Source organism: Rhodoplanes roseus (assembly GCF_003258865.1).
GTDB lineage: Bacteria > Pseudomonadota > Alphaproteobacteria > Rhizobiales > Xanthobacteraceae > Rhodoplanes > Rhodoplanes roseus.
In genome coordinates, this window is record NZ_NPEX01000012.1 from 1 (window position 1) to 50,420 (window position 50,420).

Consider the following 50,420-nt stretch of genomic DNA (forward strand, 5'->3'; position numbering starts at 1 on the left):
ACCCGCTCTGCGTCTCGCGACGCAGAGCGACCTCCCCCCTCCAGGGGGAGGTGAAGAAGCGCCGCGCCTACCCCGCCATGAACTCGGCGAGGGCGGCGACGACGAGGCGGTTGGCCTCCTCGGTGCCGATGCTCATGCGCAGGGCCCCGGGCAGGCCGTAGCTCGCCACCGAGCGCAGCACCAGGCCGCGGCTGGTGAGGAACGCGTCCGCCGCCTGCGCCGTCTTGCCGTTCTGGCCGGGGAAGTGGATCAGCAGGAAGTTGGCGACGCTCGGCGTGACGGTGAGGCCGAGCTTGGCGATCTCCTCGGTGAGCCAGGGCATCCAGCGGTCGTTGTGGGCGCGCGAGCGCTCGACGTGCCCGGCATCCTGCACGGCGGCGATGCCGGCCTCGATCGCCGGCGCGCCGACATTGAACGGCCCGCGCACGCGGTTGACGGCGTCGACGACGTGGGCCGGCCCGACCATCCAGCCGAGACGCAGCGCCGCGAGCGCGTGGATCTTCGAGAAGGTCCGGCACATCACGACGTTCTCGCTCTCGGCGACGAGCTCGAGGCCGGTCGAGTAGTCGTTGCGGCTCACATATTCCGCATAGGCCGCGTCGAGCACCAGCAGGATGTCGGGGCGCAGGCCGGCATGCAGCCGCTTCACCTCGTCGTAGGGGATGTAGGTGCCGGTCGGGTTGTTGGGGTTGGCGAGGAAGATCACCTTGGTGCGCGGCGTCACGGCCGCCAGGATGGCATCGACGTCGGTGGTGAGGTCCTTTTCCGGCGCGACGACCGGCTTGGCGCCCGTGCCCATGGTCACGATCGGATAGACCAGGAAGCCGTATTGCGAGTGGATCGCCTCGTCGCCGTCGGAGAGATACGCCCGCCCGATCAGGTTGAGCAGATCGTCGGAGCCGGCGCCGCAGATGATGCGGGCGGGATCGAGCCCGTAGACGCCGGCGATCGCCTCGCGCAGCCGGGTCGAGGCGCCGTCCGGATAATCCTCGAGATGCTCGGCCACGCTCCGGTACGCCTCGACGGCGCGCGGGCTCGGGCCCAGCGGCGACTCGTTGGAGGACAGCTTGAACACCTTGGCGGCGCCGGGGGCGCCGCTCTTGCCGGGCACATAGGCGGAAATCGAGAGCACGCCGGGACGCGGCTGCGGACGAACGTTGGACATCACAAGACCTTCGACAGAATGGACTGCTCTTTCTTCCGTCATGGCCGGCTCGTCCCGGCCATCCACGTCTTCGGTCCTGCGAGGGCGGAACGCGCGTGGACGCCCGCACGGGCGGGCACGGCGACACGGAGTGCGGCGGACGTCAGTGGCCGGTCGGGACCAGGGCGCCGTTCGCCGAGACGGTATAGCGGGTCGCGTGGCCGCCGACCATGGCCTGGGCGCGGACCGAGGCCCCCGCCCCGATCAGGGCTCCGACCACCTCCTCGATGGTGCGGCCGGCCGGCACCGAGACCAGCAGGGCCGCCCCGTCGAAGGCGCCGTCCGGCACCGCGACAACCTCGGCGAGCATCTGCACGGCCTGGGCGGCCTTCAGGCTCCAGCCCGAGACCCGGATGCTGTGCAGCCGGACCTCGGTGACCAGCGCGTCCGGGTGGGGGCGCGCGATGGCGAACACCGGCAGCCCGGCCGGATGGTCGGCGCGCTCGACGAAGGGCAGCCGGGCGATGATCTTCGGCGCGTCGGGGCGTTCGAGGCCCGTCCACCAGGCGCCGCCCGCCGTGCTGGCGGCCGGTACCAGGCCGAGATCGCCATGCGCCCCGTCGAGCGCCGCGATCACCCCGGCGACGCCGAGATGGCCCAGGAACGGCACCGTGAAGCCGAAATGGAAGCGGGCGCTGTCGCGCATCGCCGCCTCGCCGGTCGACAGGTCGGCATGCACCCGGTACGGCGCCTGGACATAGGTGAACGTCGCGATGATCACCCGAAGAATGCTCTCGGCCGTGTCGAGCGGCAGGATGCCGCGATGGCGCTCGACCATCCGGCGCATCATGTCCGCCTCGCGGGCCGGGCGGAACGCCGAGCCGGTCTCGGCGGTGCGTTTCACCTCGATCAGGCGGGCGATGATCTCGCCGCGCTCCATCAGCAGGCGATGCATCGCCTCGTCGATGCGGTCGATCTCGGCCCGCAGGACGGCGAGCGAGGGCACGGGGGCGTCTGTCGACATGGCGGCTCTCCGGGGCGCGGGCGTCCCGCCCATCTCACGGATGTGGTTGATAATTTGCTGCCCGTGCGAACGCAAAGAAAACATTGACAGGGCGCCGCTCCGCCCTATGTAAGCCCAGCCCGTGTCACCGGGCCGGCGCATCCGGGGCGGCGATCACGGGTTGCCCGGCCGGCGGTTTCGACCGACGATGGGCGATCAGGCGACCACCGACACGACCCGCGACGCCTTTGGGAGGCCCGGCCCAGCCACGATGAGCACGACCCCCGCCACGGCCGAGACGAAGCTGCCCGTCCTGGTGCGCGAGGCCGACCGGCCGCGCTCGAGGCTCGCCGAGTTCGGCCCGGACACGCCGCTGCAGCTCGATTGCGGCGTCGCCTTCTCGCCCTTCCAGGTGGCCTACCAGACCTACGGCACGCTGAACGAGACCAAGAGCAACGCCGTGCTGATCTGCCACGCGCTCACCGGCGACCAGCATGTCGGCAACGTCCATCCGGTGACTGGCAAGGGCGGCTGGTGGGACATCATGATCGGTCCCGGCCGGCCGATCGACACCGACCGCTATTTCGTCGTCTGCTCCAACGTGGTCGGCGGCTGCATGGGCACGTCGGGCCCCTCCTCCACCAATCCGCTGACGGGCGATCCCTACGGTCTCGACTTTCCGGTCATCACCATCAAGGACATGGTGCGGGCCCAGACCATGCTGCTCGACCATCTCGGCATCGACACGCTGTTCGCGGTCGCCGGCGGCTCGATGGGCGGCATGCAGGTCCTGGAATGGTGCGCCAGCTATCCGCAGCGGGTGTTCTCGGCCCTGCCGATCGCCACTGCGACGCGCCATTCGGCCCAGAACATCGCCTTCCACGAGGTCGGCCGCCAGGCCGTGATGGCCGATCCGGAGTGGCGCAACGGGCGCTACTTCGTCGAGGGCACGATGCCGCGGCGGGGCCTGTCGGTCGCCCGCATGGGCGCCCACATCACCTATCTGTCCGACACGGCGCTGCACCGGAAGTTCGGGCGGCGGTTCCAGGATCGCGACAACCCGACCTTCTCGTTCGACGCCGATTTCGAGGTGGAGAGCTATCTGCGCCACCAGGGCTCGACCTTCGTCGAGCGCTTCGACGCCAACAGCTATCTGTATCTGACGCGGGCGATGGATTACTTCGATCTCGCCGCCGACCACGGCGGGGTGCTCGCCAACGCCTTCAAGGGGACGCGCACGCGCTTCTGCGTGATCTCCTTCACCAGCGACTGGCTGTTCCCGACGCCGGAGTCCCGCGCCGTCGTGCACGCGCTCAACGCCGGCGGGGCGCGCGTCTCCTTCGCCGAGATCGAGACCGACAAGGGCCACGACGCCTTCCTGCTCGACGAGCCGGAGCTGCTCGGCATCGTGCGCGGCTTCCTCGACTCCGCCGGCCGCGCCAGAGGGCTCGTGTCATGATGCTGTCCCGTGCGCCGCGCGATCTCACCATGGCCGAGACGGTGCGCGGCCCGGGCGGCGCCCGCGTCGACCTGCTGCTGGTCTCCGAGATGATCGAGCCGGGCTCGCGCGTGCTCGACGTCGGCTGCGGCGACGGCGAGCTGCTGCGCCTGCTGGAGGCGCGCGGCGTCGACGGCCGCGGCATCGAGCTGTCGCGCGAGGGCGTCAACGAATGCGTCGCCAAGGGCCTCGCCGTGATCCAGGGCGACGCCGACACCGACCTCGCCAACTATCCGGACGACGCCTTCGACTACGTGATCCTGTCGCAGACCCTGCAGGCGACGCGGCGGCCGCGCGACGTGATCGAGCACATGCTGCGGATCGGCCGGCGCGCCGTGGTGTCGTTCCCGAATTTCGGCCACTGGCGCATCCGTCTCCAGCTCCTGTTCGACGGCCGCATGCCGCGCACCGCCAACCTGCCCGAGACCTGGTACGACACCCCCAACATCCATTTCTGCACGATCAAGGACTTCAACGACATGTGCGCGCTGGTCGGCGCCCACATGGAGAAGGCCGTGGCGCTCGACCCGTGGGGCACGGCGCTGAAGATCAACGCCCCCTGGTGGTTCTGGAACCTGTTCGGGGAGCAGGCCGTGTTCGTGCTCACCCGCAAGCCGGGGTGAGGCAGGCGCTGCGCTTTCGCACCAGGCTGCGGACGCGTGCCCCGGACGAGGCGCGGCAGGCCGCAGGCCTGATGCGCCGCGGATCCGGGGTCCATCTTCGCGGCCGGACGAGCTGACCGGCGCTCCCCGTGTCCCGGACGTGGCGAGAGCACGGACAGGCTGGTTCCTCCGGCGCGTCGATGAACTGCGCACATTGATTTTGCCTATACAAATGCCTACATATTGCGGGATGCGAGGCCATGGAGTTTTCCGGCTTCGATTGGGATCCGGGTAACCGGACGAAATGCCAGAAGCACGGCGTGTCGCTCGCCGAGATCGAAAGCCTGTTCCGCGGTCGCATGAGGGTGGCGCCGGATCCGGCGCACTCGGTTGCGGAAGAGCGATTCAAGGCGATCGGACGCACCCGCGAAGGTCGTCACGTCTTCGTCGTCTTCACCCTGCGAGAGCGCGACGGCGACGTCCTGATACGGCCCGTGAGTGCCCGATACATGCACCGCCAGGAGGTGTGGCACTATGAAGAAGAAACTTCCGGCTCTGACGACTGACGACGAAGCGGAGACGTTCGTCGCGGAGGCAGACCTGACGGAGTACGACCTGTCGGGCTTGGTGCCGCTTCGCTTCGAGATGAAGCCCAAGGACAAGTCGGTGAACCTCCGTTTGCCGGAGGATCTGCTGAACGCGGTGCGCGAGCACGCCAAGCGCGCCGGCATTCCGTATCAGCGCTTCATCCGGCTGGCACTCGAGCGGGCCGTGCAGCAGCGTCCGCGATGATCGCGTGAGCCGGTCGCCCCCGCAGGTCAGCGCGACGGCGGGGCGGGCGGGGCGGCGCCGGGTGCGGGCGCGGTGCCGGGCGGCGGGGCGCCGGCTTCCACCGAGCCGCAGTTCTTGTCGACGGCGGTCTGGCGGACCATCTTCTGCTCGGCCCGCGCCTGCGCGAGGTCGGCCGAATAGGCGGCGGTGCTGACCGCCACGCCGGACGGCTCCTGGTTGGCGCGGGCGATGAGGTCGTTGAGCTGCTTCTCGCGGGCGACCGCCAGCGCGAGGCGGCCCGGCAGGTCCTGGCAGCGCAGGTAATCGTACTTGCCCGGCGCCGCGTAGAGGATGCCGAGATCGAGGTTCTGGGCGCAACCGCCGAGGATCGGTCCGGCCCCGGCCAGGAGCCCGGCCGTCAGCAGCCGCACCGCCCAATGGCGGCCCCCAGGCCGGGCTGTTCTCGCAAGCCTCACGTCCGTTTCGCCGCTCCGGTTCGACGGGTCTCGTCTAGCACAAGTTTCGGGCCGGAAAAATTTTTCCCGAGATTGCGGTTACCTCGGGGCGGACCGGCGCGCGGTCGCACGCGGGCCCCGTGCAACCCCGAAAAAGGACGCAAGCCCGGCACGTTGCTCTTTCGTGCCGGGTGTGTAAGGTCGCCGCGCGTTTGCCCACCGGGACGTTCCATGGCTCGTGACGTGATCGATATGACGCCGCTCCAGTCGCGCGACGACCTCGTCGCCTGGTTCGCAGAGGGCGAGAAGCCGAAGGACCGGTTCCGCATCGGGACCGAGCACGAGAAGTTCCCGTTCACGATCGCCCGGCACGAGCCCCTGCCCTATGACGGCCCGCGCGGCATCCGCGCGCTGCTCGAGGGCATGCAGATGATCCTCGGCTGGGAGCCGATCATGGAGGCGGGCCACATCATCGGCCTGGTCGACGTGACCAAGGGCGGCGCCATCTCGCTGGAGCCGGGCGGGCAGTTCGAGCTCTCCGGCGCGCCGGAGGAGACGATCCACCAGACCTGCTCCGAGCTGCAGGCGCATCTGGCGCAGCTGCGCGAGGTCGCCGCGCCGCTCGGCATCGGCTTCCTCGGCCTCGGCATGGCGCCGACCTGGACCCGCACCGAGATCGCGGTGATGCCCAAGGGGCGCTACCGCATCATGACCAACTACATGCCGAAGGTCGGCACCCTCGGCCTCGACATGATGTACCGGACCTGCACGGTGCAGACCAATCTCGACTTCTCGTCGGAAGCCGACATGGTCAAGAAGCTGCGCGTCTCGGTGGCGCTGCAGCCGATCGCCACCGCGCTGTTCGCCAACTCGCCGTTCACGGAAGGCAAGCCGAACGGCTTCCTGTCGTTCCGCTCGGAGATCTGGCGCGACACCGACGCCGACCGCTCCGGCATGATCCCGTGGGCGTTCGAGCCCGGCATGGGATACGAACGCTGGGTCGACTACGCGCTCGACGTGCCGATGTATTTCGTCAAGCGCGGCGACCGGTACATCGACGTCGCCGGGCGGTCGTTCCGCGATCTGATGAACGGCACCCTGGCGGAGCTGCCGGGCGAGCGCGCCACCCTGTCGGACTGGGCGAACCACATCTCCACCATCTTCCCCGAGGTACGGCTCAAGCGCTACCTCGAGATGCGCGGATCGGACGCGGTGCCGTGGCGCAGCCTACCGTCGCTGCCGGCCTTCTGGGTCGGCCTCCTCTACGACGACGCCTGCCTGGACGCCGCCTGGGACATCGCCAAGCACTGGACCGCCGAGGAGCGCCAGGCGCTGCGCGACCAGGTGCCGCGGCTCGGCTTCAAGGCGACCATCGCGGGCCGCACGATTCTGGACATCGCGCGCGAATGCCTGGCGCTCGCCCGCGCCGGCCTGACGCGGCGCAACCGCCAGGACTGGATGGGCCGCGACGAGACCCGCTATCTGGCGCCGCTCGAGGACATCGCCGAGCGTGGCGAGACCCCGGCCGAGACGCTGCTCGCCAAGTATCACGGCGCCTGGGCCGGCTCGGTCGACCCGGTGTTCAACGAATACGCCTACTGAGACGCATCAGCCGTCGGGGACCCGCATGGCGAAGGGAACGCCGGCCACCCAGGCGCTGCAGAAGGCCGGCGTCGCCTTCACGCTGCACGAGTACGACTACGACCCGAACGCCGCCCGCATCGGCCTGCAGGCCGCCGAGGCGCTCGGCCTCGATCCCTCCCGCGTGCTGAAGACGCTGATGGCGCGCGCCGACCGCGAGCCGGTCTGCGTCGTCGTGCCGTCCGACCGCGAGGTGAGCCTGAAGCGCCTCGCCGCGGCAGCGGGCGCCAAGCACGCCGAGATGCTGCCGCCCGCCGAGGCGGAGCGGATCACCGGCTATCACGTCGGCGGAATCTCGCCGTTCGGGCAGAGGAAACGGGTGCGGGTGTTCGTAGAGCAGGAGGCGACGGCGCACGCGACCGTGGTCCTCAACGGCGGCCGCCGCGGCCTGCAGGTCGAAATCAGTGCCGCCGACCTGGTCGCCCTGCTCGGCGCCGCTGTGGTCTCGCTCGCCTGAACGGGCGGGGCCGGGCCGGCGGGGCGTCGGCTGTTCGGCCGACCGCTTTTACGTTACACCTCGGCGACGGAGTGCGATCGGCGAGGCGACCCCACGACGAGGCGAGGCGCACGATGACGCGAGGCCAACGATGACGCGACGCCCAGTGTCGTTCGGCCGATGCCTCTCCGTTCCGGTCCTCCTCTGCCTCCTCGTCGTGTCGCTCGGCCTCCTTCTCGGCGCGGTGCGGGTCGCGTCCGCGCAGGTCGGCTACGACCGGCCGGGCAGCGACTATTCCAGCTTCGCCGTGCGCAGCGCCGACCCGGCGGTCTGCGCCGCCCGCTGCGAGCGCGACACGCGCTGCCGCGCCTGGAGCTTCGCCTATCCGACCGCCGAGCGCGGCGCCGTGTGCCGGCTGAAGGCGCAGGTCCAGGCCCGCAGCCCGGACGGCTGCTGCGTCTCGGGCGTGAAGGGGGCCGGCGTCATCGAGCCGACCGACGGCGGCGGCGAAGTCGGCATCGATCGGGCCGGCGGCGACTTCCAGAGCCTCGACCTCGCCGCGGACGCCTCGTGGCAGACCTGCAAGGCCGCCTGCGAGGGCGAAGGCCGCTGCCGCGCCTGGACCTTCATCCGGGCCGGCTATATCGGCCCGGCGCCGCGCTGCTACCTCAAGAACCGCATTCCACCGCCGCGCAAACGCCCGTGCTGCGTCTCGGGCGTGGTGAAATAGCGGACCAGGCATGCGCTCTTCGCGCGCCTGGTGACGGTTCGTTAACGGGCCGGCGCCTACGCTCCGGGCAAGGAGCGGACCGATGGGAATCGTCTCGTCGAACTTCAATTGGGTATCGACCCCGACCGCCTACTCGCAGGTGACCAACTGGAGCGCCAAGCAGAAGGCGTTCAACAGCGGCGTCGCGGCGAATCTGGCGTCGATGAGCGACACCCTGTCGGGCGCGTCCGCGGACTTCGCCTACGGAATGTCGCAGATCGCAGCGAGGCGCGCGGCGGTCCGGGTCACGGAAGCAGCGCAAGCGAAGATCACCAAGAATCAACTCGACATGTCGGCCTGATCGCCGCGTGCCGCACTCCTCCGGTCCGGCCTCGACGCCGGCGCCGGTCGAAACAACCAACAGGCAGGCGCCGAACGGCGAAGACACCGATGGACACCACAGCACTCGCCAGCGCGGCAGCCGGGGCGAACACCAGCCAGCTCCAGCTCGCCGTCGCCGCCAAGATGATGAAGACGAACGCCGACCAGGAAAAGAACATCGCCGAGCTGGTGCAGGCTGCCGCCGACAACGGCCAGCGCCTCGCCAATGTCGCCGCCGGCATCGGCCGCGCCCTCGATATATCCGTCTGATAGCACCGGACGACGAGCCTCCGACCGTTCGAGTCGCCGCGTTCCGAGGGCTGTTGAAACTCTGATTTCAGTCGCTCCAGGGCCGGCCGAAGGTCGGAGCCGGAATCCATACTCTCGGCTCTTCCGAAACAAATCAGATCGGGGTCATGAAAATCCGGACAGCCGCTTCGCGGCTTCCGGAATGGCCAGCGTGGGTTTTCGACAACCTGCTAGCTCTCGGGCGTCTCTCCGGTGCCGAGAAGGTGCACGGCCTCCCCGACCCGTTTCGCCACCTGGGCCGTGGAGTCCCTCAGCGAACCGACCTGCTCCGCCAGACCCGCGGTCGCCTCCGGCGCAGCGAGGTCCTCGATGTTCGCGAAGATCACGTCGAGGCTCTCCTCCAGCGTCCCCAGCAGGAACGCGAGATACTCGAGCTGACCGCGCAAGGCCGCGGCTTCGAACGAGATCACCCCGTCCTCGGACGGGGTCTCTGCCTCGCCCCGGTTCTCCCGATGTCGCTTCACGAACGGAACGACGTTGGTCACATCCGCCCCCGGATCGTCCGCGATCTCACCGGACGGACGCTGACGGGACGAGGGTCGACCGCGAGGCGGAGCCTGCCGCTCTCCCGGGACGGCGACTGTCCCGCCGAGACCGGGCTGAACGGCGCTGCGACGGGTGTCGGCACGAGCGATTCTCCATGAAGCCCCTGAAGCCGTGCCGGTGAACGCCTGTCGAAGACTAACCCCAAAGGCTAATCCACTCCGCGGCACCCACCACCGATGAATACACGACCTTCGTAGTTTGTAGACGCGACTCTACAACAACAGTATTAATAGTGTAAGTTAATTCGAGTATTATCCTTCCACCGCCAAGACCGCGTTCCGATCGTCCCGCCACGGACATCTTCACTGCCGGCCCCGACACCATGGGACACGCCAGGGTTTAGATGATCAGAGACTCAGGAGATTTGGTTGCTTCTCGACAGGTTCACGCTGTTCGAATCGAACGACCTCGAGCAGGTGACGGAATTCTTCGAAGCGATCGCCTCGGGCCGCCTTCAGAGCGCGAGCGTGATCGAGGGGCCCGGCCATGCCTTCAGGTGCAACGGTCTCCCGTGGACCGAGCTGCCGATGTTCTATCTGGCCAGCCGACTGTCGACCTCGGTGGATTACGCTCCCGTGGACTACATCCGGCTGGTCTTTCAGACCCTCAAGGCCAGCACGCTCGTCCTCGACGGACAGGCTGTGGAAAGCACGCCGCAGTCCGCCGGCTACATCATGCCGGAGGGCAGCTCGGCCACCGAGATTCACCCGGACGGTCACCGGAGCCTCGCGGTCCGGATCGACGTCCCGTTCCTGAAACGGCAACTGCAGGCCTTGTGCGGAAACGAGATCACCGGGCCGGTGCGGTTCGAGCAGCCCAGCAACTCGGATCGCCAGTTCCTGCAGTTCCTCCGCTCTTCCGTGTTCCAGGCCGCTCTGGAGCTGGATTCGCTCGACGCCGCCTTCCAGGCGGTTCTCCTGGGCGACCTGAAATCGACTCTCGTGACACGGCTCCTTCTGTACGGGCGCCACAGCCACAGCCATCTGCTGGACCGGACGTCGAAGGCACCCAATCGCGCCGAGATGGACCGGGTGGAGGAGTATCTGTCGGCGAACTGGAACAAGCCGCTCGACCTCGAGGCTCTCGCCGCCGTGTCGGGGGTGAGCGCCCGCACGATCCTGCGCCGCTTCCACGAGGTGCACGGCGTCACGCCGCGCGCCTATCTGCGGCGGATCCGGCTGGAACGGGCGCGCGACATGCTGCTCGACCGCTATTCCGAGGAGACGGTGGTCTCCATCGCCTTCGCGTGCGGCTTCAGCAGCCTCGGACATTTCGCCGAGCAGTACCTGCGGAAGTTCGGCGAGCTTCCGTCGGCGACGCTGAAACGGCGCCCGATGTCGCCGCGCTGAGCGCCGGGGCCCCTCACCGCGCCAGCGCGGCCTTCACGAGCGCGAGCGCGTCGGGGCTCGCCCATTCGGCCGGGCCGGCCAGGGTCGCGACCGTGCAGCCCGAGGGGTCGACCAGCACGGTGGTCGGCAGCCCGAAGGCACCCAGCTCGCGCAGCACCTTGCCGCAGCGGCACTGGAATCCCCGACAAGACCACCGTTGATTACTCTGCTCAGTCGAGTTAAAAGAAGTCAAATACATTTGGCGCTCAAATTGACGAATCATAAGACCTTTGTGGGGAGGCGTATTTTGACTTACCGCATTGATTTCTCCAACTCAGCGCGCCGCCACCTTAACGCAGCAAAGACTCTTTTTGAAACCACATTGGCAGCAAATCAAGTCGGCAACAAAGCGGTTGCAGGATACTTATACGGAATATCCGGCGAACTCGCGGTCAAGGAAATGATGCGCCGGATCGGCATAAAACCGCTCACGAAAGATGAGCGGCGTGATGACCCTTTCTTTGCTCATTTCCCACAATTGAAGACGCTCATCCGAGACGGCGCGGCCGGACGTCGCTCCGGGCGACTAAGGACGGTTGCAGTGGACGCCAGGCTCTTTCGAGACTGGAACACGGATATGCGATACGCTTCTACATCTGACATCGACAGCAACTTGGTGGCATCTTGGAAACAACACGCTGAGTCGCTCGTAGCCGAAATGGACCTCCCATGAGTGATATGCATTCGGTTCTGTTCGATGACTCTCTTCCTCGTCTAGCCGAAACTATTCTTCGCACGCTAGGTGAAGAAGCCCTGCAACGAGGCGTCGCGTTACGTGACGCGACAGGGCAACTGAGCTTCATTGTTCACGAAGAGTGCAAATCCGACGTGATGCGCTCCGAATTAGCACAGGCACTGAGCGTGGCTCTCGGGCCCTATGCACGCCCAGATCGCGTGCTGGCGTTTCTCAATGATGCGGGCGCAAAACAAATCCTTGAAGATCCTTCTCGTCTGCCGATCAAAGTGAATGGTGTTTTTTGTCAGTTGGTGGATCGCCGGATCGTCGGAACCGGCTGGCTCGACATCCCAAAAAGCGAGATCGCAATTCCGCCTCGGATCGTGTTTTCGAGCCTGAAGGGAGGCGTTGGAAGGTCTACCGCTCTGGTTGTGGCAGCGGCAGATTTGGCGAGGCGCAATCGCAATGTTCTGGTTGTCGACCTTGATCTGGAGGCGCCTGGTCTTCGTGACTTGCTGCTGGACGACGAGCGCATGCCTCAGCTCGGGTCGGTCGACTACCTTGTAGAAGCCGCGATTTCCGGCAGCTCGGACGATCTCTTGAGGGATATGGTTGGAGTAAGCTCGTTGACCAAAGGCGGCGGCGGACGGGTCGACGTCGTGCCGGCGCTGGGTCGAAAGTCAACGCTCTATCCTGAGAACGTCTTGCCAAAATTGGCACGCGCCATGATCGAAACGATCACGGAGGAGTCGACGATATCGGTCGGCTCTCAAATTTCTTCTATGATCGCGCGGTTGTCTGCGCGTGAGGCCTACGACGTCATCTTGATCGATAGCCGGGCGGGCCTCGCAGAGCTGGCGGCGCCAGCAATGCTTCGGCTTGGCGCCACTGTACTGCTGTTTGGAACAGCACAAAAGCAGACCATCGAAGGCTATAGGTCCTTACTCACCGCATTGAAGCTGCTCGCCCAGCGCGATCGTATGGAGGGGCGCAACGCCGATTGGCGTCTTATGTTCAAGGCAGTCTACGCCAAGGCCAGCTTTAACGAAGATGCTGCCGCCGCGTTCAGAGACGACTTGTACGAGCTGTTTGCTGACGGCCTTTATGACGAGGAACAGGACGGTGGGAACGGAGATGACGACGTCACCTTCCCGATCGACGATCAAAGCGCCCCACACTGGCCGTTGGTGATTCCATTCAATCAAAGCTTCATCGACTTCGATCCGAGCCGAGCGCCGAGCCACCTCACACAAGCGTTCTACGAGCAAACATTCCGACCGTTCTTGGACGGGCTGGATGGAATTATTGCTTCCGTTCACCCCGAACAACCCTAAGGCGTAGATGATGAAAACTTCGAAGCCTGTCGATTTCGCGGCTATTCGTCGCGGGATGGCCAGTTTCGATCCATCCTCGAGGGTGGAGCCGAATGAGAGGATCGATGCAGATCGCGCTTTCTTTCCTGACGGCCACCGCGGCGTTCTCGATTTCAAACGGCAGCTAGTCATTGGCAATCGCGGAATGGGTAAGAGCTTTTGGACCCACGCTCTTCTAAATCCCGCATTGAGAAAACGTGTCGCGAAAGCTTATGGGCATCCCGCCCTTGCGACAACTGAAGTTGTGGTTGGGTTCAACGGTTCTGAAAAACTTGATGCTGTCGTTCCAACAACAGACGAAATATCTCGTCTCTTCACCGACGGATGTGAACCTGACACGATTTGGCGCGCGGTTTTGTTGAGAGCAATCAACCCCGAGCAGAATCCCGGGACGTTTTTGAATCTTCAAGAAGCAGTTCAGAAGATAACAACGAGACCCGAAGTTTATGCGGAAACGCTTACGTCGCTTGACAATCAATTAGCCGCGCAAGGTAAGGCGATTCTCATCGTATTCGACGCACTCGACCGACTTGCGCCGGACTGGGACGGCATTCGCGCGTTGACGAAAGCTCTGCTCATTCGCGCGATAGGACTTCAGTCGTTTCGGGCAATACGCGCAAAGATTTTCATGCGGGTCGACCAACTCGCAGATACCGAACTGTTCAGATTTCCGGACAGCTCAAAACTTAAAAACGATCTAGTTTATTTGATTTGGCAACCGCCTGAGCTATATGGACTCCTGCTTTTTGAGTTACTTCGGCGCATGGAAAGTGCGGATGCACTGAAAACACTGGCATCCAGGCACGCGGTCCAGGCAGCCCTTCCGAATGACGGGCGGCTGAACGCAGCAGCGATCGAGGAGCAGACATCTCTCATAACCGCTATCGCCGGCGAGTTCATGGGAAGCCACAAAAAGCGCGGGCGGGTCTACAGTTGGGTTCCTCTCCACCTCAGCGATGCAGCTAACACATGTTCTCCGCGGACATTTCTCACTGCCTGGAAAACCGCAGCAGAGCACGTTCCGGCTCCTACCAGCCTCGTGGTCGACCACCTCGGGCTGATCGAAGGCGTTCGAAAGGCATCACAGCACCGTCTTGGTGAGCTTCTAGAAGATTATCCCTGGATCGATCCCGCCCTAAAAGCTCTGCATCGAGAATTTGTACCGATGTCTCGAGACCACCTATTTAAATTATGGCAAGTAAAAATGGTTCCGGAGGCCATACTAGATAACGCCAATAAGGAGGAAAGGGAGGCGCCAGTAGGGTTCACGAAAACTGGTGACTTACCTACATTGCTCAATGTCATGGAAAGCGTTGCCGTTATGGAAGAGCGAGCCAACGGCAAAATCAACGTGCCGGACATTTTCCGAGTGGAAGCGGAGATTCTCCGCAAAGGCGGCGTCGCGGTGCCACGCCGCCGATAGCCACTACCGCGCCAGCGCGGCCTTCACGAGCGCGAGCGCGTCGGGGCTCGCCCATTCGGCCGGGCCCGCCAGTGTCGCGACCGTGCAGCCGGAGGGGTCGACCAGCACGGTGGTTGGCAGCCCGAAGGCACCGAGCTCGCGCAAGACCTTGCCGCTCGGGTCGGCGTAGTAGGCGAGCCCGTCGATCCCGACCTCCTTCAGCCAGGCGCGCGGCTTGTCGGGATTGCGGGTGTCGACATTGACGGCGACCACCTCGAAGCGGTCGCTGCCGAGCTCCCGCTGGAGTGCGTCGAGGGCCGGCATCTCCTTGCGGCAGGGCACGCACCAGGTCGCCCACAGGTTGAGCAGCACGGTCCGTCCCGTCCAGTCGGCCAGCGTCTTTGGCGCACCGCTGCCGTCCGCGAAGGCGAGGTGGCGGAGCCCGCGGGGCGCGTCGGTCGCCGCCACGGCGGCCACCTCGCCACGCGCCAGCGGCGCGATCTTTCGCGCGAGGTCGAGCGCGGGGCCGCAGGCGGCGGCCTGCGGATTGCGCCCGAAAGCCGTCAGGCCGTATACCGCCCCGGCGCCGACCGCCACGGCGACGCCGAGCGCCAAGCCGACCAGCAGCGCCCGGCGCGGGCGACGCGGGGCGGACGGCACCGGATCAACGGTCTCGGGCGGGGTCGTCTCGGGATCATCGGCCATGGGCGGACACTGCAGGAACTCGCGATGAGCAACAAGATGTGGGGCGGACGGTTCGAAAGCGAGCCCGCCGCGATCATGGCCGAGATCAACGCCTCGATCGATTTCGACCAGAAGCTGTACCGGCAGGACATCGCGGCCAGCAAGGCACACGCCGGCATGCTCGCCGATCAGGGCATCATTTCGGCGGCCGACGCGGCCGCGATCGCCAAGGGCCTGGACGCCGTGCTGGCCGAGATCGAAGGCGGCACCTTCGCGTTCAGCCGCGCCCTCGAGGACATCCACATGAACGTGGAGTCGCGCCTCAAGACGCTGGTCGGCGAGGCGGCCGGACGGCTGCACACGGCGCGCTCGCGAAACGACCAGGTGGCGACCGACTTCAAGCTGTTCGTCCGCGACACCATCGACGGAATCGACGCGCTCCTGGCCGACTACCAGCAGGCGCTCGTCGAGAAGGCGCTGGCGCATGCCGACACCGTGATGCCGGGCTTCACCCATCTGCAGACCGCGCAGCCCGTCACCTTCGGCCATCACCTGCTCGCCTATGTCGAGATGGCGGGCCGGGACCGCGGCCGCTTCGCCGACGCGCGGGCCCGGCTGAACGAATGCCCGCTCGGCTCGGCCGCGCTGGCCGGCACCTCGTTCCCGCTCGACCGCCACAAGACGGCGGCGGCACTGGGCTTCTCACGACCGACCGCCAACTCGCTCGATGCCGTCTCCGACCGCGATTTTGTCCTCGAGACACTGTCGGCGGCAGCCATTGCCTCCGTGCATCTGTCGCGCTTTGCGGAGGAAATCGTGATCTGGACGTCGCCGCTGGTCGGCTTCCTGAAGCTCACCGACGCGTTCACGACCGGCTCGTCGATCATGCCGCAGAAGCGCAATCCGGACGCGGCCGAGCTGGTGCGGGCCAAGACCGGGCGCGTCTGCGGCGCGCTGACCGCGCTGCTGATGGTGATGAAGGGGCTGCCGCTCGCCTACCAGAAGGACATGCAGGAGGACAAGGAAGGCGCCATGGACGCGCTGGCGGCGCTCGAGCTGTCGCTGGTCGCCATGGCCGGCATGGTGCGCGACATGACGCCCGACACCGTGCGCATGCGGGCGGCGGCCGGCTCCGGCTATGCCACCGCGACGGACCTGGCCGACTGGCTGGTGCGGGTGCTCGGCATGCCGTTCCGCGACGCCCATCACGTGACGGGGCGGATCGTCCAGGCCGCCGAGAAGGCGGGGGTCGACCTCTCGGACCTGCCCCTCGCGGCCATGCAGGCGGTGGAGCCGCGCATCACGGCGGCCGTGTTCGACGTACTGACCGTCGACAGCGCGGTGAAGAGCCGCTCGAGCTACGGGGGCACGGCGCCGGACAATGTCCGGGCCCAGGCGCAAGGCTGGCTGAAGCGCCTCGCAGGGGATTGAGGACGGCCGAAAACGACAAAGCCGACGCCCGGGTGCCCCGGGGCCGGCTCTGTCACCCGACACTCGCTCACGGACGCGGCGACGTCGCTCGGTTCTCGGATCAGTTCCCGCCGATATTGCCCTTCGGACCCGGCCGCGGAACCTCGCTCGGCGCATCGGCGCCGACCGGACCCGAATCGCGCGCGGCGGGACCGCCCGGACGGGCCTGACCGCCGGCGCCAGTGGTGCCCGGCGTCATCATGGTGCCGGACGTGCTCCCGCCCCGCCCGCTGGTGTCGCCGCTGGTGCCGATATTGCCCTTCGGCGGTATGTTGTTCGGAACCTCGCTGCCCTGCGGATTGTTCGGATTGCCGGTCTGGGCCATCGCCGGGACGCTCAGCGCGGTCACGCCCAAGGCCAGAATTCCGGCACGTAACATCTTGGAACTCGTCAGCATTCGGTGCCTCCTACCTGCGGATCATGCGGTTGCGCTGGGACAACCGTCCGTTCGCTGAGCGGTTCCGGGGCCAGATGCGTCGGGCGGGCTGATGCAAGGATCACACGGTGGCGGCGAAAAACGCCGGGGCGCCGGAAATCGCCCGATTTTCGCCCGCCGATGCTGTAGGGTCGGCTTCGGTGACCGGCAGCCGCCGGCCGCGGGCGTCGTTTCGCCTGGGGTCGCCTTCCGGTTTGCCGCACGGAGTGGAGTGATGGGGGGCGAAAGCCGCGTGAGCCGGACGCAGGTGATCAGGGTGCTGACGATCGTGGCCTTGGCCGGGGCGCTCGGCCTCGCCGGCTGCGGCCGCAAGAGCGCGCTCGAGCCGCCGCCCTCCGCCCAGGCGGCCCCGCCGCCGCCGGCCCAGCAGCAGTCCGGTTGGAGGTCGCCGTCCGGGCTGGTGCCGGATCTGACGCCGACCGAGCAGCCGCAGACGCTGCCGCCGGCGAAGAACCGCAGCTTCCCGCTCGACCCGCTTCTCAACTGAGCCGCTTTGCACTAAACGCTGGCCCGCGCCTGCACGTCGCGACATCCGCTTCGGCTTCTGCCGGAGCGCGCCCGACCCCCTGCTGCGCCGACGTCACGCTCCGCCCGAGGCGCCCATGCACCATTTCCAGTACCGTGACGGCGTGCTGCACGCCGAGGCGGTCGATCTCGCCCGCATCGCAGAGCGCGTCGGAACGCCCTTCTACTGCTACTCGACCGCGACGTTGACGCGCCATTACCGGGTGTTCGCCGACGCCTTCGCGGACGTGCCGGCGACGATCTGCTACGCCATGAAGGCGAACTCCAACCAGGCCGTGATCCGCACCCTGGCGACGCTCGGCGCCGGCGCCGACGTGGTCTCGGGCGGCGAGCTGAAGCGGGCACTGGCGGCCGGCATCCCGCCCGAGCGGATCATGTTCTCGGGCGTCGGCAAGACCGCCGCGGAGCTGGCCTTCGCGGTCGACACCGGCATCCTGTGCGTCAACGTCGAGTCGGAGCCGGAGCTCGAGCTCCTCTCGGCGATCGCCGCCGCCAAGGGCCGCCGCGCCGCGATCTCGCTGCGCGTCAATCCCGACGTCGATGCCGGCACCCACGAGAAGATCTCGACCGGCAAGGCCGAGAACAAGTTCGGCATCCCGATTTCTCGCGCCCGCGACGTCTATGCGCGCGCCGCCCTTCTGCCCGGAGTGCGGGTCGAGGGCGTCGACATGCATATCGGCAGCCAGATCACGGCGCTGGGCCCGTTCCGCGACGCCTTCGCGCTGCTGGCCGACTTCGTCCGCACGCTGCGCAACGACGGCCACACGATCTCGCATATCGACTTCGGCGGCGGGCTGGGGATCCCCTACGACGAGAGCGACGAGGAGCCGCCGCATCCCGAGGCCTATGCGGCCGTGGTGAAGGAGGCGACGCGCGATCTCGGCTGCCGGCTGCTGTTCGAGCCCGGGCGGCTGCTGGTCGGCAATGCCGGCATCCTGGTGACCCGGGTGATCTACGTGAAGCGCGGCGAGGCCAAGACCTTCGTGATCGTCGACGCGGCCATGAACGACTTGGTGCGGCCGACCCTCTACGACGCGTTCCACGCGCTGCGCCCCGTGGTGGAGCCCCCTCCGGACGCGCCGCGGATCGTCGCCGACGTGGTCGGCCCGGTGTGCGAGTCCGGCGACTTCCTGGCGCTCGACCGCGACATGCCGGAGCCGAAGGCCGGCGACCTGGTCGCCGTGATGACGGCCGGCGCCTACGGCGCCGTGCAGGCCGGCACCTACAACACCCGCGCGCTGGTCCCCGAGGTCCTGGTGAACGGCGACCAATGGGCCGTGGTCCGCCCGCGGCTCGACGCCGAGGAGATCATCGCCCAGGACCGGATGCCGGGCTGGCTGTGACGAGCCAGCGCCGTGCGGCATCGGCGGAAATGAGCTAGGCTCCGGTCTCCCGGCCCGTCCGAGGAGACCACGATGGATCAGCTCACTCGCATCACCCGCGACCCTGCCGTCATGGGCGGGAAGCCCTGCATCCGCGGCCTCAGGGTGACGGTCGGTATGATCGTCGGGCAGATCGCGGCCGGCCGGTCCATCGATCAGATTCTCACGGACTATCCCTATCTGCAGCGCGAGGACGTGCTCGAAGCCCTCCACTATGCCGCATGGCGGTCCGAGGAACGCGAGGTCGACCTGACGGCCGGGCGATGAGGTTCGTGATCGACATGAACCTGTCCCCAGCTTGGGTCGACTTCCTGCGCGAAGCCGGCCACCAGGCGCAGCATTGGTCGGAGATCGGTCCGGGCGATGCGCCGGACGAGACAGTCCTTCAATGGGCTTCTGAGAACGATCATGTGCTGGTGACCAGCGATCTCGATTTCGGGGCCATGCTGGCCGGTTCCGGGCGGCGGCGTCCAAGCGTCGTCCAGATCCGCAGCGACCTGCTCACGCCCGTGGCCATCGGCACCATGGTTCTCGCCGCGCTCCAGAAGGCCGAGCCGGACCTCGACCGGGGTGCGCTGCTCTCGATCGATCCGGGTCGAGCACGGATGCGGCTCCTGCCCCTCCCCGGCCCGGAACTTGCCTGATCGGATCGGGACGGGCCTGACAATGGCGTGATCCGACGCATTTCGGCCGCGCCTGCGTGCCAGCCTGAACCGTCGCATGTTATAGCCGAGAGGCAACACCCCCGGAGAGCCGTTTGAGCGATCAGACCCCAGCCCCCGACAAGCCCGCATCGGCTCCCACCCGCACCCCCGACGTCCTGGGACCGGCGCTGGCCCGGGCCCGCTGGGCGGCGTTCTGGGAGCGCCTGTGGCCCGCGCTGGCGCTGATCGCCACCGTGCTGGGCGGCTTCCTGGCCGCCTCGTGGCTCGGGCTGTGGCTGTGGCTGCCGCCGTTCGGCCGGGCGATCGGCCTGCTCGCCTTCGCGGCCCTGCTGATCGCCGCCCCGGTGCCGCTCGCGCGGCTGCGCTTCCCGTCCCGCACCATCGGCCTGTCGCGGCTCGATCGCGACTCGGGGCTGGCCCACCGGCCGGCGACCGCCGCCGTCGACACCATCGCGACCTCGACCGAGGATCCCTGGGCCGTCGCCCTGTGGCGCGCCCATGTGGAGCGCTCGCTCGCCGCCGCCCGTACGCTGCGGGTGGGCGTGCCGGCGCCGCGGCTGATGGGCCGCGACCCGTGGGCGGTGCGCATGCTGGTGCTGCTGCTGGTCGCCGTGTCCTTCGTCTCGGCCGGCGGCGACCGCATGCGGCGCATCGCCGCCGCCTTCGACTGGCAGAGCGCCGTGATCCCCAGCAACTTCCGGCTCGACGCCTGGGTGTCGCCGCCCGTCTACACCAGCCGCCCGCCGGTGATCCTGCCGGGCGTTCGGCCGGGCGAGACCGCCCATGCCGGCATCCCGGCGGCCGTGACGGTGCCGGCCGGCAGCGTGCTGGTGATCAGGGCGAGCGGCCAGGCCGGCCTCGACGTCTCCACCACGGGCGGTCTCGTCGAGGCGGCGCAGGACGCTGCCGCCAAGGCACCGGCCGGCGCCGAGGAGCGCCGCTACACCATCAAGGAGCGCGGCACCGCCACGGTGCGGGGCACCGGCCACGACCTCTCCTGGAGCTTCGTCGCGACGCCGGACCGCACGCCGACCATCGCCCTGACCAAGGACCCGGAGCCGCAGGCGCGCGGCGCGCTGCAGCTCACCTACAAGGTCGAGGACGACTACGGAGTGGTCGAGGCGCGCGCCGCCTTCGCGCCGAAACCCGGTGCTGCCGCGCGGCCGCTGTTCGATCCGCCCGACTTCACCCTGACCCTGCCGCAGGCCCGCACGCGCAGCGGCGCCGGCCAGACCATCAAGGATCTCACCGAAAGCCCGTGGGCCGGCGCCGAGGTGACGATGACGCTGACCGCCAAGGACGAGGGCGGCAACGAGGGCAAGAGCGAGGCGGTCGAGCTGCGCCTGCCCGAGCGCCTGTTCGTCAAGCCGCTCGCCCGCGCCCTGATCGAGCAGCGCCGCAATCTCGCACTCGACGGCGACAGCCGCGACACCGTCGCGGTGGCGCTCGACGCGCTCACCATCGCGCCCGACCGCTTCATGCCGGAGACCGGCGCCTATATCGGCCTGCGCTCGATCTTCTGGACGCTGACGCGGGCCAAGTCCGACGAGGACCTGCGCGAGGTGGTCCGCGAATTGTGGGCCCTGGCGACCCAGCTCGAGGACGGCAATGTCGCCGACGCCGAGCAGCGGCTGCGCAACGCCCAGGAGGCGCTGCGCCAAGCCTTGGAGCGCGGCGCCAGCGAGGAGGAGATCAAAAAGCTGATGGAGGAGCTGCGCGCCGCCATGCAGCAGTTCATGCAGGCGCTCGCCGAGGAGCTCCGCAAGAACCCGCAGATGGCGCGGCCGCTCGATCCCAACACGCGGCAGCTCCGCTCGCAGGATCTCAAGAGCATGCTGGACCGGCTGGAGGAGCTGGCCCGCTCCGGCGCCCGCGACGCCGCCCGCGCGCTGCTCGACCAGCTCCAGTCGATGATGGAGAACCTGCAGATGGCCCGCCCCGGCCAGCAGGGCGACGGCGACGACGACATGATGCAGGCGCTCGACGAGCTCGGCGACATGATCCGCAAGCAGCAGCAGCTCCGCGACAAGACCTTCCAGCAGGGCCAGGACCAGCGCGGCCAGCGCGGCCAGCGCGGACGTCGCGGCCAGCAGGGCGACCAGGAGCAGCAGCAGGGCGACGCCGGCGACTACGGCCAGCTCCAGCAGAACCAGCAGGCGCTGCGCGACCAGCTCAAGAAGCTGATGGAGCAGCTCCGCCAGCGCGGCATGGGCCAGCCGCAGGACGGCCAGGGCGACCAGCCGGGCGGCGACCAGTTCGGCCGCGCCGACGAATCGATGGGCGACGCCGCCGGCGAGCTCGGACAGGGCAACAGCGACGGCGCCGTGGACAGCCAGGGCCGCGCCCTCGACGCGCTCCGCAAGGGCGCTCAGGGTCTCGCCCAGCAGCTCCAGCAGCAGATGGGCCAGGGACCGGGCCGGGGCCAGCCGGGCCGCGGGCAGGCGCGCGCCCAGCAGGACACCGACCCGCTCGGCCGGCCCCTGCGCGGCCGCGACTACGGCGACGACACCACCGTGAAGGTGCCGGGCGAGATCGACGTCCAGCGCGCCCGACGAATCCTCGAAGAGCTCCGCCGCCGCTTCGGCGACCCGCTGCGGCCGCAGCTCGAGCTCGACTACATCGAGCGCCTGCTGAAGGACTTTTGAGCGCGGCCGACGGGCGGCTCACGCCGCCGCGTTCGTCGCCGCGTCGCTGATGGCGCGCAGCAGCGCCAGGAAGGCGCGGTTGAGCGGCGTCGGCACGCCGTGCCGCTCGCCCGCCGCCACGACCGCGCCGGTCAGCGCCTCCACCTCGAAGCCGCGGCCGGCGAGGCGATCGTAATACATCGAGGTGCCGGCCTCGGGCGGATAGTTCATCAGATAATCGAAGGCGCGCGGCGCCTCGTCGACGGCCAGCGCGGCACCGTCGGCACGGCCGACCGCCACGGCCTCCTGCAGCACCGCGAGGCACAGGGCCTTGACGTCGTCCCGCCGCAGCACCGCCTGGCGCTGCAGCGTCAGCGCCGTGATCGGATTGGCCGTGACATTGAGCAGCAGCTTCCTCCACGCCAGCGTGTCCAGCTCCGGCGTGACCAGCAGCCGCAGCGTCGTGCCGGCGAGCAGCGCCGCGAGCGCCCGCCCGTCGGCATCGTCCGCCATCGCGAGATCGTGCGGGCCGGCATGGCGCAGGCGGACCCGGTCGGCCGCCAGCCGCTCGCCGTTGTAGTAGACGACGGTCGGCACGACCCGGGCAGCGCCCGCGAAGGGACCGACCCGCCGCGCCTGATGGATGCCGTTCTGGAGCACGGCGACGCGGGTGCCCGGACCGCACAGGCGGGCCAGCCAGGGCGCGGCGGAGGCGGTCTCGTGCGCCTTGGTACACAGCAGCACCCAATCGACCGGCGTGGCGGCGGCGGGATCGGCCAGGCTGCGCAGCGGCACGACGATCGTGCCGTCCGGGCGCTCGGCCGTCAGGCGTTCCAGCGGGCGGCGCACGCAGGCGACCACATCATGATGCCCGGCATGGACCACGGAGGCGGCGACGACGCCCCCGATCCCGCCGAGGCCGACAATTGCGATTCTCTGCGCGGAGGGGCGCGGCTGCTGTGACACGCACATGCATGCCACAGTCATTCATTTGTATGACTTGGTCAACTTAATATCGCAGGCCGTGGACGTCGACCTACGCGTCCGACCCGCGCCGTCCGAACGCCCACACGAAGAAGATCACGGCGAGCGCCAGCGCCAGGCTGAACCAGGTGATGGCGTATTGCAGGTGGTTGTTCGGCAGGTTCGGCTGGAGATGCAGGGGCCGCGGCAGCCCGCCCGGCGCCGGCGGCGCTTCGAGATCGAGATAGAAGACCGGCACGTCGACACCCTTTGCGGCGGCGATCGACGCGGTGTCGCGGGCGAACCAGATGTTGCGGGCCGGATCGTCGGACGGCGCGAACACCGAGCGCTGCTCGGGCCAGCGCATCAGCCCGACGAGCTCGACCGGCCCCCTCACCTGCCCGGCCGCCCGCGCCTCGGGCGCCTTGTCGGCGTCCGGCACGAAGCCGCGGTCGACCAGCACGAGCCGGCCGTCGGCGAGCTTCAGCGGCGTGAACACCATGTAGCCGAGGCCGCCCGTCGCGGTGCGCGAGCCGGAGCCGACCGCATAGACGAGCGCCTCCTTGTCGTGGAGGAACTCGCCCGTCACCCGGACGCGGCGGAACTCGGTCGCCTCGCGGCTCAGTCCCGCCCAGGTGGCGGGCGCCGGCATCGGCACCGGCTCGGCGGCGAGCCGCTCGGTGAGCGTGGCGATCAGGGCCTGCTTCCAGGCCATGCGCTCGAGCTGCCAGACGCCGAGGCCGATCAGGATCGTGACGCCGACCAGCGAGACGATCGCCGGACCGAGCAGACGGCGGCGGGGCAGCGCGGCGGGCGCGGTGGCGGATGCCGGCACGGCGTTCAGGGCGTATCCTCCGGGCCGAACCGGCCCTCCTCCGCCTTGTGGCGGTACTGCAGGGCGATCATCAGGCCCTTGAGCGGGCGCAACGGCGCCAGCGTGGTGAGCAGGATCAGCGGCAGCCACAGCACCGCATGCACCCAGAACGGCGGCTGATAGACGATCTCGGTGATCAGCGCGGCCGCGACCACGACGAAGCCCGAGAACGACATCACGAAGAAGGCCGGCCCGTCACCCGAATCGATGAAGGCGAAGTCGAGTCCGCACACCTCGCAGCTCGGGCGAACGTCGAGGAAGCCGGCGAACAGGCGCCCCTGCCCGCAGCGCGGGCAGCGGCACCGGAGCCCCGCGGCGAGCGGGTTGGCGACGACGGGGTGATCGGTGCGATCGTCCATCTCGCCTCAATGCCCGCCGGCCGCCGCGGCGCCGCCCGAGCCCCACACGTAGATGCAGGCGAACAGGAACAGCCACACCACGTCGACGAAGTGCCAGTACCACGCCGCGAACTCGAACCCGAGATGCTGGGTCGGGGTGAAGTGGCCGGCATAGGTCCGCCCGAGGCAGACGATCAGGAAGATCGTGCCGATGATGACGTGGGCGCCGTGGAAGCCCGTCGCCATGAAGAAGGTGGCGCCGTAGACGTTGCCCGAGAAGGCGAAATGCGCGTGCGCGTACTCGAAGCCCTGCACCATGGAGAAGCAGAGACCGAGCGCGACCGTGCAGATCAGGCCCCATTTCAGGCCCTCCCGGTCGCCGTGCAGCAGCGAATGATGCGCCCAGGTGACGGTGGTGCCGGAGGTGAGCAGGATCAGCGTGTTCAGCAGCGGCAGATGCCAGGGATCGAAGGTCTCGATGCCCTTGGGCGGCCAGACGCCGCCGAACAGCTCGGTCCGGGCCACCATGTTGTGGGCATCCGGGAACAAGGCGGCGGAGAAATAGGCCCAGAACCATGCGACGAAGAACATCACCTCGGAGGCGATGAACAGGATCATGCCGTAGCGGTGGGAGATCTGCACCACCTTGGAGTGGAAGCCGCCGTGCTCGGCCTCGATGACGACGTCGCGCCACCAGCAGAACATCACGGCGAGGACGCCGGTGGCGCCGGCCGCGAACACCCAGGGCGCCGCCGCGAAGGACTTGTGCATCCAGAAGATCGCGCCGACCGCCATCACGAAGGCGGCGAGGGAGCCCAGCGCCGGCCACGGGCTCGGATCGACCAGATGATAGTCGTGCTGCTGCTTGGCGTGGGCCTCGGCCATCGTCGTCTCCGTGTTGCCGGTCGTCTCGTCTGTTCGTGGCGCGCGGCGCCGCCGTGTCGTCGGTCGGTCAGGACCCGCCGCTGCGCGCCGCCGATGCGGTCGCGGGCTCGCGGGTCGGGTAGAACGTGTAGGACAGCGTGATGGTGTTGAGATCGTCCTGGTCGGCGTCCCTGGCGAGCGACGGTTCGACGAAGAACACCACCGCCATCTCGCGCCGCTCGCCCGCCTTCAGGCGCTGCTCGGTGAAGCAGAAGCAGTTGATCTTCGAGAAATACGCCCCGACTGTCGTCGGCGCGACGTTGTAGGACGCGGTGCCGACGGTCTCGCGGGCCGCCAGGTTGGTGACCGTGTAGTAGACCGTGACGACCTCGCCGAGCCGCACGTCGATGCTGGTCTGCTCGGGCTCGAACTTCCACGGCAGCCCGCGCGAGATGTTGGCGTCGAACCGCACCGTGATGCGGCGATCGAGCGTCTCGGCCGGGGCCGCCGCGGCGACCTGGGTGGTGCCGCCGAAGCCGGTGACGCGGCAGAACCAGTTGTAGAGCGGCACCGAGGCGTAGGCCGCGCCGACCATCAGGCCGACGAAGACGCCGCAGGCGAGCGCCACGCCGATGTCGCGGCGTGTCGTCGAGCCACGCGGCCCGGAGGTCGGCGGCGGATCGTGCGGCGACGGGAGCGGCGCGTGCATGGCGTCCCTCACAGCGGCCGGTCCAGGATGCCGGGACCGAGCTTCACCAGCGTCACCGCGTAGAACAGCACCACCAGGGCCGCGAGCACGAGCGCGATCGCGACCGAGCGGGCGCGCTGCCGGCGCTTCTGCTCCGGCGTGAGGACGATGCCGTCGTCGTGCTGCAGGGGGCGGCCGCTCACGAGACACCTCCGAGCAGCGGACCCGCGGCGACGCGCAGGGCGTCGAGCCCGGCCGTCACGTAGGGCGCGACCCAATGGTCGACCAGCAGCACGGCGAACAGGACGAACAGGTAGTAGAGCGAGAAGCCGAACAGCCGCTTGGCGAGCCGGTCGGTCGCCTGCGCATCGCCGGCGCGCCACAGCCGGACCGACAGCCACAGGATTTTCGCGCCCGCAAAGGCGGCGACCGCACCGTACAGGATCCCGGCCTCGCCGATCAGGAAGGGCGACACGCCGATCGGCGCCAGCAGCATCGCGTGCAGGAGGATCTGCCGCTTGGTCTCGGCCACGCCGGAGACGACCGGCAGCATCGGGATGCCGGCACGGGCGTAGTCGTCGCTCCGCCACAGCGAGAGCGCCCAGAAGTGCGGCGGCGTCCAGAAGAAGATGATCAGGAACAGGAGCACCGGCTCGACCGCGAGGCTGCCGGTGGCGGCCGCCCAGCCGATCATCGGCGGCACCGCGCCGGCCGCCCCGCCGATCACGATGTTCTGCGAGGTCGCCCGCTTGAGCCACATCGAGTAGACGACGGCGTAGAACACGATCGTGAAGGCGAGCAGGCCGGCGGCGAGCCAGCCGGCGACCAGGCCCAGCACGGCGACCGAGCCGACCGCGAGCGTCGAGCCGAAGGCGAGCGCCTCGCCGCCGGTCACCCGGCCGGACGGAATCGGACGACGCGCGGTGCGCGACATCACCCGGTCGATGTCGGCGTCCCACCACATGTTCAGCGCGCCGGCGGCGCCGGCGCCCACCGCGATGCAGAGCAGCGCCGCGAAGCCGATCACCGGATGCAGCCGGTCCGGCGCGACCAGCATTCCGACCAGCGCCGTGAACACCACGAGCGACATCACGCGCGGCTTCATCAGCGCGACGTAGTCGCGCACCTCGGCCAGGCTCGGCTCGGCGACGAGCGCGGTGGCCGGCATCGGACGTGACAGGTCGGCACCGTCGGTGACGAGAGACATTCGGGGGACCTCTGTCTCGCCGCTCGGAGACGCGGCAATCGGTTGTTCGACGAACGTCGCCCGCGCGAACCGCGCCCGGGCCGGACGGAGCGGCGGCGGGCCGCCGCTCCGGATCATGCGTGCCTCAGCGGATGCGCGGCAGCACCTCGAACTGATGGAACGGCGGCGGCGAGGGCAGCGTCCATTCCAGCGTCGTCGCGCCGGCGCCCCACGGATTGGCTCCGGCGAGCTCCTTGCGCTGGAACGCCCGGATGATGCCGAAGAAGAAGATCAGCACCGCGAAGCCCGAGATGTAGGAGCCGATCGACGACACCATGTTCCAGCCGTGGAACGCGTCCGGATAGTCGGCGATGCGGCGGGGCATGCCGGCGAGCCCGAGGAAGTGCTGCGGGAAGAACACCATGTTGACGCCGACGAAGGTCACCCAGAAGTGCAGCTTGCCGATCGTCTCGTCGTACATGTAGCCGGTGAACTTCGGGAACCAGTAGTACCAGCCGGCGAAGATGGTGAAGACGGCGCCGAGCGACAGCACGTAGTGGAAGTGCGCCACCACGTAATAGGTGTCGTGCAGGGCGCGGTCGACCGAGGCGTTGGCCAGCACGACGCCGGTGACGCCGCCGACCGTGAACAGGAAGATGAAGCCGAAGGTCCACAGCATCGGGGTGCGGAAGTCGATCGACCCGCCCCACATGGTCGCGATCCAGGAGAAGATCTTGATGCCGGTCGGCACCGCGATCACCATCGTGGCGGCGACGAAGTAGGCCTGCGTCCCGGTGGACAGGCCGACCACGTACATGTGGTGCGCCCACACGATGAAGCCGATGAACCCGATCGACACCATCGCATAGGCCATGCCGAGATAGCCGAACACCGGCTTGCGCGAGAAGGTGGCGACGATCTGGCTGATGATGCCGAAGCCCGGCAGGATCATGATGTAGACTTCGGGGTGGCCGAAGAACCAGAACAGGTGCTGGAACAGCACCGGGTCGCCGCCGCCCTCCGGCGCGAAGAAGGTGGTGCCGAAGTTGCGGTCGGTCAGCAGCATGGTGATGGCGCCGGCCAGCACCGGCAGCGCGAGCAGCAGCAGGAACGCCGTCACCAGCACGGACCACACGAACAGCGGCATCTTGTGCAGCGTCATGCCGGGCGCGCGCATGTTCAGGATGGTGGTGATGAAGTTGATGGCGCCGAGGATCGACGAGGCGCCGGCCAGATGCAGCGACAGGATCGCGAAGTCGATCGCCGGGCCCGGATGGCCGATGGTGGAGAGCGGCGCGTAGATGGTCCAGCCCGAGCCCGCGCCGGTGCCGCCCGGCTCGCCTTCGACGAACAGCGACATCAGGAGCAGCGAGAACGCCGCCGGCAGCAGCCAGAACGAGATGTTGTTCATCCGCGGGAACGCCATGTCGGGCGCCCCGATCATCAGCGGCACCAGCCAGTTGCCGAAGCCGCCGATCAGCGCCGGCATCACCATGAAGAACACCATGATGAGGCCGTGCGCCGTGGTGAACACGTTGAACGTGTGCGCCGAGGCGAAGATCTGCATGCCGGGGTTCTGCAGCTCGAGCCGCATGCCGATCGACAGCACCGCGCCGATGACGCCGGCCATCATGGCGAACACGAGGTACATCGTTCCGATGTCCTTGTGGTTCGTCGAGTAGACGAAGCGGCGCCAGCCGGTCGGGTGGCCGTGCGCGTGAGCGTCGTGAGCCGTTACGGTCGCATCCATGGTCCGAATCCTCGAGGGTCTTGGCTGCCGCCGCGCGGCTGGCGCGCGGCGGACCGGCTCAGTCGGCGGTCGGGGCGGTGGCGGCCACCGTGATCGCGGCCGGCACAGGCGCCGGCGTTTCGGCGTACTTCTTCTTGGCGTCCTCGGCCCAGGCCGTGAAGGCCTGCTCGCTGACGACCCGGACGGCGATCGGCATGAAGGCGTGATCCTTGCCGCACAGCTCGGAGCACTGGCCGTAGTAGACGCCTTCACGTTCCGCCTTGAACCAGGTCTCGTTCAGACGGCCCGGAACCGCGTCGATCTTGATCCCGAAGGAAGGCACGGCGAAGGCATGAATCACGTCGGCGCCGGTGACCTGCACGCGCACCACCTTGCCGACCGGCACCACCATCTCGTTGTCGACCGACAGGAGGCGCGGCTGCCCGGGCTTGAGGTCGGTATCGGGCACCATCAGCGAGTCGAACTCGAACTTGCCCTGGTCCGGATAGGCGTAGCTCCAGAACCACTGCTTGCCGGTCGCCTTCACGGTGACGTCGGCCTGCGGCGTGTTGAGCTGGGTGAACATGATGCGGAAGGACGGAACCGCGATCATCACCAGGATGATCACCGGCACCACGGTCCACACCACCTCGACCAGCGTGTTGTGCGTGGTGCGCGACGGCGTCGGGTTGGCGCGAGCGTTGAAGCGCACCGTCACGACGACGAGGAGCAGGAGCACGAGGCCGACGATCGCGGTGATGATCCACAGGAGCAGATCGTGGAACCAGACGACGTCGTGCATCACCGGGCTGGCGGGCTGCTGGAGGCCGAGCTGCCACGGAGAAGGCTGGCCGAGACCGGCCAGCGCGGGCTCGGCGAGAGCCAGCAAGGTCGCGGCGAGCAACGCCACGCAAAGCACCCGGAGAACTCCCGTCATCGTGGTCACTGCTCCTTCGTCGGTTGGCCGACGTCTGCGGTCCTTGCGGGGCACGCGACGCGAGGCGGCGAAAAGCAACGGTCCAAAACCGGATGATGTCAGGAGGTTCCACCGCGCACACGACGGGCGCATAGGCGGACAGCCTCGACGGCACCGGGGGTCTGTACCGCGATTAGGCTCTTCAAACCACAATTCCGCCCCACTATCAATGTGCCTCATGGGGCGAGGCGAACGGAATCGCATCCGTCGCGGACGACGGTGCCGAGAACGATGTCCGGCGTCGCGGACGCGGCCCCAGACGGAGCGAATCGACAGGCGTCTCGACGACGTGACCGTGTACACGGACGGTGTGATTCCGTATCACGAATATAGCCACGCTCGTCCTACGATCCAGGGGCGAACGCTGCGGACGTCCGATCCGCGGAAAAGCCCGACCCAAGGAGTTCGCGATGGGTGCGTTCTCGATTCGAAAGGCCGCGCGCGCGGCCGCGCATCCGGCCGCCCGGCTGCCGGTCGCCGGCCTCGTCTCGCGGCTCTTTCTGGTCCTCGCCGCGACGGGCGCGCTCGTCTCGGCCGCATCGGCGCAGGGCGCGGTCCGCTCGGTCCACGAGGACTGGCAGATCCGCTGCGAAACGCCGCCCGGCGCGCAATCCGAGCAATGCGCGCTGTTCCAGAGCGTGGTCGCCGAGGACCGCGCCAATGTCGGCCTCACCGTGCTGGTTCTGCGGACCGCCGACCAGAAGACGCGGTTGATGCGCGTGCAGGCGCCGCTCGGCGTGCTGCTGCCCGCCGGGCTGGGCCTGAAGGTCGACAACGCCGATGTCGGCCGCGCCGGCTTCGTGCGCTGCCTGCCGCGCGGCTGCTACGCCGAGGTCGTGATGGACGAGAACCTCATCAAGCAGTTCCGCAGCGGCCAGACGGCGACCTTCTTCATCTTCCAGACGCCCGAGGAAGGCATCGGCTTTCCGATGAGCCTGAAGGGATTCGGCGACGGTTTCGACAAGCTTCCTTGACAGTCGGCCAGTCTTGACAGCGCGATGTGCTGCGAACATCACCGCGACGCTCGAAACCGCGCCCGGCGCGCTCTGATTCGGCGCCGCCGGACTGCAGGAGGTGGCCCGTGATGGCGGCCGAGATCACGACACGTAAACCGGCGACCGGACCGCGCAGACACAACCGTCGCGCACGCCTGACACCGAGGCTCCTGACCTCGACGCTCCTGGCGGCGGCACTCGGCACGATGGTTCTCGGCGCGACCGCTGCGGTCGCCGAGGCGCCCTGCCGCACCACCGGAAGCTTCGAGAGCTGGCTCGAGCGTTTCAAGCAGGAGGCGGTCCAGCAGGGAATTTCGCGCAACGCCATCGCGGCGGCGGCGCCCTACCTCGTCTATGACCAGCGCATCGTCAACATCGACCGCGGCCAGAAATTCTTCGCCCAGAGCTTCCTGCAGTTCTCCGACAAGATGCTGCCGGCCTACCGACTGCAGAAGGGCACCGAGCAGCTCGGCAAGCACGCCGCGCTGTTCGCCCGCGCCGAGAAGCAGTACGGCGTCCCGGGCCCGGTGATCGTCGCGTTCTGGGGACTGGAGAGCGACTTCGGCGTCGCCATGGGCAAGGACCACGCGATCCGCTCGCTGGCGACGCTCGCCTACGACTGCCGCCGCTCGGAGATGTTTCGCGGCCATCTGTTCGACGCGCTGCGCATGATCGAGCGCGGCGACCTGCAGCCGGCCGAGATGGTCGGCTCCTGGGCCGGCGAGCTCGGCCAGACCCAGATGATGCCGTCCGAGTACATGAAGCACGCCATCGACTGGGACGGCGACGGCCACCGCAACCTGCTCAAGAGCCCGGCCGACGTGATCGGCTCGAGCGCCAGCTACCTCCAGGAGCTCGGCTGGCGGCGCGGCGAGCCGTGGATGCGCGAGGTCAGGGTTCCGGCCAGCATGCCGTGGGACCAGGCCGATCTGGCGATCCAGCACCCGCACGCCAAATGGGCCGAATGGGGCGTGACGCTGCGCGACGGCAAGGCGCTGCCGAACGGCGGGCCGCCCGCCTCGCTGCTGCTGCCGATGGGGCGGCTCGGTCCGGCCTTCCTGGTCTATCCGAACTTCCAGGCCTACCTGAAGTGGAACGCGTCGCTGGTCTATGCCACCACGGCCGCCTATTACGCGACGCGGGTCGCCGGCGCGCCGCCGATGTCGCGCGGCGCCCCCGGCATCCCGGTGCTCTCTCAGGACGAGGGCAAGGAGCTGCAGCAGCTCTTGAACCGGGCCGGCTGGGACGTCGGCGTGCCGGACGGCAAGATCGGCGCCGGCACCCGCACGGCGATCAAGCAGGCCCAGATGAAGCTCGGCCTGCCGGCGGATTCCTATCCGACGCCGGAGCTGCTCGCCCGGCTGCGCGCCGGACGGTGAGGCCGTCGTCCTCCCGGCCGCCCTCCCCTCGCGGGAGAAGCAAGACGCGAGTCGACTGCAAGGCCGACCTCACCGCGAGACGCGGACGCGCGGGCGGCTGGCTTGGCCCTCGGTGTCGTCGGCCTGCATGGCCGCCTCGATGTTGCGCGCCGAGGCGATCACCAGGGGCGCCAGGCGGGCTCGCAGCACCTCGTCGTAGCGCGGCTTGGGCACCAGGAAGCTGAGGCTGCCGATGACGGCGCGGCGCGCGCCGAACACCGGCGCCGCGACGGCGGCGCGGACCTGGTCGACGTCCCCCGAGGCGGCAGCGTAGCCGGCCCGCCGGAAGGCGGCGAGGTGGCGGCGGAAGTCCTCCCAGCTCTGGCCGAGGCCGGCGGTCGCGATCTCCGCCGCATTGGCCGTGAACAGCGACTTCAGCGTGCGGTTCGGCAGATGCGCCAGGATGATCTTCGAGGTGGCGCCGCGGAACAGCGGCATCGGCCGGCCGCGCTGGAACACGATCGGCTCCTGCGGTCCGCGCCCCATCTCCTGGTGCACGCACATGACGCGATCGTGGAACAGGCGGCAGAGCAGCACGGCGCCGCCCTCCGACGCATGCTCGATCAGCTCGGTCATGACGCCGCGGGCCGCATTGAGCATCGGATCGCAGAGCTGGATCTGGCGATCCATCTGGATGATGGCCGGGCCGAGCGTGTAGCTCGCGCCGGACACCGGGCTGATCAGCCCCGCCCGGGTGAGCCGCTTGAAATAGCGATAGGCCGTGGTGGCGGACACGCCGAGCTGCACGGCGGCATCCTCCACGGTCCACTCCGGGCGCTCGATGGTGAACAGTCCGAGGACCGCCAGCAGCCGGTCGCCACTGCTCGGCAGACCCCCCTCTTCCTTGGAGCGGCCTCCACCGGGGCCGCGCACCGGACTCGGATAAGACACTGTCGTAACCCCCCGTAGTTGTGGTACCGTCGCACTAGTGACACAACCCTGAGACGTTTCAAGCTTTTCTTCCATAACGTGCAACTTTAACTGAATTTTAGGGACTTTGGCAGTCCGAACGCACTGATCAATTGAGGTTTTTTGGGACGTGCCGGATCCGAGTCCAGCGGTCCTAGCTGCGTGACTCGCCACAGGAATCCAAACGGACACAATTTGGGCGGGAGGAGCCGGGGGCAGGAACGTTCCGGCCGGCTCGGTCGTTGGGCCGTACCGGCGGCCGATCGACGGCGGCGCCGTGTGACCCGCATCGCACCACCAGCATCGGACGACAGCGTGCCCGACCTTCCCACCCCTCCGGTCGACGATCCGCCGGCCGCGCCGGTTCCTCGCGCCGCTGCGCCGCCGCGCCGCCCGGTGGACGACCCGTCGCCCGGTCCGGCCGATCCCGGCCCCTTGGACGACCCGCCGCCGACGCGGCCGACCGATCCGGTCGAGGAGCCGCCGCCCGACGCGGACGAGCCCGGCCCGATCGAGGAGCCGCCGCCCGGCCACGAGGAGACGCCCGACATCGACGACCCGCTCGAACGCCCCGAGCCGCCACCGCTGCAGGTGCTCCGGGCCGGCACGCCGACGGCCGGCACGGCGCCGGGCGGCACGGTGCCGGGCGGCACAGTGCCGCTGGGCGCCGTCGTCGAGACCGACCTGCCGGCGCGGCTCGACCGGCTGCCCTGGGGCCGCTTCCACGTGCTGGTGATCGCCGCCCTCGGCATCACCTGGATCCTCGACGGGCTCGAGGTGACGCTCGCCGGCACCCTGGCGGGCGCGCTCAAGCAGAGCCCGGTGCTGCAATTTTCCAACGCCGACGTCGGTTTCGCAACCAGCGCCTATCTGCTCGGTGCGGTTCTGGGCGCGGTCGGCTTCGGCTGGCTGACCGACCGGCTCGGCCGCAAGAAGCTGTTCTTCATCACGCTCGCCGTCTATCTGAGCGCCACCGCGGCGACCGCCCTGACCTGGGACGTGTGGAGCTTCGCGGCAATGCGCTTCATCACCGGCGCCGGCATCGGCGGCGAGTACACGGCGATCAACTCGACCATCCAGGAGCTGGTGCCGGCGCGGGTGCGCGGCTGGACCGACCTGGTGGTCAACGGCAGCTTCTGGCTCGGCGCCGCGGCCGGCGCGTTCGGCTCGATCCTGGTGCTCGATCCCACGCTGATGCATCCCGAATACGGCTGGCGCATCGCCTTCCTGATCGGCGCCGTGCTGGGCCTCATCGTGCTGCTCATGCGCATGTGGATCCCGGAAAGTCCGCGCTGGCTGATGACCCACGGACGTGTCGCAGAGGCCGAGGCGATCGTCGCCGGCATCGAGCGGCGCGTGCTCGGCCACGGCGCCCGCCGGCCCGACGATCTGCCCACGGTGCGGCTGCGGGTGCGCCTGTTCACGCCGCTCTCCGACGTCGCCGACGCACTCCTGGTGCGCTATCGCGGCCGCGCCGTGATCGGCCTCGTGCTGATGGTCGCGCAGGCGTTCTTCTTCAACGCCGTGTTCTTCACCTACGCGCTGGTGCTGACCGACTTCTACGGCGTGCCGGTCGGCCATGTCGGCTGGTACATCCTGCCCTTCTCGATCGGCAACTTCCTCGGGCCGCTGCTGCTCGGGCGGTTCTTCGACACGCTCGGCCGCCGCACCATGATCGTGTTCACCTATGCGATCTCGGGCGTGCTGCTGGCGATCTCGGGATTCATGTTCCAGCAGGAGCTGATCACGGTCGCCCAGCAGACCTTCGCCTGGACCGTGGTGTTCTTCTTCGCCTCGGCGGCGGCGAGCTCGGCCTATCTGACCGTCAGCGAGACGTTTCCGCTGGAGATCCGGGCGCTGACCATCGCGGTGTTCTATGCGCTCGGCACCGGGATCGGCGGCGTCGCCGGGCCGTGGCTGTTCGGCTCGCTGATCGATTCGGGCTCGCGCAGCAGCGTGTTCGCGGGCTATCTGTTCGGCGCGGCCCTGATGGTCGCCGCCGCCGCGGTGCATTGGCGCTGGGGCGTCGCCGCCGAAGGAAAGAGCCTGGAGGACGTGGCGCAGCCGCTCGCGGCCGTCGACTGAGGAACGGACCAGAACCCGACATGACGCCTGTGATGCCCGCCGACACCATCGACCTGGACGAGGTCGCCCTGCTGCTCGACATCGACGGCACGCTGCTCGACTTCGCGCCGACGCCGCGCGAGGTGTGGGTGCCGCCCTCGCTGCGCCAGACGTTGAACGGGCTGCTCGCCCGCACCGGCGGGGCGCTGGCGCTGGTGAGCGGCCGCTCGCTGGCCGATCTCGACCTGCTGTTCGCACCGCTGGAGTTGCCGGCGATCGGCGGCCACGGCGCCGAACTGCGCGTCGCGCCCGGCCAGCGCTCCGATCCCGACCGCACGCCGGCGCTCGATCCGATGGTCAAGCGCAAGCTCGCCAGCGTCGCCGAGATCGGCCCCGGCGTGCTGCTGGAGGACAAGGGCTACTCGCTCGCCTTGCACTACCGGCTGGCGCCCGACAAGGGCGACGAGGTGAAGGCGATGGTGACGGCGATCTGCGAGTCGTTTCCCGAGTTTCCGCTGGAGGCCCTGCCCGGCAAGTCGGTCGTCGAGGTGAAGCCCGCCGCCTTCGACAAGGCGACCGCGGTCGCCGAGCTGATGCAGCTGCCGCCCTTCGCCGGACGCCGGCCCATCTTCGTCGGCGACGACGTCACCGACGAGCGGGTGTTTCCCATCCTGCCGCCGCTGCGCGGCATCGGCTTCTCGGTCGGCCACCGCGCCGCCGACGCCGACGGCTGCTTCGACCGCCCGGCCGACGTGCGCGCCTGGCTCGACGGCCTGCTGGAGCGCCAAGCGGTGGGGTGAGGACTCCGCACTCTCATGCCGAACATCTCCTCATGGTGAGGAGCGCTCCGAAGGAGCGCGTCTCGAACCATGCGGCCACCTAGCCCAGGCGATCCGTGGCCGCCCTCGCCCTTCGAGACGCCCGCTGTGCGGGCTCCTCAGGGTGAGGGCGGAACGGTCCATCACGATTCCGCGGTCGCCTCCTCCTGCAGCTCGGCGCGGGCGGGCGGACGGGCGGCGAGGAGATTGTAGGCGCTGTTGACGAGCGCGACGTGGGTGAAGGCCTGGGGGAAGTTGCCGACCTGGCGCTGGGCCGGGACGTCGTACTCCTCGGCCAGGAGCCCGACGTCGTTGCGCAGGGCGAGCAGCCGGTCGAACAGCGCGCGTGCTTCCGCGTGGCGGCCCTGCAGCACATAGGCGTCGACCAGCCAGAAGCTGCAGGCGAGGAACACGCCCTCGCCCGGCGGCAGGCCGTCGCGGGTCCGATCGGTGCGGTAGCGCAGCACGAAACCGTCGGCGAGCAGATCCTCCTCGATCGCCCTGATGGTGGCGGACACCCGCGGATCGTCGGGCGGCAGAAAGCCGAGCTTAGGCAGCAGCAGAAGGCTCGCGTCGAGCTCCTTCGATCCGTAGGACTGCACGAAGCAGCCGCGCTCCGGATCGAGCCCGCGCGCCAGAACGTCGGCCCGGATGGCGTCGCGCATCCCCTTCCAGCGCTCGACCGGGCCGGGCAGGCCGTACTCCTCGGCGCTCAGGATGGCGCGGTCGAAGGCGACCCAGCACATCAGCTTCGAGAACACGAAGTGGACCCGCGGGCCCCGCACCTCCCAGATGCCCTCGTCCGGCTCCCGCCACATGGTCTCCAGATAGTCGAGCAGGCGGAGCTGCAGGTCCCAGCCGGAGCTCTCCGGCGCGAGGCCGCCACGGCGGGCGTGGTGGAACGTCGCCATCACCTCGCCGAACACGTCGAGCTGGAGCTGATCGTGCGCGGCGTTGCCGATGCGCACCGGCCGCGAGTTCTCGTAGCCGGCGAGCCACGACACCTCCCATTCGGTGAGGCGGCGCTCGCCGGCGAGGCCGTACATGATCTGGATCTGCTCGGGGCTGCCGGCGACGGCGCGCACCAGCCAGTCGCGCCACGCCTGCGCCTCGTGGAAGTAGCCGGCGTTCATCAGCGCGAACAGTGTGAGGGTCGAGTCGCGCACCCAGCAGAAGCGGTAGTCCCAGTTGCGCGTGCCGCCGAGGCATTCCGGCAGCGACGTGGTCGGCGCCGCGACGATGCCGCCGGTCGGCGCGTAGATCAGCGCCTTCAGGGTGACGAGCGAGCGCACCACGGCCGCCGACCAGCGTCCGGCGGAGCGGCAGGTGGACGCCCACTCGCACCAGAACGCCTCGGTGGCGGCGAGCGCCGGCGCGGCGTCGAACGGCTCCGGCACGGGCCGGTGCGACGGGCTCCAGGCGAGCACGAACGGCACGGTCTCGCCTGCGGCGACCGTGAACTCCGCGACCGTCCTGAGATCGCGGCCCTCGAGCCGCACCGGCGTGTGCAGCACCACCATGTCGGGCCCCGCGATGGCGCGCAGCGTGCCGTCCTCGAGGTGGCTCACCCACGGCACGATCGCGCCGGTGCCGAAGCGCAGCACCAGCTCCATGCTCATCACGACGCGGCCGCGCTCGCCGGTGACGAGCCGCACCACCTCGGCGGTGCCGTCGCGCAGCGGCATGAAGTCGGTGACCAGCACGGCGCCCGTCGCGGTCTCGAAGCGCGTCTCCAGGATGAGGGTCGAGTCGCGATAGCGGCGCGTGACGCGCGGCGCGGGATCGCGCGGAGAAATGCGCCAGCGGCCGTTCTCCGGCCCGCCGAGCAGGGCCGCGAAGCAGGCGTCGGAATCGAAGCGCGGCCAGCACAGCCAGTCGATCGAGCCGGTGCGATCGACGAGCGCGGCGGTCTCGCAGTCGCCGATCAGGGCGTAGTCTTCAATGCGTGATGGCATGGGGAGGGTCGGTCACTCGGCTTCACCGCCGCCAGGGTCGCGACCGCGGACACTCCGGTGTTCGACCGGTCGGCTCGGCGCTCGTCGCTGCGGCGGACGGGTGCTCCGCCGGAGCGGAGCACATCGGGGATGAGGCACGGCGTCGGCCCGCCCTCGCGAGGACGGGCCGCACCATCACGGGCCAGCAATATGGCTGAACTGAGCCGCGCGTCAGCGCGCCGCCGCGAGTCGGTCGGGCGGTCCGTCCTGCGCGGCCTCCTTCTCGGCCTCGCGGCTGGGCGGATAGCTCTGCTCGCCTTCGTCGGTCAGCGTCGGCAGCTCGCCGGCGGCGTTGGCGGCCGGACCGGCCGGCTCGGCGCTATCGGCGGCGATCTCCGGATCCTCCGGGTCGCGATCGACCGGGATGAGCGTCAGGCTCTGGTTCTCCTCGATGGCGACGAGCTCCTGGGCCAGCTCCCAGTTCGCCTCGGCCTGCCCCTCCGGGCAGCCCTGCTCCTGCCAGATGCGAAAGGCGCGCTCGCGCACGCGCTGCTCGTGGTCGTCCATCGGGGCTCTCCTCGGACTTGGGTGTCGGGGCAGTCGATGCGGAAACGGGAGGAACGCCCGCGCGGTTCCCGCACCGGGACGTCTCGCCGCGTTCGACCGGAGAAGCGTAAGGCCCCGACACGACGCCTTGTTGACCTAGCGCAGCTTTCGTCCACCTCCGCGCGGACCGTGGGTCGCCTGCAGCACCGCGACCGGCAGCGGCCCCAACAGCGAGCGCGCCGGCACCGCCCCGGAGGGGGCCGGCACGCCCGGGCGCAGCACGTCCGTGCGGATCGCGTAGCCGTCGAGCATCAAGGTGGCGTCGAGCTCCGCCGGATCGAGCCAGCGGCGGCCGCCGTCGGTGAGCGGCGCGAAATGACGGCCGACCGCGACGATCACGGCGTCCCGCCGTCCAGTGCGGGCGAAGGCCAGCACGTGCCCGGCATGCGGCCCTTCGACATGCACCGGCTCGTAGCCGCCGTTGTCGAACACGTCCGGAAGGCGGCGGCGCAGGTCGAGCAGGAGATGGGTGAGTGCGAGCTTGATGCGGCCGTCCGGCCACGCCGCGGCGAGTGCCGCCCAGTCCGGCGCCTGGCCGATGGCGTCGAGCGCCGCCTGCCGCGCGGCGAAGTCGACGGCCCGGCGGTTGTCCGGATCGACCAGCGACAGGTCCCAGAACTCGGTGCCCTGATAGATGTCGGGCACGCCCGGGATGGTCGCCTTGAGGGTGAGCTGGGCGAGGCTGTTCAGCGCACCCAACAGCGCGGTGCGCTGTGCGACGGCGGCGAAGTCCTCCAGGAACTCGGCCGAGCCTTCGGGATCGAGCAGGCGGCCGACGAAGCCGGTGACGGCGCCCTCGTAGGCGTCGTTCGGGTTGTGCCAGCTCGTCTCCTGCTTGCCTTCGCGCAGCGCCTTCACGGCATAGGTCTGCAGCCGCTCGGTCAGGCCGGCGTCCGGCCCGCCGTTCGGCCAGACGCCCAGCAGCGCCTGGTACAGCATGTATTCGTGCGCGTCGGAGGGCGCCCGCTGCGGCTTCTTGCCGATCAGCGGCTCGTTGCGCTGGCGCCAGCGGCGCACCGCCGCCTCCCAGTCGGGCGCGATCTCGGCGATCGACAGGATGCGCATGCGCGCGTCCTCGCCGCGCTTGGTGTCGTGCGTCGCGGTCGCCGTCATGGCGTGCGGATGCGCGACGCGAGCCTGCATGCGGTAGTCGAACTCGCCGGGCGACAACGCGGGCAGCACCGGCTCGCCGCCGACCTCGTTGAGCGCGATCAGCCGGTGATAGCGATAGAACGCCGTGTCCTCCAGCGCCTTCGCCATCACCGGGCCGGTGAGCTGCTGGACCTTGCCGGAGAAGCGCTTCACCCGCGGGCTGCTGTAGCCCTGCCGTCCGGGCGCGATCAGGTCGAGAGTGAGCACGTCCTGAAGGAAGTCCAGCACGCCGGTGTCGGGACCGAACCAACGTGACCGGGCCCGCGCGATCGTCTCTTCGATACGGCTGCGGTCCTCCGGCGAGACTTGCCCGCCGGCGCCGATATAGGTGCGGTAGACCGGGAAGTGGACGATGTAGGAGCGCAGCGCGGCGCGCAGGCGCTCGAAGGTGAAGTCTCGGCTGCGCCAGTGCCCAGCCGCGATGCGGGCGAGCAGGCGGCACAGCACCGTGAACTCGCTCGCCAGCATGGTCTCGAGCACGCGCACCTTGGCGTCCTCGACGATCCGCTCGAAATCCTGGCGCTCGCCCAGGATGTCGCGATAGAGCGCATCGAGCCGCGGCATGCCGGCGTCGTCGAGCAGCACGCGGGCGATGACGTTGAGCACGTCGTAGCCGGTGGTGCCGGCGACGCCCGGCAGCGCCGGCAGCGGCTCGCCCTCGGCGAGGATCTTCTCGGCGACGATGTAGAAGGGCTGCGCGCGGGCCGGACCGGGGCGCACCACGCGCACCACCCGCGCCAAGCGGCGCGAGTACTGGACCGGATCGAGCAGGCCATCGACGTGATCGAGCCGCAGCCCGTGCAGGCGACCTTCGCGGATCAGCTCCAGCACGCGCCGATGCGCCGCCGTGAAGGTCGGCACGTGCTCGATCTTGATGCCGGCCAGGTCGTTGATGTCGAAGAAACGCCGGTAGTTGATCTCGGTGAAGGCGACGCGCCAGTGGGCGACGCGGTAATGCTGGCGTTCCAGCAGCCGATGCAGCCGGGTCGGATCGCTGGCGCCCGGCCGGTAGGCGGCGAGGCCGCGCTCGATCACCTCGGCGCCGCCCGGTACGGCGGCGAGCTCGGCCTTGAAGGCCGGCGCGCGCTCGCGGCTCGGCTCGTTCGGGTCCGGGAAGCGGTCGGCGAGCGCCAGCAGCGCGCGGCCCGCGTCGGTGTCGCCGGCCTCGACCTCCTGCACGACGGTCTTGAGGATGTCGCCGTAGCGGTTGGGCCGGATCGGCAGGCGGTGCTCGAAATACCAGACCGAGAAGCTGCCCTCGGCGGCGTCGTATTTCAGCACGAGGTCGCCGTCGTCGAGCGCCTCGCCGTAGGATTTCCCCAGCACCGGGATCAGCAGGCCGCCGTTCGGCCGGTAGGGCAGCGTCTCCCACTCGATGTCGAAGGAGGCGGCGTGCGGCGAGCGCGGCCCCCATTCCAGCACGTCGAGCCACCAGGCGTTGTCGGCGTAGCCGCCGCCCATGTGGTTGGGGACGAAATCGAGGATCAGGCCGATGTCGGCCTCGGCGAGTGCGTTGGAGAGGCGGTCGAAGGCCTCGTCGCCGCCGAACTCGGGATTGAGCGCGTCGTGGTCGACGATGTCGTAGCCATGGGTGGAGCCGGCGCGCGCCTTGAGGAAGGGCGAGGCGTAGAGATGGCTGACGCCGAGCGACTTCAGATAAGGCACCAGGGCGGCGGCCGCGTCGAAGCCGAGCTTGGACGAGAGCTGCAGCCGGTAGGTCGCAGTCGGAACGACAGGCGGCATCGGGCCTCCTTGGACCGGCTTCGCGGACACGGGGAACACGGATGAACGGCCGGCCGGTCGCTGCGACCGGCCTTCGCCGCTACGTCATGTCGTGCCGGCGAAGACGGTGACGGATCGCGAGGGAGCGGCGAGCTTCACGCCGGGTTTCAGCGGAGCATCGGCACGCCCGCTCTCGCCCTCGACCGTCGCCAGGATCTTGGTCCAGCCGCCGCAATCGGGCCATTTCGGCAGGACGACATCGACCGGATGGGCGGCCGCGTTGAGAAGGATCAGCAAAGGTGCACCCGAGGACTCCAGCGGCGCGAGGACGTAGGAGAGGAACCGCGCTTCCGCAAAGGCCCAATCCGCGCCGTCCATCTCGGTTCCACCGGGCGTCAGCCATTTGACGTCGTACTGGTCGCCGCGCCGGCCGACCAGCCAGCGGCGGCCCTGCAGCTGCGGATAGTCGCGGCGCATCGCCGTGAGGCGCTCGACCAGGGCCGTGAGGTCGTCGCCGTCGCGGCCTTGGCCGGACCAGTCGACCCAGCCGACCTCGTTGTCCTGGCAATACGGGTTGTTGTTGCCCTCCTGGGAATTGCCGATCTCGTCGCCGGCGAGCAGCAGCGGCACGCCCTGCGAGAGGAACAGGGTCGCCAGCAGGGCGCCGCGGACGCGGCGGCGGATCTCCAGCACCTCCTTGTCGGTGGTCGGTCCCTCGACGCCCCAGTTGGCGCTCAGATTGTCGTCGGAGCCGTCGCGGTTGCCCTCGCCGTTGGCATCGTTGTGCTTGCGCGCATAGGCGACCAGATCCGCGAGCGTGAAGCCGTCGTGCACGGTGACGTGGTTGATGCTGGCGCGCGGCATGCGGCGGCGATGGCGGAAGCGGTCGGCCGATCCGGTGACGCGGGCGGCGAGGTCGCGGATCTGGTTGGCGTCACCGCGCCAGAACGAGCGCACGGTGCGGCGGAACTGGTCGTTCCATTCGGACCAGCCGGGCGGGAAGCCGCCGAGCTGATAGCCGCCGAGCCCGATGTCCCAGGGCTCGGCGATCAGCTTCACGCGCGACAGGACCGGATCCTGGCCGATGGCGGCGAAGAAGCCCGAGGTCGGATCGAAGCCGTGCGGCTCGCGCCCGAGCGTCGTGGCGAGGTCGAAGCGGAAGCCGTCGACATGGCACTGCTCGACCCAGTAGCGCAGACTGTCCATCACCATCTGCAGCACGCGCGGATGGGTCAGGTTGAGCGAGTTGCCGGTGCCGGTGAAGTCCTCGTAGTAGCGCGGCGCGTTCGGCCGCAGCCAGTAGTACGAGGCGTTGTCGATGCCGCGGAACGACAGCGTCGGCCCGAGATGATTGCCCTCGCCGGTGTGGTTGTAGACGACGTCGAGGATCACCTCGAGACCGGCGTCGTGGAGGAGGCCGACCGTCGCCTTGAAGTCCTCGACGCCGCTCTCGGCCGCGCCGTAGCGCGGCTCCGGGGCGAAGAAGCCGACCGTGCCGTAGCCCCAGTACTGGCGCAGGCCCTTCTCGACCAGCATGCGCTCGTCGACGAAGGCGTGCACGGGCAGGAGCTCGATCGCGGTGACGCCGAGCCGCCGGTAGTGCTCGATCATGCTCGGCGCGGCGAGCCCGCGGAACGTGCCGCGCAGCGCGGCCGGCACGTCCTCGCGCTGCATGGTGAGGCCGCGCACATGGGCCTCGTAGATCACGGTGGAATGCCACGGCACCGAGGGGCGCGTGTGCTGGCCCCAGGTGAACGCGTCGTCGACCACGACGCCCTTGGGAACGCCGCGGGCATTGTCGCGTTTGTCGAAGGACAGGTCCGCGCGGGCGCTGCGCATCCGATAGGCGAAATGCGCGTCGCTCCACACGAAGTGGCCGGTCAGCCGCTTGGCGTAAGGGTCGAGCAGCAGCTTGTGGTGGTTGAAGCGGTGGCCGTGCTCCGGGTCGTAGGGCCCGTAGACCCGGTAGCCGTAGACCTGCCCCGGCACGACCTGTGGCAGATAGGCGTGCCAGACGTCCTCGGTGCACACCGGAAGGACGATCCGTTCCACCTCGCGGCGTCCGGAGCTGTCGAACAAGCAAAGCTCGATCTTCTCGGCATTGGCCGAGAAGATCGCGAAGTTCGTCCCCCGCCCGTCGAAGGTCGCGCCGAGCGGATACGGCGCGCCCGGCTCGACTCTCATGACGTCACGCCTCCGGGACCAGGATGATGCCGGCGAGCGGCGGCAGGACGAGGTTCAGCACGGCGCCGTGATCGGTGTCCTCGGCCTGGATGCGCCCGCCATTGCCCAGATTGCCGCCGCCGTAGATCTCCGCATCGCTGTTGAACACCTCACGCCAGCCGCCGCCGAACGGCACGCGCATGCGATAGTTTTCGCGCGGCGCCGGCGTGAAGTTCATGGCGATGAGGCAGACCGAGCCGGGATCACGGCCGCGGCGCAGCCAGGCGAACACGCTCGCATCGGCATCGTCCACCACGATCCACTCGAAGCCGCCGGGCTCGGCATCGAGCTGATGCATGGCCGGCAGCGTCTTGTAGAGGCGGTTGAGGTCGCGGACCAGATCCTTGACCCCGGCGTGCTCCTTCTGCTCGAGCAGATGCCAGTCGAGGCTGTGGTCGTGCGCCCACTCGCGCTCCTGGGCGAACTCGCCGCCCATGAACAGCAGCTTCTTGCCCGGATGCGCGAACATGAAGGTGTAGTAGGCGCGGATGTTGGCGAAGCGTTGCCAGCGGTCGCCCGGCATGCGGCCGAAGATCGAGCCCTTCCCGTGCACCACCTCGTCGTGGGACAGCGGCAGCACGAAGTTCTCGAAGAAGGCGTAGAGCATCCCGAAGGTGACGTCGCCGTGGTGATGCTTGCGGTAGATCGGGTCCTTGGCGATGTAACGCAGGGTGTCGTGCATCCACCCCATGTTCCACTTGTAGCCGAAGCCGAGACCGCCGACGTCGGCCGGGCGCGAGACCAGCGGCCAAGCGGTCGACTCCTCCGCCATCGTGGTGGCGTTGGGAAAGCGGCCGAACACCTCGGTGTTGAAGCGCCGCAGCATGTCGATCGCCTCGAGATTCTCGCGACCGCCGTACTTGTTCGGGATCCAGCCGCCCTCGGGCCGGCTGTAGTCGAGATAGAGCATCGAGGCGACGGCATCGACGCGCAGACCGTCGATCTTGTAGCGCTCCAGCCAGAACAGCGCGTTGGCGACGATGAAGTTCTGCACCTCGCGCCGGCCGAAATTGTAGATCAGGGTGTTCCAGTCGAGATGGCGCCCCTGCATGGCGTTGGCGTGCTCGTAGAGCGCCGTGCCGTCGAACTGGGCGAGGCCGTGGGCGTCGTCCGGGAAATGGCCCGGCACCCAGTCGAGGATGACGCCGACGCCGTGCCGGTGGAACGCGTCGACCAACATGGCGAAGTCGTGCGGCGACCCGAACCGGCTGGTCGGCGCATAGAGGCCGGTCGGCTGGTAGCCCCACGAGGCGTCGAAGGGATGCTCGGCGATCGGCAGCAGCTCGACATGGGTGAAGCCCATCTCGGCGACGTAGGGCGGCAGCTGCTCGGCGAGCTCGCGATAGGTGAGCCAGGAATTGGCGAGATACGGATTGCGCCGCCAGGAGCCGAGATGGACCTCGTAGATCGAGATCGGCGCGTCGAGCCGGTTGATGCCGGCCGGCCCGGGGGCGATCTGCGGCAACGTCGCCGGATCGACGACCACGGAGGCGGTGAGCGGCCTGATCTCGGCCGAGAAGGCGTAGGGGTCCGACTTCAGCAGCGGCGCCGACTGATGCGGCCCGATGATCTCGTACTTGTACTTGTCGCCCGCCTTGGCGTCCGGGACGAAGATCTCCCAGAAGCCGTTGCCGCGGACCCGCATGGCGTGGCGGCGGCCGTCCCAGAAATTGAAGTCGCCGACGACGCTGACCCGGCGCGCGTTGGGGGCGAACACCCCGAAGGCGACGCCGGACACGCCCTCGTGCACCATCGGATGGGCGCCGAGCCGCTCGTAGATCTGCAGGTGCGTCCCCTCGCCCATCAGATAGAGGTCGAGGTCGGAGAACACGGGCGCGAAGCGATAGGGATCCTCGATCTCGACCGGATCGGCCTTGCCCCACTGCGCCAGGAGGCGATAGTCGCGCGCGTTCGACGGCACCTGGCCGGAGAACAGGCCTGCATCGTGAATGCGCTTGAGCTCGGCCTGCTGGCCGTCCGCGAAGCGGACCGAGACCTGACGGGCGCCGGGCAGATAGACGCGCACCACCGGTTGCCCATGATCGACATGGGGGCCGAGATAACGGAACGGATCAGCGTGATAACCGCCGATGATGGCGTGGGCTTCTGCGGTGACGACTTCAGTCATGGCTGCGCGTCCGCGGCAGGAAACAGGGCCCGCGCCAGACCGGCAAGCGGCACATGGACCCAGTCGGGACGATTGGCGAACTCATATCCCACCTCGTAAACGGCCTTTTCCACAATGAAAAAACGCAACAGCCGGTCGGCCGCAGCCTGATCGGAGGGCCACAGCCGCGTGCCGGCCATCGTTTCGCGCATGCACATCAAGAACGCATCCGTTGCCGCATCGCGCCAGGAGTCAAGTACCTCCGTGAGTCGCTCCGGTCCGTCCACCGCCTTCTCCAGGTGGCGGATCAGGGCCGAGGTCGCGGCATAGTCCAGGGAGCGCACGAAACCGGCCGCATCGCGGGCCGATGGCGCCTTGCGGACCCGCTCGGCCGGCGGCCGTTCGGGCTCCCCCTCGAAGTCGACGATCTGGACGTCGTCCTTGGCGATCAGAATCTGCCCCAAGTGGTAGTCTCCATGATGACGGATCTTGTCGACCTCGAGCGGGCCGGCGAGCAGGCTGCGCAACCTGTCGAGCGCCTCGGCCTTGCCCGAGAGCAGCATCTCGGCGGACGGCTGCGCCGTGGCGGGGAGCTGCGGCTGACGGCGGGCGAGCTCCGCGAACATCGCCTCGGCGTTGTGCACGAGCTCCCGCGTCCAGGTCTCGACATCGGCCTCGGTGACCGGCTCGGGCGCGAAGTCGGGAATGTCGGGCCGGCTCCCCAGCGCCAGATGCAGCTCGGCGGTCCGGCGGCCGATCTGGCGGACGCGGTTGAGGAAGGCCAGGTCGGGGCCGGGCGCCGCCTCCGCCTCGGTCGGCAGCATGCTGGCGTCCTCGAGATAGCGGTCGAGTGCCGAGGCGGTGTGCGACCAGGCGTCGCCCTGATTGTCGACGAAGCGGTGCAGCACCCCGACCGCGGAGCGCGTGTCGCCTTCGACCAGCTCGATCGTCCCCATCAGGCGCGGCGTGTTGGCGAACTCGGCCGCGTCGGTGAGGAATCGGCCCATCTCCACCTCCGGATTCACGCCGGAGGTGAGCCGCCGATAGATCTTCAGCACGAAGGAGGAGTCGATCAGGGTGGTCGAGTTGGTCTGCTCGACGCCGGCGCCGCGCACCATCGCGATGGGCGGCAGGGCGCTCTCGGCGAATTTCGCGGTGGGCACGAACTCGACGGCGACGTCCGGGGCCGCCTCGCGACGCCCGCCGGCGTGGATCTGGGTCACCAGGGCCGAGACGACCTCGCGGTCGGCGACCGCGTCGACCAGAGCGCCCTCGCGGTTGGTCCGCCGCACCGGCGCCAGGATCGCGGCCAGCGGATAGTCGGCATTGCTGTCGATGTGACCCCAGCGCACCACGAGCGGCAGCGCATAGCGGGCGGCCGCCCGGCGGGCGACGTGGTCGACCACGGCCAGCACGGGCGGGAACGACCCGTCGCCGAGCGGCACGAGCCGCGACAGGCGCGTCTCGCCGCCCTCCCCGCCCTTGCCGGCGAACCAGCGCCGGCCCGACAGGAAGGCCGGCAGCACCTCGCGCTCGAGATGCTGCCGCACCCGCGCCTCGGCGAGCGATCGCCAGTTCGCCTGCAGCACCAGCGTCACCCATTCGCGCGGCATGATCGTCTCCGTGCTGACGCCGCCGCTCTCCTCGGCGAGCTGGAACCAGAAGAATCCATAAGGGGCGAGCGTGACGCCCAGGGGGCCCTCGTCGATGCGCTTGAAGCGGGCCCGGCCGAGCATCTCGATCGGCACCCGGCCGCGCCAGGCCGAGAGGTCGATCTCGGCCCACTGGGCGGAGCGCGACAGGTTGGCGACGCAGAGGATGACCTCGTTGCCGTACTGGCGCAGATAGGCGAGCACCGAGCGGTTGGACGGCCGCAGGATCGTCATGGTGCCGCGGCCGAAGACCTTGCTGGTCTTGCGCACCGCGATCATCCGCTTCATCCAGTTGTAGAGCGACGACGACGAGCGCGCCTGCGCTTCCACGTTGACGGCCTGGTAGCCGTAGACCGGGTCCATGATGGGCGGCAGATAGAGCTTGGCCGGGTCGCAGCGCGAGAAGCCGCCGTTGCGGTCCGAGGTCCACTGCATCGGCGTGCGCACGCCGTTGCGGTCGCCCAGATAGATGTTGTCGCCCATCCCGATCTCGTCGCCGTAGTAGACGACGGGCGTGCCCGGCAGCGACAGCAGCAGGCTGTTCATCAGCTCGATCTTGCGCCGGTCGTTGTCCATCAGCGGCGCCAGCCGACGCCGGATGCCGAGATTGATGCGGGCGCGCGGATCGGCCGCGTAGGTCGACCACAGATAGTCGCGCTCGGCGTCCGTCACCATCTCCAGCGTCAGCTCGTCGTGATTGCGCAGGAACAGCGCCCACTGGCTGTTCTCCGGGATGTCCGGGGTCTGGCGCAGGATGTCGTTGATCGGGAAGCGATCCTCCTGGGCGATCGCCATGTAGATGCGCGGCATTAGCGGAAAGTGGAATGCCATGTGGCACTCGTCGCCGTCGCCGAAATAGGCGCGCACGTCCTCGGGCCACTGGTTGGCCTCGGCCAGCAGGAAGGTGCCGGGCGCATAGGCGTCGAGCTCGGCCCGCAGCTTCTTGATGACGGCGTGGGTCTCGGGCAGGTTCTCGTTGTTGGTGCCCTCGCGCTCGACCAGATACGGGATCGCGTCGAGCCGGAAGCCGTCGACGCCGAAGTCGAGCCAGCGGCGCATCACCTGCACCATGGCCCACAGCACCCGCGGATTGTCGAAGTTGAGGTCGGGCTGGTGCGAGAAGAAGCGGTGCCAGAAATAGGCGCCGGCCTCCTGGTCCCAGGTCCAGTTCGACTTCTCGGTGTCGGTGAAGATGATCCGCGTGTCGAGGTATTTCTGATCGGTCTCGCTCCAGACGTACCAGTCGCGCGCGTTCGAGCCGCGCTTGGAGCGCCGCGCCCGCTTGAACCAGGGATGCTGGTCGGAGGTGTGGTTGATGACCAGCTCGGTGATCACCTTGAGGCCGCGCCGCTTCGCCTCGTTCATGAAGCGGCGGAAGTCCTTCATCGAGCCGAAGTCGGGATTGATGCGGCGATAGTCGGCGATGTCGTAGCCGTCGTCGCGGCCGGGGCTCGGATAGAACGGCAGCAGCCACAGCGCCGTGACGCCGAGATCCTGGATGTAGTCGAGCTGGTGGGTCAGCCCGTTGAAGTCGCCGATCCCGTCGTTGTTGCTGTCGAAGAACGATTTCACGTGAATCTGATAGATCACCGCGTCCTTGTACCAGAGCGGATCGCCGGACTGATCCGCCGTCGTCGCAGTGATGATGTCGGACAGAATGTTCATGGGTTACCGATGTTCTGCAAAGGGGTATCGAGCGTGCTCAGGCGACGCAGCGCAGCAGCACGGCGGGATCGCGGTCCGGATCGATGGCGAGGCGCACGCCGCCCCATTCGACCAGCCGCCATTCGCCCGTGACGAGGTTCTCGACCGCCCGCACCGGGCGGCGGGCCCCCTCCGGACCGATCCGCAGGTCGCCGAAATGGAACCAGACGTCGTGCGGACCCGGCGCGATCGCAATCGCCGCCGCCACCACATTGTCGTGCGCGACCGACTCCTTCACGAAGCCCAGCACGGACGGGCTGTCGACGAGCACGAAGGCGAAATTCGCCGTCTGCTGCAGCGCCGGGTTGGCGCGCCGGATCGCGTTGAGCCGGCCGATGTAGTCGGAGAGATTGCCGGGCGCGCTCCAGTCGCGCGGCTTGATCTCGTATTTCTCGGAATCCAGGTATTCCTCCTTGCCGGGGGCGACGGGCTCGTGCTCCAGGAGCTCGAAGCCGGAATAGACACCGTAGCTGCCGGCGAGCGTCGCGGCGAGCGCGACCCGCGACTTGAACATCCACGGCTCACCCGACTGCAGATGGACCGGGAGAATATCGGGCGTGTTGACGAAGAAGTTCGGCCGAAAATACTCGCGCTCGGGATGGCGCGTCAGCTCCGCCATGTAGGCCGAGAGCTCGTCCTTGCCGGTGCGCCAGGTGAAGTAGGTGTAGGACTGGCTGAAGCCGAGCTTCGCCAGCGCCTTCATCACCTTCGGCCGGGTGAACGCCTCGGCCAGGAAGATCGCGTCCGGAAACCGCGCCTGCACGTCGCGGATCATCCATTCCCAGAACGGGAACGGCTTCGTGTGTGGATTGTCGACACGAAAGATGCGCACACCTTGCTCGGCCCAGAACAGCACCACGTCGCGCAGCGCCTCCCACAGCGCCACGCGGTCGGCGCAGTAGAAGTCTGGATTGGTGATGTCCTCGTACTTCTTGGGCGGATTCTCGGCGTATTTCATCGAGCCGTCGGGTCGCCAGCGGAACCACTCCGGGTGCTGCTTGATCCACGGATGGTCGGGCGAGCACTGGGTGGCGAAATCGAGCGCGATCTCCAGCCCGTGACCACGTGACGCGGCCACCAGGCGGCGGAAGTCCGCGAGCGTGCCGAGCTGCGGATGGATCGCGTCGTGGCCGCCCTCGGCGGCGCCGATCGCATAGGGGCTGCCGGGATCGTCGGGTGCCGCCTCGAGCGCGTTGTTCTTACCCTTGCGGTTGGTGGTCCCGATCGGATGGATCGGCGGGAAGTACAGCACGTCGAAGCCCATGCGGGCGACGTCGGGCAGCCGGGCGACGACGTCGTCGAAGGTGCCGTGGCGGGCGGGGTCGTCGGTCAGGCTGCGCGGAAACAGCTCGTACCAGGCGCCGGCGCGGGCCCGGGC

At 68.8% G+C, this 50,420-nt stretch carries 46 protein-coding genes and 1 pseudogene; 23 read left to right on the forward strand and 24 right to left on the reverse strand.

Features of this window, described 5'->3' with window-relative positions; all coding sequences use genetic code 11:
- Positions 1 to 67 precede the first annotated feature (67 nt).
- Both hisC and CH341_RS03150 read right to left on the reverse strand, forming a co-directional pair.
- Positions 68 to 1,165 (reverse strand): histidinol-phosphate transaminase, encoded by a 1,098-nt coding sequence (gene hisC, locus CH341_RS03145; RefSeq protein WP_111417576.1) that lies wholly within the window; start codon positions 1,163 to 1,165, stop codon positions 68 to 70.
- 142 nt (positions 1,166 to 1,307) lie between these two features.
- On the reverse strand, positions 1,308 to 2,168 hold the full coding sequence (locus CH341_RS03150) for a chorismate mutase (protein WP_111417577.1): 861 nt from the start codon (positions 2,166 to 2,168) through the stop codon (positions 1,308 to 1,310).
- A gap of 250 nt (positions 2,169 to 2,418) precedes the next feature.
- On the opposite strand from CH341_RS03150, the gene metX reads away from it, so the two are divergent.
- From metX to CH341_RS03170, 4 genes are all read left to right on the forward strand, one after another.
- Positions 2,419 to 3,606 (forward strand): homoserine O-acetyltransferase MetX, encoded by a 1,188-nt coding sequence (metX, locus tag CH341_RS03155; protein ID WP_111417578.1) that lies wholly within the window; start codon positions 2,419 to 2,421, stop codon positions 3,604 to 3,606.
- 29 nt (positions 3,607 to 3,635) lie between these two features.
- On the forward strand, positions 3,636 to 4,268 hold the full coding sequence (gene metW, locus CH341_RS03160) for a methionine biosynthesis protein MetW (protein ID WP_170149450.1): 633 nt from the start codon (positions 3,636 to 3,638) through the stop codon (positions 4,266 to 4,268).
- Between the two features lie 239 nt (positions 4,269 to 4,507).
- On the forward strand, positions 4,508 to 4,813 hold the full coding sequence (locus CH341_RS03165) for a BrnT family toxin (protein WP_111417579.1): 306 nt from the start codon (positions 4,508 to 4,510) through the stop codon (positions 4,811 to 4,813).
- Positions 4,782 to 5,039 (forward strand): CopG family antitoxin, encoded by a 258-nt coding sequence (locus tag CH341_RS03170; protein WP_111417580.1) that lies wholly within the window; start codon positions 4,782 to 4,784, stop codon positions 5,037 to 5,039. The genes CH341_RS03165 and CH341_RS03170 overlap by 32 nt, the downstream gene beginning before the upstream one ends.
- A gap of 26 nt (positions 5,040 to 5,065) precedes the next feature.
- Here the strand turns inward: CH341_RS03170 and CH341_RS03175 are convergent, their stop codons facing one another.
- Positions 5,066 to 5,449, reverse strand: a complete 384-nt coding sequence (locus CH341_RS03175; RefSeq protein WP_111417581.1) for a hypothetical protein — start codon at positions 5,447 to 5,449, stop codon at positions 5,066 to 5,068.
- 255 nt (positions 5,450 to 5,704) lie between these two features.
- Here CH341_RS03175 and CH341_RS03180 point away from each other — a divergent pair, with 255 nt between their 5' ends.
- The 5 genes from CH341_RS03180 (at position 5,705) to CH341_RS03200 (ending at position 8,910) form a co-directional block, all read left to right on the forward strand.
- Entirely contained in the window at positions 5,705 to 7,075 is a 1,371-nt protein-coding gene (locus tag CH341_RS03180; RefSeq protein WP_111417582.1) for a glutamate--cysteine ligase, read from the forward strand.
- 25 nt (positions 7,076 to 7,100) lie between these two features.
- Positions 7,101 to 7,571, forward strand: a complete 471-nt coding sequence (gene ybaK, locus CH341_RS03185; protein WP_111417583.1) for a Cys-tRNA(Pro) deacylase — start codon at positions 7,101 to 7,103, stop codon at positions 7,569 to 7,571.
- A gap of 130 nt (positions 7,572 to 7,701) precedes the next feature.
- Positions 7,702 to 8,280: a PAN domain-containing protein gene (locus tag CH341_RS03190; protein WP_111417584.1), complete on the forward strand. Its 579-nt coding sequence runs from the start codon at positions 7,702 to 7,704 to the stop codon at positions 8,278 to 8,280.
- An 82-nt stretch (positions 8,281 to 8,362) separates the two neighbouring features.
- Positions 8,363 to 8,620, forward strand: coding sequence for a hypothetical protein (locus CH341_RS03195; protein ID WP_111417585.1), 258 nt, complete (start codon positions 8,363 to 8,365; stop codon positions 8,618 to 8,620).
- An 89-nt stretch (positions 8,621 to 8,709) separates the two neighbouring features.
- Positions 8,710 to 8,910, forward strand: coding sequence for a hypothetical protein (locus tag CH341_RS03200; protein ID WP_111417586.1), 201 nt, complete (start codon positions 8,710 to 8,712; stop codon positions 8,908 to 8,910).
- A 209-nt stretch (positions 8,911 to 9,119) separates the two neighbouring features.
- Here CH341_RS03200 and CH341_RS03205 read toward each other — a convergent pair whose 3' ends face one another.
- Positions 9,120 to 9,434, reverse strand: coding sequence for a hypothetical protein (locus CH341_RS03205; protein WP_111417587.1), 315 nt, complete (start codon positions 9,432 to 9,434; stop codon positions 9,120 to 9,122).
- A 429-nt stretch (positions 9,435 to 9,863) separates the two neighbouring features.
- Here CH341_RS03205 and CH341_RS03210 point away from each other — a divergent pair, with 429 nt between their 5' ends.
- Positions 9,864 to 10,844, forward strand: a complete 981-nt coding sequence (locus CH341_RS03210) for an AraC family transcriptional regulator (RefSeq protein WP_111417588.1) — start codon at positions 9,864 to 9,866, stop codon at positions 10,842 to 10,844.
- A 13-nt stretch (positions 10,845 to 10,857) separates the two neighbouring features.
- Here the strand turns inward: CH341_RS03210 and CH341_RS34030 are convergent.
- Positions 10,858 to 10,998 (reverse strand): annotated as a pseudogene (locus CH341_RS34030) (thiol:disulfide interchange protein TlpA); the annotation flags it as partial.
- A gap of 42 nt (positions 10,999 to 11,040) precedes the next feature.
- Here CH341_RS34030 and CH341_RS33575 point away from each other — a divergent pair.
- The 3 genes from CH341_RS33575 to CH341_RS33580 are packed head-to-tail and all read left to right on the forward strand — an operon-like array spanning position 11,041 to position 14,355.
- Complete coding sequence (locus CH341_RS33575; protein ID WP_146604357.1) at positions 11,041 to 11,556, forward strand: hypothetical protein; 516 nt, start codon at positions 11,041 to 11,043, stop codon at positions 11,554 to 11,556.
- Entirely contained in the window at positions 11,553 to 12,893 is a 1,341-nt protein-coding gene (locus CH341_RS03215; protein ID WP_111417589.1) for a KGGVGR-motif variant AAA ATPase, read from the forward strand. The genes CH341_RS33575 and CH341_RS03215 overlap by 4 nt, the downstream gene beginning before the upstream one ends.
- Before the next feature lie 7 nt (positions 12,894 to 12,900).
- Positions 12,901 to 14,355, forward strand: a complete 1,455-nt coding sequence (locus tag CH341_RS33580; protein WP_146604358.1) for a hypothetical protein — start codon at positions 12,901 to 12,903, stop codon at positions 14,353 to 14,355.
- Positions 14,356 to 14,358: 3 nt separating this feature from the next.
- Here the strand turns inward: CH341_RS33580 and tlpA are convergent, their stop codons facing one another.
- Positions 14,359 to 15,039 carry a thiol:disulfide interchange protein TlpA gene (tlpA, locus tag CH341_RS03220; protein ID WP_111417590.1) on the reverse strand — a complete coding sequence of 227 codons (681 nt, stop codon included), beginning with the start codon at positions 15,037 to 15,039 and terminating at the stop codon, positions 14,359 to 14,361.
- A 24-nt stretch (positions 15,040 to 15,063) separates the two neighbouring features.
- Here tlpA and argH point away from each other — a divergent pair, with 24 nt between their 5' ends.
- Entirely contained in the window at positions 15,064 to 16,449 is a 1,386-nt protein-coding gene (gene argH / locus CH341_RS03225) for an argininosuccinate lyase (RefSeq protein ID WP_111417591.1), read from the forward strand.
- 100 nt (positions 16,450 to 16,549) lie between these two features.
- Here the strand turns inward: argH and CH341_RS03230 are convergent, their stop codons facing one another.
- On the reverse strand, positions 16,550 to 16,885 hold the full coding sequence (locus CH341_RS03230) for a hypothetical protein (RefSeq protein ID WP_111417592.1): 336 nt from the start codon (positions 16,883 to 16,885) through the stop codon (positions 16,550 to 16,552).
- Between the two features lie 271 nt (positions 16,886 to 17,156).
- Here CH341_RS03230 and lptM point away from each other — a divergent pair, with 271 nt between their 5' ends.
- The 5 genes from lptM (at position 17,157) to CH341_RS03255 (ending at position 22,141) form a co-directional block, all read left to right on the forward strand.
- Positions 17,157 to 17,411: an LPS translocon maturation chaperone LptM gene (gene lptM / locus CH341_RS03235; RefSeq protein WP_146604359.1), complete on the forward strand. Its 255-nt coding sequence runs from the start codon at positions 17,157 to 17,159 to the stop codon at positions 17,409 to 17,411.
- A 115-nt stretch (positions 17,412 to 17,526) separates the two neighbouring features.
- Complete coding sequence (gene lysA / locus CH341_RS03240; protein ID WP_111417594.1) at positions 17,527 to 18,792, forward strand: diaminopimelate decarboxylase; 1,266 nt, start codon at positions 17,527 to 17,529, stop codon at positions 18,790 to 18,792.
- A 72-nt stretch (positions 18,793 to 18,864) separates the two neighbouring features.
- Positions 18,865 to 19,098: a DUF433 domain-containing protein gene (locus CH341_RS03245; protein WP_111417595.1), complete on the forward strand. Its 234-nt coding sequence runs from the start codon at positions 18,865 to 18,867 to the stop codon at positions 19,096 to 19,098.
- Between the two features lie 14 nt (positions 19,099 to 19,112).
- A complete protein-coding gene (locus CH341_RS03250; protein ID WP_245430849.1) occupies positions 19,113 to 19,475 on the forward strand; it encodes a DUF5615 family PIN-like protein in 363 nt (120 codons plus the stop codon).
- A 113-nt stretch (positions 19,476 to 19,588) separates the two neighbouring features.
- Positions 19,589 to 22,141, forward strand: coding sequence for a TIGR02302 family protein (locus CH341_RS03255; protein WP_111417597.1), 2,553 nt, complete (start codon positions 19,589 to 19,591; stop codon positions 22,139 to 22,141).
- An 18-nt stretch (positions 22,142 to 22,159) separates the two neighbouring features.
- On the opposite strand, the gene CH341_RS03260 is transcribed toward CH341_RS03255, so the two are convergent.
- The 9 genes from CH341_RS03260 to coxB all read right to left on the reverse strand — a co-directional run bounded on the left by CH341_RS03260 (position 22,160) and on the right by coxB (position 29,699).
- Positions 22,160 to 23,107, reverse strand: a complete 948-nt coding sequence (locus tag CH341_RS03260) for a 2-dehydropantoate 2-reductase (RefSeq protein WP_342634995.1) — start codon at positions 23,105 to 23,107, stop codon at positions 22,160 to 22,162.
- Positions 23,108 to 23,156: 49 nt separating this feature from the next.
- Entirely contained in the window at positions 23,157 to 23,918 is a 762-nt protein-coding gene (locus CH341_RS03265; RefSeq protein WP_245430848.1) for an SURF1 family protein, read from the reverse strand.
- A gap of 5 nt (positions 23,919 to 23,923) precedes the next feature.
- Positions 23,924 to 24,316 carry a DUF983 domain-containing protein gene (locus CH341_RS03270; RefSeq protein WP_111417599.1) on the reverse strand — a complete coding sequence of 131 codons (393 nt, stop codon included), beginning with the start codon at positions 24,314 to 24,316 and terminating at the stop codon, positions 23,924 to 23,926.
- A 6-nt stretch (positions 24,317 to 24,322) separates the two neighbouring features.
- On the reverse strand, positions 24,323 to 25,180 hold the full coding sequence (locus tag CH341_RS03275; RefSeq protein WP_111417600.1) for a cytochrome c oxidase subunit 3: 858 nt from the start codon (positions 25,178 to 25,180) through the stop codon (positions 24,323 to 24,325).
- 67 nt (positions 25,181 to 25,247) lie between these two features.
- The gene (locus CH341_RS03280) at positions 25,248 to 25,880 is read right to left on the reverse strand and encodes a cytochrome c oxidase assembly protein (protein ID WP_425376141.1); all 633 of its coding nucleotides are present in this window, start codon (positions 25,878 to 25,880) and stop codon (positions 25,248 to 25,250) included.
- Complete coding sequence (locus CH341_RS34035) at positions 25,877 to 26,050, reverse strand: hypothetical protein (protein WP_170149448.1); 174 nt, start codon at positions 26,048 to 26,050, stop codon at positions 25,877 to 25,879. Before CH341_RS34035 ends, CH341_RS03280 begins: the two co-directional genes overlap by 4 nt.
- Positions 26,047 to 27,054 (reverse strand): heme o synthase, encoded by a 1,008-nt coding sequence (locus CH341_RS03285; RefSeq protein WP_111417602.1) that lies wholly within the window; start codon positions 27,052 to 27,054, stop codon positions 26,047 to 26,049. Before CH341_RS03285 ends, CH341_RS34035 begins: the two co-directional genes overlap by 4 nt.
- A 124-nt stretch (positions 27,055 to 27,178) precedes the next feature.
- Positions 27,179 to 28,783 (reverse strand): cytochrome c oxidase subunit I, encoded by a 1,605-nt coding sequence (gene ctaD / locus CH341_RS03290; protein ID WP_111417603.1) that lies wholly within the window; start codon positions 28,781 to 28,783, stop codon positions 27,179 to 27,181.
- Between the two features lie 58 nt (positions 28,784 to 28,841).
- Complete coding sequence (gene coxB, locus CH341_RS03295; protein WP_111417604.1) at positions 28,842 to 29,699, reverse strand: cytochrome c oxidase subunit II; 858 nt, start codon at positions 29,697 to 29,699, stop codon at positions 28,842 to 28,844.
- A gap of 449 nt (positions 29,700 to 30,148) precedes the next feature.
- Here coxB and CH341_RS03300 point away from each other — a divergent pair, with 449 nt between their 5' ends.
- Positions 30,149 to 30,712 (forward strand): invasion associated locus B family protein, encoded by a 564-nt coding sequence (locus CH341_RS03300; RefSeq protein WP_111417605.1) that lies wholly within the window; start codon positions 30,149 to 30,151, stop codon positions 30,710 to 30,712.
- Between the two features lie 227 nt (positions 30,713 to 30,939).
- Entirely contained in the window at positions 30,940 to 32,112 is a 1,173-nt protein-coding gene (locus tag CH341_RS03305) for a lytic murein transglycosylase (protein WP_111417617.1), read from the forward strand.
- A 69-nt stretch (positions 32,113 to 32,181) separates the two neighbouring features.
- Here the strand turns inward: CH341_RS03305 and CH341_RS03310 are convergent, their stop codons facing one another.
- Positions 32,182 to 33,042: an IclR family transcriptional regulator gene (locus CH341_RS03310; protein WP_170149449.1), complete on the reverse strand. Its 861-nt coding sequence runs from the start codon at positions 33,040 to 33,042 to the stop codon at positions 32,182 to 32,184.
- Positions 33,043 to 33,699: 657 nt separating this feature from the next.
- Here CH341_RS03310 and CH341_RS03315 point away from each other — a divergent pair.
- Both CH341_RS03315 and otsB read left to right on the forward strand, forming a co-directional pair.
- Positions 33,700 to 35,145 (forward strand): MFS transporter, encoded by a 1,446-nt coding sequence (locus tag CH341_RS03315; protein WP_245430851.1) that lies wholly within the window; start codon positions 33,700 to 33,702, stop codon positions 35,143 to 35,145.
- 20 nt (positions 35,146 to 35,165) lie between these two features.
- On the forward strand, positions 35,166 to 35,924 hold the full coding sequence (gene otsB, locus CH341_RS03320; protein WP_111417607.1) for a trehalose-phosphatase: 759 nt from the start codon (positions 35,166 to 35,168) through the stop codon (positions 35,922 to 35,924).
- A 161-nt stretch (positions 35,925 to 36,085) separates the two neighbouring features.
- Here otsB and CH341_RS03325 read toward each other — a convergent pair whose 3' ends face one another.
- The 7 genes from CH341_RS03325 to CH341_RS03355 all read right to left on the reverse strand — a co-directional run.
- Positions 36,086 to 37,897: a glycoside hydrolase family 15 protein gene (locus CH341_RS03325; RefSeq protein WP_111417608.1), complete on the reverse strand. Its 1,812-nt coding sequence runs from the start codon at positions 37,895 to 37,897 to the stop codon at positions 36,086 to 36,088.
- A gap of 210 nt (positions 37,898 to 38,107) precedes the next feature.
- Positions 38,108 to 38,443, reverse strand: a complete 336-nt coding sequence (locus CH341_RS03330; protein WP_111417609.1) for a DUF2934 domain-containing protein — start codon at positions 38,441 to 38,443, stop codon at positions 38,108 to 38,110.
- A 135-nt stretch (positions 38,444 to 38,578) separates the two neighbouring features.
- Positions 38,579 to 41,377 (reverse strand): malto-oligosyltrehalose synthase, encoded by a 2,799-nt coding sequence (gene treY, locus CH341_RS03335; protein WP_111417610.1) that lies wholly within the window; start codon positions 41,375 to 41,377, stop codon positions 38,579 to 38,581.
- A gap of 84 nt (positions 41,378 to 41,461) precedes the next feature.
- Positions 41,462 to 43,540 carry a glycogen debranching protein GlgX gene (gene glgX / locus CH341_RS03340; RefSeq protein ID WP_111417611.1) on the reverse strand — a complete coding sequence of 693 codons (2,079 nt, stop codon included), beginning with the start codon at positions 43,538 to 43,540 and terminating at the stop codon, positions 41,462 to 41,464.
- Between the two features lie 4 nt (positions 43,541 to 43,544).
- Positions 43,545 to 45,707 (reverse strand): 1,4-alpha-glucan branching protein GlgB, encoded by a 2,163-nt coding sequence (gene glgB, locus CH341_RS03345; protein ID WP_111417612.1) that lies wholly within the window; start codon positions 45,705 to 45,707, stop codon positions 43,545 to 43,547.
- Complete coding sequence (gene treS / locus CH341_RS03350) at positions 45,704 to 49,003, reverse strand: maltose alpha-D-glucosyltransferase (protein WP_111417613.1); 3,300 nt, start codon at positions 49,001 to 49,003, stop codon at positions 45,704 to 45,706. Before treS ends, glgB begins: the two co-directional genes overlap by 4 nt.
- 37 nt (positions 49,004 to 49,040) lie before the next feature.
- On the reverse strand, positions 49,041 to 50,420 hold a 1,380-nt coding region (locus CH341_RS03355), incomplete at its 5' end, for an alpha-amylase family protein (protein WP_111417614.1).

What these genes read in the sequence shown, in the direction of transcription:
- hisC (WP_111417576.1), bottom strand. Translation starts at nt 1,165, where the DNA reads ATGTCCAACGTTCGTCCGCAGCCGCGTCCCGGCGTGCTCTCGATTTCC.
- CH341_RS03150 (WP_111417577.1), bottom strand. Translation starts at nt 2,168, where the DNA reads ATGTCGACAGACGCCCCCGTGCCCTCGCTCGCCGTCCTGCGGGCCGAG.
- metX (WP_111417578.1), top strand. Translation starts at nt 2,419, where the DNA reads ATGAGCACGACCCCCGCCACGGCCGAGACGAAGCTGCCCGTCCTGGTG.
- metW (WP_170149450.1), top strand. Translation starts at nt 3,636, where the DNA reads ATGGCCGAGACGGTGCGCGGCCCGGGCGGCGCCCGCGTCGACCTGCTG.
- CH341_RS03165 (WP_111417579.1), top strand. Translation starts at nt 4,508, where the DNA reads ATGGAGTTTTCCGGCTTCGATTGGGATCCGGGTAACCGGACGAAATGC.
- CH341_RS03170 (WP_111417580.1), top strand. Translation starts at nt 4,782, where the DNA reads ATGAAGAAGAAACTTCCGGCTCTGACGACTGACGACGAAGCGGAGACG.
- CH341_RS03180 (WP_111417582.1), top strand. Translation starts at nt 5,705, where the DNA reads ATGGCTCGTGACGTGATCGATATGACGCCGCTCCAGTCGCGCGACGAC.
- ybaK (WP_111417583.1), top strand. Translation starts at nt 7,101, where the DNA reads ATGGCGAAGGGAACGCCGGCCACCCAGGCGCTGCAGAAGGCCGGCGTC.
- CH341_RS03190 (WP_111417584.1), top strand. Translation starts at nt 7,702, where the DNA reads ATGACGCGACGCCCAGTGTCGTTCGGCCGATGCCTCTCCGTTCCGGTC.
- CH341_RS03195 (WP_111417585.1), top strand. Translation starts at nt 8,363, where the DNA reads ATGGGAATCGTCTCGTCGAACTTCAATTGGGTATCGACCCCGACCGCC.
- CH341_RS03200 (WP_111417586.1), top strand. Translation starts at nt 8,710, where the DNA reads ATGGACACCACAGCACTCGCCAGCGCGGCAGCCGGGGCGAACACCAGC.
- CH341_RS03215 (WP_111417589.1), top strand. Translation starts at nt 11,553, where the DNA reads ATGAGTGATATGCATTCGGTTCTGTTCGATGACTCTCTTCCTCGTCTA.
- CH341_RS33580 (WP_146604358.1), top strand. Translation starts at nt 12,901, where the DNA reads ATGATGAAAACTTCGAAGCCTGTCGATTTCGCGGCTATTCGTCGCGGG.
- tlpA (WP_111417590.1), bottom strand. Translation starts at nt 15,039, where the DNA reads ATGGCCGATGATCCCGAGACGACCCCGCCCGAGACCGTTGATCCGGTG.
- argH (WP_111417591.1), top strand. Translation starts at nt 15,064, where the DNA reads ATGAGCAACAAGATGTGGGGCGGACGGTTCGAAAGCGAGCCCGCCGCG.
- CH341_RS03230 (WP_111417592.1), bottom strand. Translation starts at nt 16,885, where the DNA reads ATGCTGACGAGTTCCAAGATGTTACGTGCCGGAATTCTGGCCTTGGGC.
- lysA (WP_111417594.1), top strand. Translation starts at nt 17,527, where the DNA reads ATGCACCATTTCCAGTACCGTGACGGCGTGCTGCACGCCGAGGCGGTC.
- CH341_RS03245 (WP_111417595.1), top strand. Translation starts at nt 18,865, where the DNA reads ATGGATCAGCTCACTCGCATCACCCGCGACCCTGCCGTCATGGGCGGG.
- CH341_RS03250 (WP_245430849.1), top strand. Translation starts at nt 19,113, where the DNA reads ATGAACCTGTCCCCAGCTTGGGTCGACTTCCTGCGCGAAGCCGGCCAC.
- CH341_RS03260 (WP_342634995.1), bottom strand. Translation starts at nt 23,107, where the DNA reads ATGACTGTGGCATGCATGTGCGTGTCACAGCAGCCGCGCCCCTCCGCG.
- CH341_RS03270 (WP_111417599.1), bottom strand. Translation starts at nt 24,316, where the DNA reads ATGGACGATCGCACCGATCACCCCGTCGTCGCCAACCCGCTCGCCGCG.
- CH341_RS03275 (WP_111417600.1), bottom strand. Translation starts at nt 25,180, where the DNA reads ATGGCCGAGGCCCACGCCAAGCAGCAGCACGACTATCATCTGGTCGAT.
- CH341_RS03285 (WP_111417602.1), bottom strand. Translation starts at nt 27,054, where the DNA reads ATGTCTCTCGTCACCGACGGTGCCGACCTGTCACGTCCGATGCCGGCC.
- ctaD (WP_111417603.1), bottom strand. Translation starts at nt 28,783, where the DNA reads ATGGATGCGACCGTAACGGCTCACGACGCTCACGCGCACGGCCACCCG.
- coxB (WP_111417604.1), bottom strand. Translation starts at nt 29,699, where the DNA reads ATGACGGGAGTTCTCCGGGTGCTTTGCGTGGCGTTGCTCGCCGCGACC.
- CH341_RS03300 (WP_111417605.1), top strand. Translation starts at nt 30,149, where the DNA reads ATGGGTGCGTTCTCGATTCGAAAGGCCGCGCGCGCGGCCGCGCATCCG.
- CH341_RS03305 (WP_111417617.1), top strand. Translation starts at nt 30,940, where the DNA reads ATGGTTCTCGGCGCGACCGCTGCGGTCGCCGAGGCGCCCTGCCGCACC.
- otsB (WP_111417607.1), top strand. Translation starts at nt 35,166, where the DNA reads ATGACGCCTGTGATGCCCGCCGACACCATCGACCTGGACGAGGTCGCC.
- CH341_RS03325 (WP_111417608.1), bottom strand. Translation starts at nt 37,897, where the DNA reads ATGCCATCACGCATTGAAGACTACGCCCTGATCGGCGACTGCGAGACC.
- CH341_RS03330 (WP_111417609.1), bottom strand. Translation starts at nt 38,443, where the DNA reads ATGGACGACCACGAGCAGCGCGTGCGCGAGCGCGCCTTTCGCATCTGG.
- treY (WP_111417610.1), bottom strand. Translation starts at nt 41,377, where the DNA reads ATGCCGCCTGTCGTTCCGACTGCGACCTACCGGCTGCAGCTCTCGTCC.
- glgX (WP_111417611.1), bottom strand. Translation starts at nt 43,540, where the DNA reads ATGAGAGTCGAGCCGGGCGCGCCGTATCCGCTCGGCGCGACCTTCGAC.
- glgB (WP_111417612.1), bottom strand. Translation starts at nt 45,707, where the DNA reads ATGACTGAAGTCGTCACCGCAGAAGCCCACGCCATCATCGGCGGTTAT.
- treS (WP_111417613.1), bottom strand. Translation starts at nt 49,003, where the DNA reads ATGAACATTCTGTCCGACATCATCACTGCGACGACGGCGGATCAGTCC.